The organism is Exiguobacterium sp. S22-S28 (assembly GCF_043359615.1).
Classification (GTDB): Bacteria; Bacillota; Bacilli; order Exiguobacteriales; family Exiguobacteriaceae; genus Exiguobacterium_A.
Genome location: NZ_JBHFFC010000032.1, coordinates 1 through 41,650 on the forward strand (window position 1 = coordinate 1; position 41,650 = coordinate 41,650).

Here is a 41,650-nt window from a genome sequence, read left to right on the forward strand (position 1 = left end):
TGTCGTTTTCAGCGACTTTAATATCTTACCAAGTTACTGACACGATTGTCAACAACTTTTTTTGATATTTTTTTCGGTGTGTCACAACCATTCGCGGCACAAGAAGTAATATACCATGGAGTTTTTGTTTACACAAGTGTTTTATTAGAAAAACATTTAAAATGTTTTTATTCCCGGTTTTACTCAAGATTATTCCGACAAACTCCTCATTGATTAAGGGGTTTTTATGGATGGAATATAAATAAAAATCCCCCCGCTTCCTTCTATATGAAGAAAGACGAGGGAATAACCGTTCCAAATTAGTTTTGTTGATGACGCATCGTTGGGAACAACAGTACATCGCGAATCGACGGAGAATTCGTCAATAACATGACGAGACGGTCAATTCCGATTCCAAGTCCACCAGTCGGTGGCATACCATATTCAAGTGCTTCAATAAAGTCATTGTCCATTTCATGCGCTTCATCATTCCCTGCTTCTTTTTCAACCAGCTGGGCTTCGAAACGTTCACGTTGATCGATCGGATCATTTAACTCTGTAAAGGCATTGGCATGCTCACGGCGGACAATGAACAATTCAAATCGATCCGTAAAACGAGGATCTTCCGGATTTTTCTTCGCGAGTGGCGAAATCTCAACCGGATGTCCGTAAACGAATGTCGGCTGAACGAGTGACTCTTCGATTTTCTGTTCAAAGAATTCATTGAGGATATGTCCCGTCGTCATATGCGCTTGGACTTCGACACCGTGTTCGTGTGCGAGTTCATGGGCACGTTCTTTCGAAATCTCTTCAAAGAAATCAACACCTGTCGCTTCTTTGACCAGATCCGCCATATGCGCACGTTTCCAACCGACAGACAAGTCGATGACATCTTCGCCGTACGTGACTTGTGTCGTACCGAGCACTTCTTGTGCTACATGAGCAATCAGGTTTTCCGTCAAATTCATGATATCGTTGTAATCCGCGTACGCCTCATACAGTTCAATCATCGTAAATTCTGGATTGTGGCGTGTCGAGATTCCTTCATTGCGGAAGACACGACCGATTTCATAGACTTTCTCAAGTCCACCGACGATTAACCGTTTGAGGTGCAATTCGATGGCAATCCGCATGTAAAGTGTCATATCGAGTGCATTGTGATGTGTAATGAACGGACGTGCCGATGCACCACCCGCGATTGTATGCAGCATCGGTGTTTCAACTTCCAAGTATCCGAGGCTGTCGAGGTACTGACGAATACCGCGAATGACTTTACTGCGTGCAATAAACGTCTCACGTGATTCGTTGTTCGTAATCAAATCAAGGTAGCGTTGACGGTACCGTTGTTCGACATCCTTTAATCCGTGGTATTTATCCGGAAGCGGGCGTAATGCTTTTGTCAGCAAAGTAAACGACGTGACGTGAATCGACAGTTCACCAACATTCGTTTTGAACACATAACCGCTGATTCCGACGATATCGCCTAGGTCACACGTCTTATAAATTTCATATGCTTCTTCGCCGACATCGTCCTTGCGTACATACAATTGGATTTGACCATTCACGTCCTGGACGTTTGTAAAACCGACTTTCCCTTTACGACGTGTCGTCATGACGCGACCCGCGATGGAAACGTCAGGCTTCAGTTCTGCCAATTCTTCTTTTTCATGTTCGCCGTAAGCAGCGCGAATACTCGTCGTATCTGTCGTACGTTCGAAACGGGCGCCAAACGGATCGAGTCCTTGTTCACGCATGGCGTTCATCTTACCGAGACGCACCTGCATTTGATCGTTCATTTCCATGTCCTGACTCACTGTCTTCACTCCTTTTATAATGGTTCACGATGGTTTTTACTTATTCGATGAAAAAGCTGCCGGTATGACCGACAGCTCTAGTAAAACCGATTCGCTCATCTTCAATGGCATTAGCGTACCATAAAACGGGTAATCCCGACCATACTTTACGTGTCACGCATGTACGGCAGTTGTTTCCAATGTTTCGACATACTGACGCAACAACTCTTGCAGACCGGCATGCGTATGAATGTCAAACAAAGCTTTCCGTACTTGACCGTTCCCGCTCAAACCTTTCAAATACCAAGCGACATGCGTCCGCATCTCACGCACCGCAAGATCTTCTCCTTTGAGCGCGACAAGACGTGCTGCATGCAACAGACAAATGTCGATTTTCTCTCGTGGTGTCGGTTCAGTCGGTAACGTACCGGATTCAAGATACTGGATTGTCTGGTACAACATCCACGGATTTCCGAGTGCAGCCCGACCGATCATGACACCGTCCACCCCGATTTCATCAATCATCCGTTGCGCGTCCTGCGGAGTTTGAATGTCACCATTTCCGATAATCGGAATGTTGACCGCCCGCTTTGCTTCACCAATGATGTTCCAATCGGCGACCCCTTCATACTTTTGCGAACGGGTCCGTCCATGAATCGCGACAGCCTTCGCCCCTCCTGCTTCTGCGGCCCGGACATTGTCGACACAATAAATATGATGACTGTCCCAACCGGTCCGCATTTTGACCGTAACAGGTTTATCGACCGCTTGCGAGACCGCCTGGACCATCTCATAGACTTTGTCCGGATCAAGCAACCACTTCGCTCCGGCATCACACTTCGTCACTTTTGGTACAGGACAGCCCATATTGATATCAATGATATCGGCATTCGTATTGGCATCGACATACTGGGCAGCTTTTACAAGCGTTTCCTTGGATCCCCCGTAAATCTGTAGACTGAGTGGTTTTTCCCGGTCGTCGACGTATAACATCTGCATCGTTCGTTCATTTTCATAAAGAATGCCCTTATCACTAACCATTTCCGCACAAACGAGACCTGTCCCGAATTCTTTTGCAATCAAACGAAACGCAGGATTACAGACACCCGCCATCGGTGCTAAAATGACACGGTTGTTCAATTCGACTTCTCCAATTTTAAATCCTGTCATTCTTTTTTTCCCTTCTTCCTTCAACCAATCCCGACCCAATCCGTCTGACATCTGTTCGTTCTGCTTCCGGTAAATCCTGATAGAGTTCAGCAACCGTCTGATTTAAGCCGGGAACAATATAAGAGGATACGAGTTCGGCCAGCGGAGCCAGTACGAATGCCCGATCCTGCATACGTGGATGCGGTACTGTCAGTCCATCCATTTGAATCATCTCACTGTTATATAAAAGGATATCGAGATCCAGTGTCCGCGGCCCATTTTTAAACAGCCGTTTCCTTCCTTCCTGCTGTTCAATCTGTTGGAGAACGTCCAACAGTTGTTCCGCCGGTAAATCTGTCTCCAGTTCAATCACCATATTATAAAACAAATCTTGATCAGTATAGCCGACAGGAGCCGTCTCATAAACGGATGAAGGACGGATTGCCTGTGTCGTCGGAAGATGACGCAGAGCGTCAATCGCAGCTGCCAAATGTCCCGCTTTATCACCGATATTTGATCCCAGTGCGATGTAGGCACGATTCATGCATAATCGCCCCGTTTCCGGTGGATTTCAACGGCAACATGTTCATAATGTCCCGCAATCGGCGGATCCGGTTTAATGACCTTGATCGTCGTCTCAAGAATTCGAGAATCGAGCAACAGCACCTGCTCCGCAATCCGGTCTGCGAGCGCTTCGACGAGTTGCAACGGCTTCCCTTCGACGACCCGCTTCGTGACTTCATATAACTCCGCATAATTGACACTTTCGCGTAAATCATCCGTCTTACCGGCACTTGATAAATCAAGACCAATCGTCAGATCGACGTTAAAGCGTTGACCCAACTTTGTTTCTTCTGCAAACACACCATGGTATCCGTAAAAACGCATACCGGTCACCTGTATCCGATCCATCTTCATTCTCCTCCCGGTAATTCCGCAGCCAACATCGTATCCATCATGAGGGCTGCCCGTTTGACCGCCTGTACATCATGCACCCGCATCCATTCACATCCTTGTTGAATGCCGTAACAGACTGTCGCAATCGTCCCTTCGACACGCTGATCAGCCGGCAAGCCAAGCGTCAGCCCAATCATCGACTTACGGGATGTCCCGAGCAGGACGGGATAACCAAAGTCCGTCGTAATCGACAGATGCCGCATTAAAAATAAGTTTTCTTGATGCGTCTTCATGAACCCGATGCCGGGATCCAACCAGATGTGGTTTTCTGACACTCCGGCCTGTTTCGCCAATCGAATCGAATCTTCCAAATCCGCCCGTACTTCAGCCAGCATATCCGGTCCATGAGGTTCTGAGCGGTTGTGCATTAAAATAATCGGGACGTCATGCCGGGCTGCCACGTCGACCATCGAGCCGTCCCCCCATTTCGATCCCCAGACGTCGTTGATGATGTCTGCTCCGGCACGAACAGCGGCTTCGGCGACTTCCGGTTTATACGTATCAATCGACACCAATATATCCAGTTCACGTTTCAAACGCCGGATGACCGGGACAACACGGTCGATTTCGTCTTCAGCCGAGACAAATGAAGCGCCCGGTCTCGTCGATTCACCGCCGACATCAATCGCGTCCGCTCCGTCCGCGACAAGTTGTTTTGCATGCCGGACTGCCTGCTCGATATCCACATAGTTTCCACCATCGGAAAAGGAGTCCGGTGTCACGTTAAGAATCCCCATGATTTTCGTCATCCTTTTTCCCTCCTCGACCACTTCGACTGGATCGCGCCATCAAACAATCTCCGGACTGCTTGATACCCGTGTCCTTTGACACCCGGGAACGTTCGCCCGTCCAAGGAAGAGACCGCGACCGCTTCTTGAACCGAGTTTGTATAAAGAATTTCATCTGCTTCCGTCAATTGCGGCAATAACGCCAGCCGTTCCTCGACAGGCAACTCTTCCATCAGGAATTGACGGGTGATACCATTGAGGGCGCCTGTCTCAAGTGGTGGCGTGTACCATCTTTCTCCATAGCGCCAAAAGATATTCGACGTGATACCTTCACAGATAAAACCGTCTTTTGTCAAAAAGAGACCTTCTGCCTCTTGATTAAACAACTGACGTTTGGCGACCAGATTGTTCATGTAGTGATGTGACTTCAATCGATAACTCGTTTCCGGTGTACTCCGGGGCAAACGAACGGTTTCAAGCGCCCGTTCCGCCATCTGTCTGGAACCGATCGATTTCGCATACAACAAAACGGTCGGTTGCTCATACGGTTCAATCGAAAGACCGATTTCACGGGCACCGGCGGAGACGTTTAAACGGAAGTAGAGATCTCCCGTTCCGTGCACACGACACAATTCTTCAACCGCCGCCAATAAATCATCACGTCCGTAAGGCAATTTGATGCCGATTGCCGCGCAACTCATCTGCAGACGCTCGATGTGATCATCAAAGAGAAACGGATGACCCGCGTATGTCCGAAATGTCTCAAAGACCCCCATCCCGTATAGATAACCGTGATCGAGCGGCGAGATGCGTACATCTTCTTCTTGTTTTATCTGTCCATCATGCCAAAGATACATAGTGTGTCAACTCCAAAAAGTTTTTTAACATCTGTTTCCCGTCACGTGTCAAAATCGCTTCCGGATGGAACTGGACGCCAACGATCGGCAACTCTTTATGACGAAGAGCCATGATTTCCCCTTCTGCTTCTGCCGTCATCGTCAAGGCGTCCGGGAAACTTTCTCGTTCGACGACAAGCGAATGATAGCGCGTCACCGGCGTCTCCTGTTCAATTCCGGTAAACATGCCGGAACCGTCATGGGTAAGCAAGGACACTTTTCCGTGCATCAACGTCTTTGCCCGGACCACCTTTCCACCAAACACTTGACCGATTGCCTGATGCCCAAGACAGACACCAAGGATCGGCAGACGACCGGCAAAATAGCGGATGGCTTCTAAACTGATTCCGGCTTCGTTCGGAGTACATGGTCCCGGGGAAATGACCAAATGATCCGGAGCCAGTGCTTCAATTTCCTCAATCGTAATCGCATCGTTTCGGAAAACACGGATTTCTTGTCCAAGTTCTCCAAAATACTGTACCAAATTATACGTAAATGAATCATAGTTATCGATCAGTACAATCATGTCGTTCCCTCCGCTAATTCTTTGGCGACCCAAAGCGCCTTCGCCTTACTGAGTGATTCTTCATATTCACTTTCTGAATTGGAATCCGTCACGATTCCGGCTCCCGCCTGAATATACGCCATCCCGTCTTTTGCGACAAGCGTCCGAATCAAGATGTTGAAAATCGCATCATCTGCCCAGCTGATAAAACCGAGTGAGCCGGTATAAATTCCCCGGCGGACCGGTTCAAGCTCTTCGATGATTTCCATCGTCCGGATTTTAGGCGCACCGGTAATCGTACCTCCCGGGAACATGGCGGCAAGGACACTGCTTCCGGTCTCACCTTCCGCAATCTCACCCCGGACGTTCGAGACGATGTGTTGAACGTGTGAATATTTCTCAATCACCATCAACTCATCGACATGAACCGAACCGTAGCGGCTGACCCGTCCTAAATCATTTCGTTCGAGATCGACGAGCATCACGTGTTCCGCTCGTTCTTTTTCGTTATCGAGCAACGTTTTCGCTAAGGCAAAATCTTCTTCTTCATCTTTGCCGCGCGGACGGGTTCCTGCAATCGGACGGGTCGCGAGGGCTGAATCGATTTTTTCAACGAGCAACTCAGGTGACGCCGACACGAGAACCAGTTCCTCATCCGCAAAATAGCCCATGTAGGGAGAGGGATTGACGGTCCGCAACACATCATAAATATGTGCTGGTGTCGTGTGGAGCGGCTCCTGTTGCCGGACGGCGAGATTCACTTGGAAAACATCGCCCGCCTCGATATACTGCTTGATCTGATCAGCGGCTTGAATGAAATCACGCCGCTTAAAGGAACGGTCCCGCTGAGGACGCTTGACACCTGGAACTTGAAACACCGGTACCGGACTCACTTGCCGCCACAAAGCGACTTCTTCGACTAATGCCAGACGGGCTTCCACTTCCGTGTCACGGGTGACGGCAACAAATAATTGATTTTTCTCGTGATCAAAGACGGCCACCTCATCGTACCAATAGAGCGAAAGATCAGCCGTCTCCAGATCGTCCGCCGCCCGCTGCGGCAGGCGTTCTAAATAACGGACAGCATCATAACTGACGTATCCCGCCAGTCCTCCAAAAAACGGCGGCATTCCCGTCGGTCGAGCCGAGGCGTATCGTGAACGGATGTCCTCCAAGATCGTAAACGGGGCATCTGTCGTCTCTGTTTCTTCCCCGGACACCGTCACCGTCGTGAGACCATTTTTTGTCCGAATGTGTCCCACCGGTCGGACCCCCGCCATCGTATAAGCCCCGATTCGTCCACTTTCGAGCCAGACGTGTCCGGTCCGGTTTGCCGTCAATTCGACGTACCGGTTATAAAATTGTTCCTTCGTCCATGTAAATGCTTCGTATACTGTCTGTCGCACGCTTGTTCCTCCACTTCCGAGCTATTCTGTTTTCATTATACGCAAAAAATCAGTCAGACGGACGACTCAAACGCAAGTCCTATTTTTTCCGACGAGGAAAAAGAGGTCCATTCCGAACAACCGGAATGAACCTCTGAGTCTGTTAAGATTATAGTTTTGAGCTGTCTGCTTCTTCTTCCACCTGATACAACGGTGTACTGAGGTAGCGTTCTCCGTTTGACGGAATGATCGCCAGAACATTTTTACCTTTTCCTAAGCGTGTTGCCGTCTTCAAGGCGGCAGCAATCGCTGCACCGGAAGAAATACCACCGAGCACTCCGTTCGACTTGGCCGCGCGACGTGCATGATCAAACGCTTCTTCCGTCGTCACTTGCTCGACACCATCATAAATCTGTGTGTCAAGAATCGACGGAACGAATCCGGCACCGATGCCTTGCAACTTGTGTGGACCGGGTTTTCCACCCGAAAGAACAGGTGAATCCGTTGGTTCAACTGCGATGATCTCGATTCCCGGGAACGCCTCACGCAAGACTTTTCCAGCACCGGTGATCGTACCGCCCGTTCCGATTCCTGCGATGAAAGCATCGAGCGTTAATCCTTCGAACGCCTCGACGATTTCCGGTCCCGTCGTTTTTTCGTGAACGACCGGGTTCGCTTCATTGTTGAACTGTTGCGGCATGAAATAACCATGTTCGTCCGCTTCTGCCGTCGCTCGAGCAATTGCACCCTTCATCCCTTCCGGACCGGGTGTTAAAATCAACTCCGCACCGTACGCACGAAGAAGAGTTCGACGTTCCATGCTCATTGTTTCCGGCATGACGAGAATCGAACGGTATCCTTTGGCAGCAGCGACCATCGCAAGCCCAATCCCGGTGTTTCCGCTGGTCGGTTCGATAATGGTGTCACCCGCCTTCAGATGTCCGGCATCCTCTGCCGATTCGATCATCGCTAAAGCGATTCGGTCTTTGACGCTTGATCCCGGATTCATATATTCCAACTTCAAATATACGTCTGCATCTTCCGGTCCTGTCAAATGATTTAATTTTACGATCGGCGTGCGGCCGACTAAATCCAATACTGAATTCGCAATGCGCATGACCATTCCTCCTCATAATGAAAAGCTTTAATTCCAAGTAATCCGATAGATCAATTATCCACGGATTGGATGAAAATTGTCAATCAAAGCGTTTTACAGTCGGCTTTGATCCTTTTTCCGACTGTTTTTCGACTGCTTCCGCAATCAGACGATCGAGTGTTTCTTTTTCGTGTTCCTTACGCATCACTTGATACACATCCGCCCGCGTAATGTCCTCGTCACCGACTGTTGCAACGACTTCTTCCAGTGGCCCACCGATGCTGTCTTGAACAATTTTCGGTGAATCCACTTTCGGCAATTCTCCCATAAACGCATAGGCACCTGTCAAAAAGTTCGTCAGTAACAAAATGAAAATCAACATCCACAAGTACTTAGAGTTTACAGTTCCCATTTTCAGACCCTCTTATGCTCTTTCGAGTGATTTTTCGCGAAGGGATTGTAATTCTTCAACGCCATACTGATAATGTTCTGAACAGAAATGGCACACAGCTTCTGCACCACCATCTTCGTCAATCATCTCTTGAATCACATCCGGTCCGAGTGAAACAATCGCCGTTGCTAATTTTTCACGCTCACACGTACAGTTAAAGGCCACTGGAATCGTATCGAGCACTTCGAACGACTCACCTAAAACGAGACCTAACATCTCTTCCGGTGTTTTTTCTTCACCGACCAGAATCGAGATTGGTTTTAACGCAGCAACTCGTTGTTCGAGTGCCGCAATCGTTTCTTCCGATGCACCCGGCATCAATTGAACGATCAAGCCGCCTGCTGCTATGACCGACTCATCTTCCGGATAGACGAGGACGCCTGCTCCGACGACAGATGGACTTTGCTCAGAAACCGCGAAGTAATACGTAAAGTCTTCACTGATCTCACCTGTTTGAATCGGTGACTGTCCACCGACGAAGTCACGCAGACCTAAATCCTTGATGACGGAAATGTTTCCGCGGCCGACTGCGTCTCCGACTTTTAATTTCGTCAAACCGTCACTGTTGACGTACGTATCCATCTCGACACGCGGATGACTGACATATCCTCGGACTTGCCCTTTCGCATCCGCATCGACGATGATTTTTCCGATTGGACCATCCCCTTCGACTTTCAGCGTCACACGGGTATCCCCTTTTTGCATCGTTCCCATCATTGCACCAATCGTCAGCGTCCGACCGAGTGCTGCCGTGACGACCGGTGTCGTCTGATGACGGAGTTGTGCTTCGTAAACAGTTTTCGTCGAACGAATCGCAAAAGCGCGGACTTCGCCGTTAAACCCTAATGCTCTGACCAAATAATCATCTTTTAATTGTGCTAATAATTCTTCACGTTTCATTATTTTTCCCTCACTTATTTCGTTCGTAGATAATCCGCAACCCGTCCAGCGTTAAAAATGGATCAACGATTTTAATCGTCGCGGATTCCTCACTGATTAATCGGGCGAGTCCACCTGTCGCAATGACAGTCGCTTCTCCCATTTCTGCTTTCATCCGATGGACCAGTCCATCGACTTGCGCGACGTATCCGAAATACGTACCGGACTGCATCGCATGTACCGTATTGCGGCCAATCGTCGACTGCGGTTTCGCAATCTCGATTCGTGGCAATTTCGCTGCTTTGTTATACAAGGCTTCTGTCGACACCATGACACCCGGTGAAATGATTCCACCGTAGTAACGTTTTTGTGAATCGATATAACAATAGGTCGTTGCTGTTCCAAAATCAACGATGATTAAAGGACCATCATATTTGACCGTCGCTGCGACGGCATTGACGATCCGGTCTGCCCCGACTTCTCTTGGATTATCGACTTTTAGGTCAAGTCCCGTCTTGATTCCCGGTCCGATCACAAATGGACGTCGGTTAAAATAACGGACGCACATGTTCTCGAGCGGAAACACGACAGGGGGTACGACAGATGATAACACGATTCCCTCAATGTCTTCCACGTTTAAGTCTGCATCCCGAAACAGGGCTTTGACCAACATGCCGTACTCGTCCGTTGTCCGTGTACGATCCGTGGCAATCCGCCAATGTTGGACAAGTGTCTGCTCATCATAAACGCCAAGTACGATATTCGTATTTCCCACATCAATTACTAAAATCATCTGATTCCCCACTTTTCTCTGACGATAACTACTATATACGATGTGATTATACCATGCAGTTTAGGCATCACCTATCGAAGTGCGTGCTGCCGACTAGTACCTCTACAAAAAAAGAGACCAGCCTCCCATTTGGGAATACTGATCTCTTGGTCAAACGAAATCCATTCATCTTTCATCTCATCCACCGGTTCGTTTGAACGGTGTTGGATGAGTGATTAGATTTGATCATCCCGACGTGGTTGATCTGGTTTTTCCGTATCGACATTTTGTCCTTCGTCGATGACAGAGCCGCGTTGTGTCGGAGATTCTGTCGGTTGATCGATGACAGGTGTCGTCGATTCCGGCTTTTTCTCATCCACTTTTGGTTCTGCAATCACTTCAGGTTGATTTTTCTTGTATTCGCCCGTCTCTAAGAGATGGTGAATTTGTTTCTGATCAAGCGTTTCCACGTCAAGTAACGTCGTCGCAATCAAATCAAGCTGATCGCGTTTTTCCGTTAAGATCGTTTTCGCTTTTTGGTAACACTTGTTGATGATCGCTTGAATTTCCTTATCGATTTCATGGGCAATCGCATCCGAATAGTTCTGTTCGTTTTGGAAGTCACGTCCTAAGAAGACATTTCCACCTTGACCTGAACCAAACTGAAGCGGTCCGAGTTTTTCACTCATCCCGAACTCCATGACCATCTTACGGGCAAGACCTGTCGCACGTTGGAAGTCATTACTTGCTCCGGTTGAAACTTCACCGAAGACGATATCTTCCGCGACACGACCACCAAGTAATCCAGTGATCTTATCTTCAAGTTCTGGTTTCGTCATGAAGTAGCGATCTTCTTTCGGAAGCATGATGACGTAACCGCCGGCATTTCCGCGAGGAACGATCGTTACTTTATGCACTTCATCCGCATCATCGAGTGTGACACCGATGATCGTATGACCAGCTTCGTGCCATGCGACAATCTTTTTCTCTTTTGGTGAAATGATCCGACTCTTCTTCGCTGGTCCAGCGATGACACGGTCGATTGCTTCTTCGAGATCGACGATTGAGATCTTGTCACGGTCGGTACGGGCGGCAATAAGTGCTGCTTCGTTCAACAGGTTTTCAAGATCCGCACCAGAGAAACCTGGTGTCCGTTGTGCGATGGCTTTTAAATCAACCGTTGTATCGAGTGGTTTATTGCGTGCGTGCACTTTCAATACCGCTTCACGTCCGACGACATCTGGACGCTCAACCGTGATTTGACGGTCAAAACGACCTGGACGGAGTAAAGCCGGGTCCAAGATATCCGCACGGTTCGTTGCTGCGATCATGATGATACCTTCGTTTTCACTGAATCCATCCATCTCAACGAGAAGTTGGTTCAATGTTTGTTCGCGCTCATCATGTCCGCCGCCGAGACCGGCGCCACGTTGGCGACCAACCGCATCGATTTCATCGATGAAGATGATACATGGTGCGTTTTTCTTCGCATTTTCAAACAAGTCACGTACACGTGATGCACCGACACCGACAAACATCTCAACGAAGTCAGAACCTGAAATCGAGAAGAACGGGACGCCGGCTTCACCAGCTGCTGCACGGGCAAGCAATGTTTTACCTGTACCTGGAGGACCTACAAGGAGGACACCTTTTGGAATACGGGCACCGAGACGGGCAAACTTGCGTGGATCTTTCAAGAATTCAACAACCTCAACGAGTTCTTGTTTTTCCTCATCCGCTCCCGCAACGTCATCAAACGTAATCTTTTTCTTTTCTGTATCATACAGGCGCGCCTTCGATTTTCCGAAGTTCATGACACGACCGCCGCCGCCGCCACCTTGTGCTTGATTAATCAAGAAGAAGAATAGGATGAAGATGATGATGAATGGCACGATTGTCGTCAAGAGTGCAATCCAACCACCGTTTGTTTCTGCTGCTTTGAAGTCCATCTTGACGTTTTGGCTACGCAATTGCGTGTACAAATCCGTCAGTTCGGTATCAACAGCCGGTACGACCGTTTCATATGTCGTATCTTTTTCACGTAATTCCCCTGTGACATTATACGTCTGTCCCTCATACTGGAACGTCGCCGTCTTCACATCACCTTTTTCAACAGACTCGACAAACTGTGTGTAATTGATTTCTTTGCTTTTGTTCACTGGACTCTGCAAGTATTGCAGAAACAAGATCAAAGCTAGAAAAATGACCCCAAACACAAGGGTATTCTTCACTGCTCGGTTCATCGTAGGCCTCCTCTCCGCATCAACTGATTGATTTTCTTCAATCGATACGAATCCTAACGCGGCAAAGCGCGCTTTGTAATTGGTTTTATCTTATCATGTGACAGTCAAGATTAAAAATAATTAGCCGCCGTAGACTGCTGGTTTCAAGACTCCAACATAAGGAAGGTTACGATATTTTTCTTCGTAGTCAAGACCATAACCTACAACGAACTCATGTGGAATGACAAAACCGCTGTAATCCGCATGTAAATCGTTTTTACGACCGCTTGGTTTATCCAGCAACGTCACGATTTTCACCGACTTTGCTTTCCGGTATTTAAAGAGGTCCACGAGGTAGCCTAACGTTAATCCGCTGTCGATGATATCTTCGACAATCAGGATGTCACGTCCTTCTACTGATGTGTTTAAATCCTTCTCGATTTTGACTTCTCCTGTCGATGTTGTACCGCCGTGATACGTCGAGACATCCATGAAGTCCATTTCAAGATGCATGTCCATCTTTTTGACGAGATCTGACATGAACGGCATTGCGCCTTTAAGGACACATACGAGGAGCGGGAAACGATCTCCGTAATCCGCTGTCAGTTCACCTGCGAGTTCACCGACTTTATGTTGGATCTCTTCTTCCGAAATCAGTACTTTTTCCATATCATTCATTAAGGTCATGCTAGGTATTCCTCCTCCATTTTAAACACTACATTACCATTCTATCATTAAACACGATTCTGCGAGGAGTTCAAATGACCCGAATATTGCAATTCGATGTCCGATGACCGCCAGAACTTGACCTGTCGCATCGACAACAACCGGAATTTCCGCCCGTAATGTCCGCGGAACCTTGGCATCAATCAAAATGCGGCTCACTTTTTTTACTCCGACCGCCAACTGAATCCGGTCACCCGGAAACGGTTGGCGAACCGTCAGCGGAAAATGAATCGCCGAAAACGGAATTCCCTTTGTCGAACGTGAAAACCGAATCGTTTGTTCACCATAATGATAGATGCCCAAATCACTTCCGATTTCGACTGGTTTCAGGATCAATTTCTTATCAGGACAATGTACGCATGTTAAATAGCCATAAGTACGTTGTATCCTCCAGTTTCCATAATACACTTCACTGGACGGCATATCTACTCGTAACCATGTCAAAAATCGATTGTACTCTTCAGAAGTAAATTCCCGATCCGGCACTAACAGACGCAGGACAAATCGCTTGAAGTCTGACGGCAGCTTTTGAACCACGCTAAGCGGGAGTCCACGGTCCGTCATGTGTTCCCTCACATACCCTTCAACGAATGCAAGATGTTCCTGTTGTTGTTCATGACGACGGATCGCCGCTTCGACGGCCGCCGTTTCATAACCGGGACGCATGTCTGCGAGTAACGGCAACACTTGATGCCGCATCTGATTCCGTAGATACTTCATGCCTGCATTCGTTTCGTCTTCGTACCATGCCACTTGATGGTTCCTTGCGTAGTCATACAGTTGTTGTTTGGAATACGTCAACAATGGACGATGAATCTGTCCGGTCGCAAAGGAACGGATTCTTGGAATGCCGTCGATGCCTGCCTCGCCCCGGATGAATTGAATCAACAGGGTTTCTAACTGATCGTCCCGGTGATGCGCCAATACAAGGTGCCGTCGCCCTGTCTCAGCCATGACTTGTTGAAAAAAGGCATAGCGTCTCGTCCGGCAAGCGGCTTGACTCGGTGTCTGACCACTCCACTCGAGACGCGTCGTCCGAATTGCCACTTGTCTGGCATCCGCCCACGCACGGACTGCTTCTGCTTCTTTGTCCGATTCTTCGCGCAGACCATGATGCACATGAACAATCATTAGATCATAATTCGCTTCATGCAAAAGATGTGCCAGTACCATTGAATCACAGCCGCCGGAAACAGCAACCAACAGCGGTTCTTTCGGAAGATTAATCTCGAATCCCATGTCTGGTCCCCCCTGATGAATAAATGAGTTAAACGAAAAAAGCTACCTCTATGAAATAGAGATAGCTTTTTTACAAAATGACCCGTACGGGAATCGAACCCGTGTTACCGCCGTGAAAGGGCGGTGTCTTAACCGCTTGACCAACGGGCCAAAAAATATGGTAGCGGCGGAGGGAGTCGAACCCACGACCTCACGGGTATGAACCGTACGCTCTAGCCAGCTGAGCTACACCGCCATATTTTGAACGCGTGCGTCTTAAGCACATTTTCTATAATACGGTGGAGTCAAATAATTGTCAACGCTTTTTATAAAAATAATTTCAAAAAAATAAAAGATGGAATGAACAGCGTCATTCCATCTCTATTCTTATAAAGAACAGGTCAGCAAGTTATTGACGTTTAGCACCGCGTCCGCCACGTTTTGAATCAGTTTGACGCTTCAATGTCGCAAGACGATCTTCACTATCTTTTAGGAAACTAGTCATCAACGTATCGAACGTTTGCTCTTTACGTGGAGCTGGTGCACCACGGCCACCTTTGTTAAAGCCGCCACGATTTCCACCGCCGCCGCTTCCGCCGCGTGGTCCCTTGTTATCAAACGAACGTGGTCCACGATCTTGACCCGCTGGACGTGGTCCACGGTCAAATTGACGAGCTGGAGGCCGCGGGCGTTCGCCCTCAGGACGATCGACAGCTTTTTTGATGGAAAGACCAATCTTCCCGTCGTTTTCTACACTCAATACTTTAACCGTGATTTCTTGTCCGACCGTCAACACATCATTGATGTCTTTGACATAAGAATCGGCTACCTCACTGATGTGAACAAGACCGGTCTTACCCGTCGGTAATTCTACGAACGCGCCGAAATTGGTGATGCCTGTAACTTTCCCTTGTACTTTGCTGCCTACTTCAATCGACATAAATTGTATTGCTCCTTTTTAGTTGATTCTTTCTTATTATACGAGTGATTCTATATTTTTTCAATCAATCGACAAGCATCGTTTAATCTTCCGGTGAAAAATAGAAAATCGTTTCGCCTTTTTTCGAGTACAACAGTTCACTTCTCGCTAAGTTCGCAACGTATTTCTTATCATTCAATCGTTCGATCTCTTCTTTCAAACGAGCTGTCTCTTTTTCCGCTTTCGCCTGTTCTTGGCTCGCTACCTGGAACGACTGCTTCTGTTCAGCGATCAGTTGTTTCTTTTCGATATACGACCACCCCATCAGGGACAGGACAATAAGAAAGATCGACATACAGACTAAGAAGCGCCTTTTGAGACGTAAACGGTTTTCAATTGCATTTTGACTCAACTGTTTTTTTCGGTCATTCAGCGGTTTAATCTTAGGCGGTGTAGTACGCCCCGATTCCAACGGTGCTGGCATATCATCCCTCCTTCTCCGAGTGGTCATCTCTGACACTCTCTAGTATACTTCCTTTTTCAACCAAATTACATCGATTCTTCGGAATTCACTTTTTCTTCACGAATGATTTGGTACATGTCTGAAGCTTCTTCTTTTTTCGCGTGTTCTTTAATGCTATCGATTTGAACCGTAACAATCTTGTTTCCGAACCGGATCATCATTTCATCTCCGACTGCTACCGTGCTGCTTGCTTTTGCGACAAGCCCATTAATCTTGATCCGCCCTTGATCCGCCACTTCTTTTGCCAGTGTACGGCGCTTAATCAAACGGGATACCTTTAAAAACTTATCAAGTCTCATGACTGTTCCTCCTGCTTTGACTGATTCCATAATGCATCTTGTTCTGAAAGCGACAATTCTGTCAACGGTCGGTCAGACAGTTGCTCCATCCGCGTGAAACGCCGGATGAATTTATCATTGGTCTGCTGTAACGCATCTTCTGCCGACAACTCCATATATTTTCCGACGAGCGCCAGCGAAAACAGGATATCTCCAAATTCACCTAACTGCTCTTCAGCCGGCGCCTCTTGTAATTCTTGAATCTCTTCCCGGACCTTATCAAGTGCCCCGGCGACGGTTTCCCATTCAAAGCCGACCTTCGCGACTTTCTTTTGAATCTGTTCCGCCCGCATCAAGGCAGGAGCTCCCTTCGTGACACCATCCAAGAGAGAGGTCCGTTCCGGTTTTTCCTGTGCCTTGATGTCCTGCCAGTTATTGACGACGTCGGTTGCCGAGTCGACTTTTACATCTCCAAAGACGTGAGGATGCCGGCGGATCATCTTCTCGCTGACACTGCCAATGACATCCCGTACATCAAAATAGCCTTCATCCAAACCGATTTGGGCATGAAGCATGACTTGCAGCAAGACATCGCCTAATTCTTCAATCATTAAGTTATCGTCCTGAAGGTCGATTGCTTCCAGTAATTCGTACGATTCTTCAATTAAATGTTTTTTCAACGACTCGTGTGTCTGTTCTTGATCCCACGGACACCCGCCTTCGCCACGCAACCTGGCGATGATTTGTTTGAGCGTCGTGAAATCTCGATTTAAAATCGTTTGATCCGTGACGGGCGGTACATAGACCGTCGTCAAGTTGCTGAGCGTCGTCACGTGATCCAATTCATACAACGGGACGGTCACGACGTGTTCCCGGCTGGTTCCCGCTGCCGTGACGAGTGTCACGTCATGTTCATCGGGATAACGTTCCATCAGCATGACTTTTAAATCACCCGCGACCAACTGATCGTAGACCTGTCCGATCAACAGATGTTGCCGGATTTGGGCTTCATCGATGTCGAACGCCGTCGCATCCAGCAATTGAAAACCTTCAATCGGATCGACGCCCACCGCGGCAAACATTGGATCCAGAAAACTTTGTCCTCCGACGATCTTAATGTTGTCCGATTGGCTCAACAGTTGCTGAACCGTGCTTTCCGCAACCAGCGGATGACCCGGGACGGCGTAAATGATAGGTTCCGTCCGGGCCTGTTCAAGCAGGGTGGCGACGATTTCACTGTAGACTGACTCAAATCGGTCATGTTTCTCGTAAATAAAATCAAACGATGTAAATTTCATTCCCTCTGCCATCAATTCCGAAACGACAGGATGATCTGCTGTTCGCAAATAAACGGGTAATGTCGTTTCCTTGAGTAACTTATAGATGCCAAACGGTAATTGTTCCAGTTCGCCGACACCTAAGCCGACGACCGTGATTTGATGTGTCATATAATCCCCCTACGTTGATGAATACGATATAATTTCTCTCCAAAAGGCAACAGCGCCCACTCGCGTTCGGTCAAGACACCGATCCGTAACGCGAAGATACAAAAGACGACGGCTCCACCCATGACCAGCAAGCCAACTTCAATTGTCGCTCCGATCCGACTCTCCCAGCCGGACAACTGAAACAGTTGTTCGATCACATATAAGAAAATGGCCATCGGCAGGACAGCTTTCATCAACTTGATGTAAAACGCACGACCGGCCGTCACGCGACCAAACTTCCGGTTCAATAAAATCAATTGCGCTGCCGCCATAATGCCGAATCCACCGAAAGTTGCTATTCCGGCCCCTGTCATGCCGTACAGTGGAATCAACCCGATGTTTAATCCGAGCTTCACCAATAGGCCGGCGACAACACCAACAAAAGCATATTTTTCTGCATCAACGGATTGAAGGCAAGACACGATGATCATCGACAAGGACGCCGTGAATCCGGTTGCCGCAAGCCAACTGAGTGCCATCGTCCCATTGTCATCCTGATAGAGTGCGATATTTAACGGTCGCATGACACCGACAAGACCGACCGTCGCTGCCGCCGCAATCAGTAGACCGGAACGCAACAACGTCTCCAAATGATGTTTCGTCGCCGTGTCATTGCGCTTCCGATATTCTAACAGTAATGTCGGCACACTCGCGAGACTGATTGACGTCGCAAACAAAATCGCAAATTGCAGCAACGGATAACCTCGGTCGAATATCCCTTTTTCAATTTTTGTTTCGATGGAATCGCCTAACAGATTCACAAAGGTCAAGCCATCAATCAACTGCATCAATAACAGCGCGAGCGAGGCAATACTGACCGCCATCCCGCTCGTCAACAGGACCCGTCCGACACGACGGATATGCTGTTTCGACACGACCGGGCGACCAATACGCCCTTTCGCGAAGCGTAACAATAAGATGAGCGACGCAACGCTGCCGCCGAGTGCCGTCATATGGGCTGATGCTCCGATCTGATACGGATTCGCCCCGACTTGGACACCGTAGTAGGTCACAAGTAACAGCAGGCAGACACGAACGGCATTTTCCGTGATTTGTGAAAACGCCGTCGGCCGCATTTCAAGATCCGCCTGAAACATCCCCCGTAAAACGGCGATGACCGGCAACAGGTAAAACGTAAACGTAACTGCCCGGAGCGGTTCTACCAGTTGTGCGTCCCCGAATAACAAAGCCACTTCAGGAGCAATCCACCAACCGAGCGTCCCGAGGATCAACGACATGCCGGACAAGACCCAAAAGATCGCCCATAACACTTCCCGTTTTTCTTCCGGATGATGTAACGTCAACTTCGCGACAACCACCGGCAACGCATAAATACCAAGTGCTGCTGCAATCGCAAATAACGGATAGACGGTCTGATAAACATACAGACCGACGTCTCCCGCCATATTTTGATACGGGATGCGATAGAAAAAGCTCAACAGTTTGGAGACGTAACTCGAAATCGCCAGGAGTGCTGCGCCCTGAGCAATGGTCATTCGTTTACTCATTGCATAATCCGGCGATCAATCTCAGCGAGCAACCGTTCCGCTTGCTCCGTCGTCTGTTGCAACGTTTGTTTGCCGCGATTCAGTGTCAGTACCAACTTTCCATCTTCTTGTCCCATTCCGAGACCACGCCCGATCGGCACCGTCCATTTGACAAAGTCAGCGACATCAAGCGACTGGGTCGTTTGTGCCGAAAGGACGATTTCAATTTTCGGATCCGTCTGTTTGACGCGTTCAATCCGCGCACGCTCCGCGAAAATCCGCATCCGCGTCAACTGAATCAACCGTGCGACTTCGACCGGGAATTCCCCGAACCGTTCCAGCATCTCGGATTCAAGCGACTCAAGACTTTCCGGTGTATCCACATATTTCAATCGTTTATAAAATTCAATTTTCAATTCAGAGTCCGCCATATAATGACTTGGGATGTAGGCGTCGAGGCTGAACGTAAAGTCCGGTACGAATTTTTGGATTCTCCGTTTTCCTTTCATCCGCTCTTTCCGTTCTTCGACCGCTTCCGACAGCATTTGCGAGTACAGATCAAATCCAACGGAATCGATGAAGCCCGATTGTTGTGACCCGAGTAAGTTCCCTGCCCCACGAATCGATAAGTCACGCATCGCGATTTTAAAACCGCTGCCCAGTTCCGTAAACTCCTTGATCGCCTGCAGACGACTTTCCGCGACCTCGGTCAACCGTTTTTGTGGACGATACGTGAAGTAGGAATAGGCGACCCGGCTCGAACGACCGACACGTCCCCGCAGTTGATACAACTGCGAGAGCCCCATTTGATCGGCATCATTGACAATCAATGTATTGACGTTCGGAATATCGATACCGGTCTCGATGATCGTCGTACTGACCAAGACATCCGCATCTCCTTCAAAGAAAGCAATCAGCTGACTCTCCAGTTCACTTTCCGTCATCCGCCCGTGAGCCGTGACAACACGTGCTTCCGGAACGAGTGCCCGGATTTCCTCTGCCTTCCGTTCAATCCCTTCGACCCGGTTGTAGAGGAAAAAGGCTTGTCCACCCCGTCCGAGTTCCCGCTCCAACGCTTCCCGCATGACGATTCCGTCATATTCCATGACATACGTTTGGACCGGATAGCGGTTTTCCGGTGGTGTCTCAAGGACCGACAAATCTCGAATTCCGATCATCGACATATGCAGCGTCCGGGGAATCGGTGTTGCCGTCAACGTCAGAACATCGACATTCGTTTTTAACTGTTTCAATCGTTCTTTATGTTTCACGCCAAAGCGTTGTTCTTCATCAATGATCAGCAAGCCGACATCTGCGAACTGGACGTCTTTGGACAAGACACGATGGGTACCGACGACGACATCAATCGTCCCTTCTTTTAATCCCTTTTTCGTCGCTTTCAATTCTGCTGCCGAGCGGAAACGGCTCATAACAGAAACGTTGATCGGCCAATCACTGAACCGCTCAAGCATCGTTTCATAATGTTGTTGGGCCAATACCGTCGTTGGAACGAGCAACGCCACTTGTTTTCCTGCCATGATGGCTTTAAAGGCTGCACGGATGGCGACTTCTGTTTTTCCATACCCGACGTCGCCGCATAACAGGCGGTCCATCGGGCGTGGACGTTCCATGTCTTTTTTGATCTCTTCGATTGATCGGAGCTGATCGACGGTTTCCTCATACGGGAAGGATGCTTCGAATGCCTGCGTACTGTCGTCGTCCTCCGGAAAAGCAAATCCAACGGCCGCTTCACGTGCTGCATACAGTTTAATCAGTTCATCCGCAATATCTTCGACCGATTTCTGGACCTTCGCTTTGACCTTCTTCCATTCCATTCCGCCGAGCTTATAAATTTTTGGTTCTTTTCCTTCTGCCCCGACGTACTTTTGAATCAAGTCGATTTGGTCGACCGGGACGTACAACGAGTCTTCTCCAGCGTAAATCAGATGCAGGTAATCTTGATGGTTGCCCGCGACATCAATCGTTTTAATCCCATGATAACGACCGATTCCGTGATGGATGTGGACGACATAATCGCCGGTCTTCAGCTCTTGATAACTTTTAATCCGTTCGGCGTTCGTCAGTTTGGTCGTTTGCTTCCGGCGCCGTGCCGGTTGCTTAAAGACTTCTTCCTCGGTAATAACGACGAGACGAGCGTTCGTCATCTCGAATCCGCCGTGAATGCCGCCGATCAAGATCGATGGATGTCCGCGGCGGATCTCATCTTCAGTCGTATGCAACGAGGCTTCGACACCGTAATCGGATAATGTCTGCCGCATCCGCTCCGCACGTTCCCGGTTGCTGGCCAAGAAAACGATCCACATATCTGCCCGACCGTATCGACTGACTTCCTGTTTCAGTCGTTCCATCTGTCCATGGAAAGGAGCAATCGGTTTGATGCTGAAATGAATCGCAGCACTCTCTGGAACGCCGCTGCGCCGTGTCGGCAGAAGCGATAAATACAACAGTTGTCGTTGCTTAAAGACGTTCAGCATCGGGACGGCTAACGTGTAATCACTGACACTCTGTCCCCGTTCGATCAAGGAAGCCATCCATTCCGCCTCTTCTGTATCCTGCACTTCCGCTGCTTCTTCGATCCTGGCAATTTCATCGACAATCAAGACGGCATCCTTGATGTCGTCGAGTAACGTCGTTTGATAGAGCATTGGTGCGTATTTTGCAAGCTGTTTTGGTCGTTCGCCGCTTTCAAGCACTTCGACATCGTAGGCGATGCCCTCTTCGAGCGCAGCCAAGACTTCCGTACTTTGCACCCGTTCCTTTGTCACGTCATACAACCGGCGCAACTGTTCCCCGGCGGTCCGCAACCCTTCATCGGTCGCAAAATGTTCCGTCGCAGGCGGAATCAGGGCTTCCGCAATCACTCCAAGTGAACGTTGCGTCTCGGCGTCAAATGTATAAATTGAATCGACTTCTTCATCAAATAAGTCAAGACGATACGGGCGTTCCACCGTCAACGGATACAAATCGATGATACTTCCGCGAACCGCAAATTCGCCCGGCGTCGTGACTGTAGCGGTCCGTTCATATCCGGCATCAACCAATTCTTGAATGAAATCCGGAATCGATAAGATGTCGCCGGGTTTGATCCGTTTCGTATGTCCTAAAAAATCGGACGCCGTCGGGACGTACCGTCTCAGACCGACGAGCGGAATGATCAGTATTCCGTCATCCGTCGTCAGGAGACGGTGCCTCGTCTCGATGCGTGTCGCCCGGAGTTCCGGGCTCGCGCCGTAAGACAATTCCGCTGCAAGCGTTTCGTCGACCGGATACAACATCACGTCTTGTTCCGGAACCAATTCAATCAGATCATCGTACAATTTTTGTGCTTGGAACATGTTGTGCGTCACGATGACGAACCGTTTTTTTGTTTCCTGATAAATACCCGCGACGAACAGGGCTTTCCCGCTGTTCATCAGTCCTGTGATCAGTTGGGCATTGACACCGTCACGGAACCGTTCCCGGACCGTTTTGATTTCCGGAATGCCAAGTAACAGATTTTGTAGTTGTTTCATACTTTCCCTCCTAGGACGACAGCAAAAACGCTTTGGATGTCCAAAGCGTTTTGTTCAGTTATAACGATTCATCAAGGCCAAAAACGGCGTATCGATAAAATCAGTTGCGATAGCAACAGAATCAGACAATACATGTTGTAAAGTCGTCTGTTCTGCTTTAGCGAACGGCATCAAGACCCAATCGATGACTTGAATCGGTGCGGGAGGACGACCCACCCCTAATTTCAAACGTTTGATATCTTGTGTGCCTAAATGTTGAATCAATGATTTAACGCCGTTGTGACCACCGGCACTTCCTTTTGAGCGTAAACGCATCTTCTCGAGAGGAAGATCCAAATCATCATAAATGACAAGTACATCTTCAACCGCAATTTTATAAAAATCGAGTAATGGACGAACCGCTTCACCCGATAAATTCATATACGTCAAAGGTTTGACGAGAACGACCCGCTCCCCTTTAATCATTCCCGTTCCGAAGACGGCTTTAAACTTCGACTCCGTTAATTTTATGCCGTGCTCTTGAGCTAAAGCATCAACTGCTAAAAATCCAATGTTGTGCCGTGTGTTCGTATACTTGGCACCTGGATTCCCTAAACCGACGATACACTTCATACCGCCACCTCCTCTAATTTTTTCCACACTGCCTGTTTCCTAAAAAACGCCAACACACCGAGGTCCGATTTTTAAAAATCGGACCTCGGTGTATCTATCAGTTTGATATCAGCTGAAGAGCGGGCTGATTGATTTTTGTTCGTGGACACGGATGATGGCTTCTGCCAATAAACGTGCTACTGAAATTTGTTTGATTTTACTTGCACATTCACGTTGCGTCAAATCGATCGTGTTCAGAACGACAAGTTCTTCGATTGCCGAGTTCTCGATCCGCTCCATGGCAGGGCCTGAGAGAACCGGGTGCGTACAACATGCATATACTTGTTTCGCTCCGTTTTCAATCAACGCATTGGCAGCAAGTGTAATCGTCCCTGCTGTATCAATGATGTCATCGATGATGATTGCGATTTTTCCGTCGACTTGACCAACGATGTTCATGACTTCCGCCACATTTGGTTTCGGACGACGCTTATCGATAATCGCGATTGGTGCTTTTAATTGTTCTGCTAATTTACGTGCCCGTGTGACACCACCATGGTCTGGAGAAACGATGACGAGTTCGTTCGGGTCGATGTTCTTCTTCTCAAAGTAAGAAGCAAGCAGCGGAACACCCATTAATTGATCTACTGGAATATCGAAGAAACCTTGGATTTGAGCAGCATGAAGATCCATTGTCACGACACGTGTCGCTCCTGCGACTTCAAGCAGGTTTGCAACCAACTTCGCTGTGATCGGCTCACGCGAACGCGCTTTTCGGTCTTGACGGGCATATCCGTAATACGGAATGACAACGTTGATCGTCCGAGCAGATGCCCGTTTCAACGCATCGATCATAATGAGAAGTTCCATCAAGTTTTCGTTGACCGGTTGGCTTGTCGATTGAATGATGTAGATATCATCCCCACGGACGCTTTCTTCGATGTTCATTGAAATTTCGCCGTCACTGAAGTGTTTGACTGAACTTTCGCTGACTGGGATTCCGATGACTTTAGCGATTTCCTCTGCCAGTGGTTTGTTCGAGTTAAGTGCGAAAATACGAATTTCATGTTCTAAGACAGTAGACATGGTTAGGTGGCCTCCATTTGTTTGGGTTTAGACGAGTAGAACGACAGGTAATGAACGATTAAAAGTTAACGGTAATCCGGTTTGGTCGTTTGACGTTCCCGCGCGATGGCGAGACCGTTTTCCGGAACATCGTCTGTAACGGTCGATCCTGCTGCGACAAGCGCATTTTTACCGACTGTGACAGGCGCAATCAAATTGACATTACAACCGATGAACGCATCATCTTCAATGACCGTTTGGAATTTATTTGTTCCATCGTAGTTCACGGTGATCGAACCGCATCCTAAGTTGACGTTTTTACCGATTGTGGCATCACCGACATAACTCAAGTGGGCAGACTTGCTGCCTTCGCCAAAGGTCGATTTTTTCACTTCAACAAAGTTACCGATCCGCGTGTTGGCTCCGAGAACCGCTTGCTGACGTAAGTGGGCAAACGGTCCAACTTGGGCTGCAGCACCGACTTGGCTGTCTGTCACAACGGATTGACGAACGACTGCATGATCTGCAATCTCACTGTCGCGAATATCTGAATTCGGACCGATGATACACTCCGATCCAATCGTTGTTTTGCCAAGCAACTGTGTGCCGGGATATAAGATCGTATCCGAACCGATGACGACATCCGGTCCAATGTACGTCGATGCCGGGTCGATGAACGCGACACCTTGACGCATCCAATGTTCATTCGTCCGTTTCCGCATCGATGTTTCAGCTTGCGCAAGCGCTACCCGGTCATTGACACCAATCGTTTCTTCAAATGTCGATGCCGCATATGCTGCAATCGTTTCACCGTCTGCTTTTGCGATTTCGATGACATCCGGCAGATAGTACTCCCCTTGGACATTGTCATTTTTGACTTGTTTCAGTGCCGCGAACAGCATCTCATTGTCAAAGACGTATGTGCCTGTGTTGATTTCTTTAATTTGAAGTTCTTCGGCGTTCGCATCTTTGTGCTCGACAATCTTCGAGACGTTTCCATCCTCACCGCGGACGATTCTTCCGTAACCCGTTGCGTCATCAGCGTGCGCAGTCAAAACAGTTACTTTCGCGCCGGTTTCTGCATGATGTTGCAACAACGATTTCAACGTTTCACTTGTCAGAAGCGGCGTATCTCCGCATACGACGAGCGTTGAACCCGTTTCCTGTCCAAGCACAGGTTCTGCCATTTGAACAGCATGACCCGTGCCAAGCTGCTCACTTTGAAGTGCATATTCCACCGATGTGCCGAGCACTTCTTTCACAGACTCTGCACCATGACCAACGATGACGACTTGACGCGTGACACCAAGTGTCGTCAACTGATCAACGACATGCTGTACCATAGGCTTCCCAGCTACTGGGTGAAGTACTTTATAAAGCTTTGATTTCATCCGAGTGCCTTTACCCGCTGCTAGAATTACCGCGAAATGATTCATCCTTGTCGCTCCTCCATGTAAATTAGTGTTGATTTCGTTCTGAAATAGTCCACTCGTTCCAACTATAACGAAAATGACGCAACGAATCAATCACAGGACCGACCGGAAATCGTGAAAATACGCAAAAAAAAGACAGGTTCTCCCAATGAAAGAGACCTGCCTGTTACGTTATGAAGGATCGGTTACTTCGAGTGCCGCCAGCTCATACTCTGGTGCCTCACCGTTTTCTTCACGTATCGCATATGCTTCTAATACTGAATCTTCGACTTTTTTTCGCATTAATGCATTGATTGGATGGGCGACATCACGAAAGATGCCTTCCTGTGTCCGCTTGCTCGGCATCGCGACGAAAAGACCGCTGTTCCCTTCGATCACGCGTAAATCATGTACCACAAATTCGTGGTCGAGCGTAATCGAGGCAAGTGCTTTCATTCGACCCTCTGCTACGACGCGACGAATCTTGACGTCGGTGACATTCATTTTGTCCGCACCCCTTTTTAACCGTTGTCACAACTCTTCGTTGTCTACTTCTACTTACGGCTTAAAACATTCAAAGGTTTAGCTTTTGCCAATCATTTCACGCATAATTTCCAAAAGTTTGATATTTACAGTATAGTTACAAAAAAATCGAGTGTCAAATTTAGGTAGTCTGCCCGTCTGTGAAATATTGGTCAACATTTCCGCGTTTCACCTGAATCTGACCAAGGTCGACATCGACATCCGCCAGTTTCATCAGACTGACATATTCGCTGACCATTTTCTTCTCGGCGCCTTCTGCTTCGATTAATACACCGACACCGGCCACGTTCGCTTCAAACTCACTGAGCAGACTCATCATCCCCCGGATCGTTCCGCCTGCTTTCATGAAATCATCAATCAGCAGAACATTGGCGCCGCGCGGCAGACTCCGTCGGGCAAGAGCCATCGTCCGAATCGCTTTAGATGAGCCGGAGACGTAGTTGATGCTGACGGTTGACCCTTCCGTCACCCGGCTATCCGAGCGGACAATCACGAACGGTACACCCAATTGTTCCGCCACTGCATAGGCAAGCGGGATCCCTTTTGTCGCAATTGTCATGACGACATCGACTTTCTTCTGGCTGAAGACAGAAGCAAAGACCTGCCCCATCTGTTTCACCATCCGCGGATCGCCGAGTAAATCCGTCAAGTACAAGTATCCGCCCGGCAACAGACGGTCTGGCCGTGCGACCCGTTCGCACAACTCGTCAATAAACGGTAATGCCTTCGCACTGCTCCATGTCGGAATGAACATGACGCCTCCCGCAGCACCCGGAACCGTGACGAGCCGTCCTGTTCCCTCATGTTCTAACATCTCACTGACAATATCCAAATCTTCACTGATCGAAGATTTCGCCGAGCTGTACCGCTCCGCAAAGATCGTCAATGAGATCAGATGATGCGGATGGTCCAACAGGTAACGTGTCATGTCTACCAAGCGACCACTTCTCCGAATTTTCATCTAAATCGTTCCACCTCTCCGTAATTCCGAATATTCAATAGTGAATATATCATTTTCATACGGAAACTATCAATGGTTTTCGCCTAAAAGACGAACGACGTAGACTTCGTTGCAAAATCCTCGCAAGCCATTATAAAGACGTTGCGCACGATTTTCATGTTCCGTCAACGCAAAGACAGTCGGCCCGCTTCCGCTCATTAAAACACCTTCCGCCCCGCAACTCGTCATAAATGCTTTGATCTGTTCCACTTCCGGATGCATCGGCAAAGTAACAGATTCAAGGACATTGCCCAGTGCATCACAAATCGCAGGGAAGTCCTGTTGTTTAACGGCTTCAATCATTGCCTCGACATTCGGACGTTCCGCCGTCTCTAAATCGAGTGCCCCGTACACATCTGCCGTCGAGACACCAATCGTCGGTTTGGCGAGGACGACCCAGCACGGTGGTGGGGAAATCAGTTTTTCCAGTTTCTCTCCGCGTCCCGTCGCAATGGCCGTTCCACCCATGACACAGAAGGGAACATCCGAACCGACCTCTGCCCCGATTTCCGCCAACTGTTCAAGCGTCAAATCGAGCTTCCACAACTCATTTAATCCACGTAACGTTGCTGCCGCATCACTTGATCCACCCGCAAGACCGGCTGCAACTGGAATTTGTTTTTCAAGATAAATCTCGACTCCGCTCTTGATGTTGAAACGTTCTTTTAAGACCGCTGCTGCCTTGTATGCTAAATTCCGTTCGTCGTTCGGAACATACGCATGTTGGGCATTCATCCGGATCTCGCCGGACGAAAGTTCCGTTAATTCAAGACGGTCTGCCAAATCCACTGTCGTCATCACCATATGTACATCATGATAACCGTCCGGGCGTTTCGCCGTCGCATCCAATACCAAATTGATTTTTGCCGGTGCTTTTACAATAATCGTCATCGTGCCGTTCCTCCTCTAGTACGTATCCTGTACGAATTGTATCAACCTTTGCACAAAAAAAGAAGCGAACATTTCTGTCCACTTCGGAAGGTAAGTTTACGAATTCGCAAATTCGATTTGTACGGAGTCGGTTAACACGTCGGCATAGCTATAAGAAACTCGCTCGACGTTGTGGCGCTCTGCGTCTAGCTTGACTACAAACACCGATGGATACGTCTCAACGAGCGTTCCGATTCGGGTTACGACCTTTTTACGACCGCCGCTTGCTTTTAGCGTCAGTCTTTCACCTACATGTGTTTCAAATACATGTCTGATTTCGTTCAACGTCTTTGGCATACGCTTCACCTCACTAACATTTATTATAGCATATGAACTAAATATTAGAAAGGGGAAATATTATATCCGTTCTTTTGTCTACCGTCAACGTTTTTTAATCGGCAAAAGTGCGTCAGCCAACTGTGCGAATTCCTGCAGGCTGAGTGTCTCCCCGCGGCGGCGTGGATCAATTCCCGCTTCGTGTAAAGCTGCCTCAACCGCTTCTTTTTCAGATTTCCCAAAATGACTGGACAAGTTATTCAAAATCGTTTTCCGACGTTGTGCAAAACTGGCACGGGTCACTTCGAAAAATAGCTTTTCATCCAGTGTCTTCACGGCAGGTTCCTTTCGGATGTTTAAACGGATGACCGCCGAATCAACGTTCGGTGCCGGAATGAAGACGTGTTTCGGTACCGTGAAGCACACTTCTGCTTCTGCATAGTATTGAATCGCAATCGACAATGAACCGTACGCTTTTGTTCCCGGTTTTGCACCAATCCGTTCCGCCACTTCTTTTTGAATCATCATGATGAGTGTCCGGAACGGTGTCCGGGCTTCTAAAATGCGCATGATGATCGGTGTCGTCACGTAGTATGGAAGGTTCGCAACAACAGCGAGATCCGTAATCCCTTGCTGCGTGAACTCTTGATCGACGATTGTTTCGAGATCAAGTTCGAGTGCATCCCCATGAATAACTTTGACATGGGGATACGGAGCGAGGGAATCTTCAAGAATCGGCAAGAGACGCTGATCAATCTCGAGTGCCACGACTTTTTTCGCCTGTTTCGCCGATTGTTCCGTCAACGAGCCGATTCCGGGGCCAATCTCAAGCACTCCGCTGTCAGGTGTCAAATTAGCAGCGCCGACAATGTTACCCAGTACATTTAAATCTATTAAAAAGTTTTGCCCAAGAGACTTCTTAAAGGAAAATCCGTGCTTCGCCAAAATTTCCTTTGTCCGGTGTAATGTTGCGATATCTTTCAATCTTGTTCCTCCTCCATCTGTTTCAACGCATCTTCCCACTCTTGTTTTGTAATTCGGATCGATGCCACCCGCTTGACGAGTTGTTTGGCGTTCGGTTCACCGATTGCAAGGACCTGTCCCAACCGCTTCCGTCGTTTAGAGGCTGCGGGTCCGCCAATCAAGTCCGCCGCGAGAATCATCTCCCGTGTCACTTCTGCTTCCTGTTTTTCTTCCGTTTCGTACACAGCACCGAGCGCCCGTTCAATAGCTTCCGGCGATGCATGTTCGACGCCGATTTTACCGCGTTTATCTTTTGCGTCCGCCCGTGGCAGATATGCCTGTTTACATCCCGGTACCCGCTCGTTGATTCGTGCCCGGATCCGGTCTCCCGGAAAATCAGGGTCCGTAAAAACAATCACTCCACGGCGTTCCAGTGCCTTGGCAATCCGTCGTAATGTCTGTTCATTAACAGCCGAGCCGTTTGTTTCGATTGTATCGACATCAAATACTTCTTGTAAGCGTGTCGTATCATCGCGTCCTTCAACGACGATGACTTCTTTTAAGCGTTTCCGCATCATCTCTCCACCTTTTTCAAACACTTCCGTAATTGTACCTGTTTCCACAAAAAAAACAAGGAAGCGTCAACTGACCGCTTCCGTCTTCTTGTCATCCGGGATGACCCATACTTGAATCGTCTTCCGACCAAACTGTTTGGCTGTTGTTTCCCCGTCAACGAGTACATCAATTTTATTTCCTTTGATGGCCCCTCCTGTATCAAGGGCAATCGCGAGCCCGATCCCTTCGACATATACCTTTGTTCCAAGCGGGATGACTTTCGGATCAACGGCAATGATGGCCAATCCTTGATACGTAATCGTATCCGTCACATCATAACCGGTCGCCGTCAAAGCGCGGCCATCATACAGACGACTTCCGTTTGAAGCAGGATCGTTCGTATATGCCGTAGCTTCGACCATTAAGGTTTTTGCCTGTTTAAAGTCAAGATCCGTTGCCGCCTTTGGTACTTCTGTAAGCGGAACTGTCGCCTTGTCGGTATTAAATACCGGAGCTGCAGCTGCTTCAGCAGCCTCGATCGGTTTCGTTCCGACCTTCACGATTTGTTTCACCGGTTGACTTGTCACGTCATCCGCAATCAATTTTTTGTCCTTGCTCAGACCATCGGCGAGTGTCAGCTGATACTTTTGTATCCTGATGCCCGGACGACCCGTTTTCGTCACAAGTTGTTCGCCAACCGGAAGTGTATTGTCTTCAACCGTCTCGACTTCAAATGGCAGGAGCTGTTCTTCCGTCAATACCGCACGACGCGTCGTATTCACTGTCACGAGCATATCCTTCGTGACCGTCGCTTCGAGTTTCGGAGCAACTTTGTCTTCCGGCTGCAGTTTGACACCTTGCATGGAAAGCAGTTCCCGAACCGTCGTCTCGTACGTATACACTTCCCGTGCTTTCCCTTCGACAATTAGCTCAACCGGAAATGCTTCCCGGAACCGGACGGTCATACCGGTCGTTAAGACCGTATCTTTTGAGGGATAAATGTCATCCGTCTCCATTTGACTAATGCCCTGTTCTTTCAGTAAATCATCTACACGACGTGCCTGCGTTCTGACAGTTTTTGCTTTTCCGTATCCAACGATCAGTGTGATCTCCTTAGCCGGTTGAATGACAATCAAGTCATTGTCCGGAAGGTCCGCACTGAGGGCAGGTTCGATTTCATCTTGTGTCCGAACCGAAATTCCTGCTTCTTTTAACACGCCATAGACCGACGTTTCGAGTGTTTCGACCTTCGTTTCGCGACCATCAATCATGATGGTGATGTCGCGTGGATTATCCATCGATACATAAAGTAAACTGGCGATCAGCAACAATGTCGCACCAATCGTCATATAAGCGGCCGATCGAATCATGGAAGGCGGAAAACGCGCTTCGCGTTTTCAGTCGTTGCTTGTTCGATGTCGGCATACATCATTCCGCGTAACTGGGCAATCTCTTCCGCAACAAAGCGGACATACGCCGGCTCATTCCGCTTCCCGCGGTACGGTGTAGGTGTGAGATAAGGACAGTCTGTCTCGACCAATAACCGGTCAAGCGGTACTTCTTGTGCTACCCGTTTTGGTGTTTTTGCATTTTTAAATGTCACCGGTCCACCTAAAGAGATGTAAAAATTCATTGCCAGACAACGCGGTAATAATTCGGCACTCATACTGTAACTATGAAGAATACCGCCGACGTCTTTGGCCTCTTCTTCTTCTAAAATCCGCAGTGTATCTTCCGTCGCTTCCCGGTTGTGAATGACAATCGGCTTATTTTTTTGCTTAGCCAAGCGAATTTGTTTACGAAATGCTTCTTCCTGAATATCTTTCGGTGACGTATCCCAGTGATAATCGAGACCGATTTCTCCGAGGGCAACGACTTTCGGATGGTCCATCAAGCGTTCGACTTTCTGATAGGCTGCTTCATCAAAATCAATCGAATCGACCGGATGCCAGCCGATGACAGCGTACAAGTCATCATACTGTTCTACAAGTTCCATCGCCCGATCAATTGTCTTATGGTCGAATCCGACGACAATCATCGGGGAGACACCGTTCGCACGGGCACGCTCGATCGTTTCATCGACATCGCCGTCAAATTGATCCGAGTTTAAGTGTGTATGTGTATCAATCAACATAATCTGCTATTCCCTCTTTCAAAAAAATGCCTGTGACATCGAGTCCACAGGCATCCGAATTATTTTACACTTGCTCCGTTCGCCATCGTTGACGGAACAGTAGCTAACTCCAGTTTACCTGATTTTTCGGCAGCAAGCACCATCCCTTGTGACAATTCTCCCCGTAATGTGACCGGTTTTAAATTGGCAACCACGATGACTTTCCGACCAATCAAGTCTTCCGGCTCGTACCATTCAGCGATTCCTGAGACAATTTGGCGTGTCTCTTTCCCCATATCGACGGTTAACTTCAGTAGTTTTTTCGCTTTTTTAATTTTTTCTGCCGTGACGACTTCGCCGACACGCAGCTCGATTTGATCAAAGACGTCAATCGTCGTTTCCGGACGAACATCCGTATCGATTTCCTCGACTTCTGTCTCTTCTTCGACACGCGCCGCTGACGCTTGTTTCATCATCTCGACAATGGCTTCGACTTCTTCTTTCATATCACGGCGCGGGAAGATCGGTTCAGCCAAACCGACTTTTGTTCCTTCTGTAACGGCCGCAAAGTGTTGCAGTGCCGTCCAGTCCATCGGTTGTCCTTCAAGACCAAGTTGACGGAACATTTCTTTCGGCGAACGGGTCATGAATGGTTGCAACATGATCGCGACGTGGCGTAACGCACCGACCAAATGAATCATCGAAGAAGCCAGTTCGGTTGTTTTCGCTTCGTCTTTTGCAAGCACCCACGGTTGCGTCTCATCGATGTATTTGTTGGCACGACTGATCAATTGCCAAATGTGCGACAAGGCGACCGAGAACTCCATGTGCTCCATTGATGCTTCGACTTTCTCGACAGTCTCTTGTGCAAGCGTCGACAATGTCTCATCAAACGGCGTGACATTTCCGGCATACGTTGGGATGACGCCGTCGAAATATTTCGTAATCATCGCAATCGTCCGGTTGAGTAAGTTCCCGAGATCATTCGCGAGATCAAAGTTCATCCGCTCGACGAATGCTTCCGGTGTGAACATCCCGTCTGATCCAAATGGCACTTCACGAAGCAGGTAGTAACGTAACGCATCGAGTCCGTACCGATCGATCATTGGAACCGGATCGACGACGTTGCCCTTTGACTTCGACATCTTTCCATCCTTCATCAGTAACCAGCCGTGTGCAAAGACTTGCTTCGGAAGCGGCAGGTCAAGCGCCATCAGCAATGCCGGCCAAACGATTGTATGGAAACGAACGATTTCTTTTCCGACCAGATGAACATCCGCCGGCCAGTATTTATCGAAGTTTCCTTGATCATCTGTTCCATAGCCGAGTGACGAGATGTAGTTCGTCAACGCATCGACCCAGACATAGACAACGTGTTTCGGGTTCGACGGTACTTTGACGCCCCAATCGAATGTTGTCCGTGAGACCGCAAGATCCTGCAGACCTGGTTTAATGAAGTTGTTGATCATCTCATGTTTCCGCGATTCCGGTAGGATGAATGACGGGTTCGCTTCATAGTACTCGACTAAACGATCCGCGTATTGACTGATTCGGAAGAAGTAACACTCTTCCCGAACGAGTTCGACCGGATGACCGCTGTCCGGGCTTTTGCCGTCAACGAGTTGTGACTCGGTGTAATACGTTTCGTCCGGAACAGAATACCATCCTTCATATTCGCCGAGATAGATGTCCCCTTTTTCGAGTAACGTCTCAAACACACGTTCCACGACTTCCTTGTGACGCGGTTCTGTCGTTCGGATATAGTCGTCATACGAGATATCCAGGCGGTCCCACAAGACTTTGATCTGTTCAACGACGCCGTCGACAAACTCTTGTTCCGACACGCCCGCTTCTTTTGCTTTTTCCTGAATTTTTTGTCCGTGCTCATCTGTTCCTGTTAAGTAACGAACATCAAATCCTTGCAGGCGTTTATAACGCGCCATCGCGTCTCCCGCGACCGTCGTGTATGCATGACCGATATGTAGCTTTGCGCTAGGGTAATAAATCGGTGTCGTGATATAAAATGTTTTTGCCATGATATTCCTCCGTTCTGTATTTCATTTCATTATTATACGCTGTTCTGCCGCCTGTGTCGAAACTCGTTTTTTGTCGAATCGAAACATTTTTTGACATCAGACATCAAATTACAGAAAAACACACTCAATAGTTTGATTTCCTTTAAAAAGGGAAAAACTATTAATAAATCGTTTCAGATATGGTTTTTTTGAGAAATAAATGACATTTTGATTTCAAGCTATTCAGATTGGTTGACTACTTTTGGAAAGTTTAGTATTCTACATTCTATAGAAGTGATGTCGAATTTTGACGATTTTCCAAAAAAAAAGAGAACCTAGACATCAGAGGAGGAACAACAAAATGAAATCAACAGGTATTGTACGTAAAGTAGACGAGCTCGGCCGGGTCGTTATTCCAATCGAACTCCGTCGGACACTTCAAATCGCAGAGAAGGATGCGCTTGAGATTTATGTCGACAACGAGCAGATCATCCTTAAAAAATACAAACCAAACATGACTTGCCAAGTAACAGGCGAAGTATCAGAAGATAACTTCAAATTGGCAGATGGTAAATTAATTCTCTCTCCAGACGGCGCACAACGTGTCCTCGTTGAGTTAAAAGATTTCCTCGACCGTCATTACGCAGGAAACGAATAAGCAAAAGAAGCGATTCCACATGGAGTCGCTTCTTTTTTTACGATTCATGATAACGCAGGTACAATTCCTGACGATCGAGTCCCCGCTCTTTGGCAACTCGTTTCAGGGCAGCATTCGGTTTTTCACCTTCTGCAATATACCGCTCGATTTGTTGCAGCGGATCGGCTTCTTGCGCGACTTCAGTCGGTCGCTCCTCGGTTGATCCTTCAACGATGACAACAAATTCACCGCGGACCTCTTCCGCAGCCCACTCCAGAGCTTCCGTCACCGATCCACGGATGTATTCCTCATACCGTTTCGTCAGTTCCCGGGCTAACGTCAGCTGACGGTCACCAAGTATATCACGCAACGCGCCAAGCATCTCTTTCAGGCGGTGAGGTGCTTCATAAAAAATCAATGTCCCACTTTCATACCGAACCGTCTCCAGTGCCTCCCGGCGCTCTTTTTTCTTACGCGGTAAAAATCCGTAATAGAGGAACCGTTCCGTCGCAAGACCGGATGCGACAAGTGCCGTCAAGGCTGCATTGGCACCGGGTAAGACGATGACTGGTACATCGGCGTCAATCGCCGATCGAATCAAATCACTGCCCGGATCGGAAATCCCTGGCATGCCGGCATCTGAGACGAGTGCGACTTGTTTTCCGTCCTGTAAGTCCGCGAGCAAACGTGCTCCGCTGACCTGTTTATTGTGTTCATGGTAACTGACGAGTTTCGTCTCAATCTCAAAATGATTAAAGAGTTTCATCGTTTGTCGTGTATCTTCCGCCGCGACGAGATCCGACTCTTGTAAAATCCGGACAGCCCGGTATGTCATGTCTTCTAAGTTTCCGATCGGCGTCGGAACGATGTACAGTCCCGCCGTTTGTCCTTTAAAACTGCTGGTTGCTTTCATACGATGCCATCCCTTCTTGAATGAGTTGTTCCTTTTTGGTCCGTGTCAGTTGTTTGATTGCATACTCTCGCTTCAAGGCATCTGACTTCGTCGTGAAGGTTTCGGTATATTCGAGCACGACCGGCAGTCTGGCCCGGGTGTATTTTGCCCCTTGTCCGGCATTATGTGTCGCCAACCGTTTTTCGACATCGACAGCATACCCGGTATAGAGACTGCCGTCCCGACAACGGACGATATAGACGGCGTAGTGCTCAGACATCGAACTGGTTCCGCATCTGCTGCGTATACGTATCATCCTGTTCATAAACGATGAATGGAGGTAATACTTTCAAACCCGGTTTGGCGTCTTTGATTCCTTCAATCAACAGCATGTTCGCTTCTTTGCCCTCTTTCGGATAAATCAATTGCATCCGCTTCGGTTCAATCCGGTACTGACGCATCAAGGTCACGATGTCGAGCAGACGCTCCGGACGATGAACAAATGCCGTTTTTCCGCCCTGTTTCAAAAGATCGGCGGCCGACCGGATACAATCTTCGAGTGTACATAAGACTTCGTGACGGGCAATCGTATAATGTTCACTCTGGTTCCGGTTCGAAGATTCGTTGGCCAAGAAATACGGAGGGTTACACGTGACGGCATCATACAGACCATATCCCAACTGTTTTCCCGCTTCCTTGACATCTCCTTCAACCATCTTCAACTGGTCCTGTTTCTCGTTAAACGCGATGCTGCGCCGCGCCATGTCGACGAGACGCGGTTGAATTTCAAGACCTGTGATCGTTCCTTTGGTCCGATACGATAAAAATAATGGAATGGCCCCGTTGCCGGCGCAAAGATCCACTAAGTTCCCTTGTTGGATCGGTACCCAGGCAAATTGTGCGAGTAACGCGGCATCAAGCGAATACGAAAAGACGCTGGGACTTTGAATGATGTGTCCTTCTTTTCCAAGCAGATGATCGAGTCGCTCATCTGATAATAATTCAGCCATACAGTTCTTCCTTTCTTAAAAAAAGACTGACTCCTAGGAAGTCAGCCTCTCAATGTTTCGTTAACATGGACAAGCAGAACAGACAGTCTCCGTCTTTCCGGACTTGACCATAATGCAGGTTACAAATATGGAACCCTTCTTGATAGAGCCGTCCTAAATTGTCATAACCGGCTCCAATCCCAGCTTCGGCTTCCGCTTCTTCCGTGATCGGTTGTTGTTCATCACGCTCCACTTTCTCACGGAGGTGATGATTCTCAAGATAAAGGTGTTGATTCTCCTCCATCATATAAGCAAGCTGATCTTTTAACACGCTCAGATGCTCCGTCAGCAAGTGAATCTGTTGCTCGATCGCATCAACACGCGTAATGATTTCTTTTTTATCGACTCTCTCCACGCGTATGCACCCCGTCATTCTTTTGGTCGTTTTTGTTTTACGGCACCGACGGACAGTAATTCCTCCATCGAGTATGTGAGGACCCGGGAACGGTCTTTTAATTCGATTTGGACGATTTGATCGAGGATATTCAGACCAACGACCCGTCCTTCCCCTTCAGGAACGGTCAGACGTTTTCCGTAATCCGGCAAATCGCGTCGCATTTCTTCGTACGTGTCATTTTCGTATTTGAGACAACACATCAAACGACCGCACACACCAGAAATCTTGGTTGGATTTAAGGATAGATTTTGATCTTTTGCCATCTTGATCGAGACGGGTTCAAATTCTCCTAAGAAAGAAGAACAACAGAGGACGCGGCCGCATGGACCGATTCCACCAAGCAATTTCGCTTCATCCCGTACGCCGATTTGACGTAATTCAATCCGGGTCCGGAAGACCGCGGCTAAATCTTTGACGAGTTCACGGAAGTCGACACGACCTTCCGCTGTGAAATAGAAAATGACTTTATTTCGATCAAATGTATATTCGACGTCGACTAATTTCATATCGAGCTTGTGCTCACGAATTTTTTCGACACAGACAGCGTGCGCATCAAACGCCGCCATTTTATTTTCACGGACAATCATCGCGTCTTTATCATCCGCGACGCGAAGAATCGATTTCAGCGGCAAGACCACATCATCTTCGTCCATTTGTTTATCGGCAATTACCACTTCACCATATTCAATGCCCCGCACTGTCTCAACGATGACGGATTGTCCTCGTGATAATGACTCTTGTCCAGGTGCAAAATAATAAATTTTGCCCGCTTCTTTAAAGCGAACGCCTACTACTTCTAGCATATCGCTCTACCCTTTCTGTAAGTCAAACATGAGACGCTCAACTGTTAATTGAGGATTAACATTTGCTTCGATCCGTTTAACGGCTGCGAGTACTGCCTGCAACCAACGTGTGATCGTCGTCTGACTTTTTCCACCCATCTGTTCAAGTAATGGTCGGCTGTTTGCATAGGTGATCATTTCCCATGACGGATTCAGTTTGAGATGCAGGACATCTTCAAAGAAACACGTCACCAGTTCCAGACCAATCCGGGCATCTTGCCGGTTTTTAAATTGAGTGATCCATTTCTCTTGGACGAACAGGGGCAAATCAGCCGGACGATTCGCTAATTCCTCCATCAATTGTAACACTGACACTCGCGCATTTACAAACCAGTCTTCGACCAATGCCTGCTCCGCATCCTCGATTTTCGGATAGACCCGTGCAGCGAGTTGGGTTAATTCGCTATCCCGTCCCGTTTTTTCGGATAAGACCTGTCCAATCAACAGACGATCCGCCGGTCGAAAACTTAACAATTGACCGCGTGAACGAATCGTCGGCAACAACAGTTGTGGCTGATTCGTGATTAAAATTGCTATTTTCCCCGCACCTGGTTCTTCAAAGAACTTCAATAAACTGTTCGCGGCTTGCGGCGTCATCTTATGCGACTGTGTCACGACATAGATTTGGCGATCCCCTTCGAGACCACGCAACGACAGATCATGTATCAACTGCTGGATCTGTTCCTTTTTGATGGTCGCCCCATCCGGTTCGATTTGATAGTAGTCGACCAAGTTTCCACTGTCCATCCGGCGGCAACTCCGGCATGTTTGACACGGCTCGATTTGATCTTTTTTCTCACAAAACAGACTCTTGGCGAACAACTGAGCCGCCTCCAAAAGAAGCGGCTCATAGTCCCCCGTAAAGATATAAGCATGATTGATCCGATTGGTCCGTAACGAGTTTTGTAAAATGGTCGCGATGACCGATTGTGTTTGTTCTAGTTCATGGAATGTTTGCATCAGAATTGATGAAACCCTTCGATTGGCAAGACGAACACCGTCGCTCCACCCACCTGTACTTCAACAGGATAAGGGATATATGAATCAGCATGACCGCCCATTGGGGAGATTGGCGAAACCATCTGTTCCCGGCTCGAACAATTCTTTTTAATCAGACGCATCAAGTCATCCAGACGTTCACTCTGAACACCAATCATGAACGTCGTGTTTCCCTCTTTCAAGAATCCACCCGTCGTTGCAAGTTTTGTCGCTCGGAAATCATGTTCGACCAATGCTTCTGCTAAACGTAAGCTGTCTTTATCTTGAACAATCGTAATAACCATTTTCATGATAATCGCTCCCTTTTCTCTAAATAGGTCAGGACATCCTGACGCAAGATTTGTTGTAAGTCATCGATTGAGTGGTTGGCGTCCACCAGTTGAATCCGCTCCGGCTCCTGTTCGGCTAATGTCAAAAATCCTTCGTAAACCCGTTGTCGGAAATCGTCATCTCGTTGTTCAATCCGGTCCAGCGCCCCCCGCTCCACCATCCGTCGTTTCGAATCCGCGACCGTCAAGTCAAACAGATACGTCCGATCGGGTGTTAAATCATTTGTGGCTTGTCGGTTGATTTCCTGAACCTGTTCAATGGAATAACCTAGTCCATATCCTTGATAAGCAATCGATGCATCGATAAACCGGTCACATAACACGATTTTACCGGCTTCAAGGGCCGGGCGGATCAATTCATTGACATGTTGCGCGCGTGACGCCGCGTACAGTAGAATTTCGGTCATCTCATCCATTTCTTTAAAATCCGGATTCAAAATCAGAGATCGAATTTCATTACCGATTCGTGTGCCACCCGGTTCCCGCGTCATCACGATTTCATATCCTTCGGCTTTCAAATAATCTGCAAGTAGTTGTAATTGAGTCGTTTTCCCGGCGCCATCTGGCCCCTCTACGGTAATAAAAGTCCCTATCATTCTGTAATTCCTTCCTGTATCACACGCAATTTCCCTTCATATAGAAGCTCCCCACCTTGGAGATGGACGGATGTGGTCATATACTGCTTCATCATTTCGATGTGTGCTTGCGTCACCCGTTCACCCCGTAGTAAGAGTGGTACTCCAGGGGGATAGGGAATGATTGTCTCAAGTGAAACAGAATCAACTGCCTCTTCAAAAGACCGTTCGACTGCCACGGTACGTTCCAGTTGATCGAGTGGACAAGCAAGTGATGATACCTTTATTTTACCCATAATAGGTTGTTCCATATACCTTTTATCGGGAATTCCTTCTGTTTTCATCATATCGAGTGCTTGTTTGATTTGTTCGATCCATGCATGACGTTCTGATTCCGGTATGATCCGCAAAGGTAAAATACAAACGACATGTTCTCCGAGAGCAAACTCTGCATCTATACCCTGCTTAGCCAATGCTGCTAATACTTGATTCCCGGAATACCCGCGGCAGGACACAATCATCCGCGACCAATCATCAAACGTAAATACGTCCAACTCAGTGTGTTGATTGAGTTGTTGGTGAAAGCGCTCATGGCTGTTCCGTACTTTCAACATCTGTTCAACCGTAAATTGTTGACGGTAATCGCGGGCAAAATCAAGTGAAGCCATCAACAAGTAGGACGGACTGGACGTTTGAAAGGCTTGAAGCGCACGTGTTAGCCGTCTTCGTTCGTCATCCGTGAAACGTTCATGGATCCAAGCCCCCATCGTCAATGCAGGTAAGGTCTTATGGGCGGATTGAACAACAGCGGTTGCACCTATCTCGAAGGCAGAGCGAATTCCAAAAGCTTCTCCAAAATGGGCACCGTGTGCTTCGTCGACGAGTAAAGGTAACCCGTGCGACTTTGTCAATTGAACCCATTCATCAATGTCAGCCGTCTCTCCATAATAAGTCGGTGACGTCAAAAAGACTGCTACTCCGCCAGGATACAGCTTCAAGGCCTCTTCTAATGTTTCACGTGAAACATTCCCACTGATTCCTGTTGCATGGTAGTCCGGCTCCATTAAAACGGGGGATAACCCCAACCATTCCAATGCATTAAAAACAGACTTATGCGAATTCCGCTGCACATAGATCCGGTCTCCACGACTCGCAACCGCCGCTAACATTGCCCAATTTCCGACAGTCGATCCATTCACCAAAAAATGACTGTCCGAGGCATCATAGATTTGACGCAACAAAAGTTTTGCTTCGTAGATGGCTTCTTCTGGATGATGAAAATCATCTAAACCATTCAACTCTGTTTTATCCCATTCCAAAAAAGAAGGTAAGCCCTTTAGTAATGTTCCGTTTTTATGACCGGGAACGTGCCAAGAAACAGCTTTCCTTTCTACATGAGCATACAGTGCTTCAACAATCGGCATCCGACCTTTCATATTCGTACAGTCCTTTCCAATTTAAAGTACAAAAAAACCGACCTGCAT

Annotated in this window: 43 protein-coding genes and 2 tRNA genes; 1 reads left to right on the forward strand and 44 read right to left on the reverse strand. The window is 48.1% G+C overall.

The features are described from left to right. Positions 1 to 299: 299 nt before the first annotated feature. The 35 genes from lysS to metG form a co-directional block, all read right to left on the reverse strand. Positions 300 to 1,781, reverse strand: a complete 1,482-nt coding sequence (gene lysS / locus ACHA8N_RS15490) for a lysine--tRNA ligase (protein ID WP_393966265.1) — start codon at positions 1,779 to 1,781, stop codon at positions 300 to 302. A 165-nt stretch (positions 1,782 to 1,946) separates the two neighbouring features. After that, the gene (gene dusB, locus ACHA8N_RS15495; RefSeq protein WP_147512624.1) at positions 1,947 to 2,942 is read right to left on the reverse strand and encodes a tRNA dihydrouridine synthase DusB; all 996 of its coding nucleotides are present in this window, start codon (positions 2,940 to 2,942) and stop codon (positions 1,947 to 1,949) included. Beyond that, positions 2,929 to 3,465 (reverse strand): 2-amino-4-hydroxy-6-hydroxymethyldihydropteridine diphosphokinase, encoded by a 537-nt coding sequence (gene folK / locus ACHA8N_RS15500; protein ID WP_147512625.1) that lies wholly within the window; start codon positions 3,463 to 3,465, stop codon positions 2,929 to 2,931. Before folK ends, dusB begins: the two co-directional genes overlap by 14 nt. Next, a complete protein-coding gene (gene folB, locus ACHA8N_RS15505; RefSeq protein WP_147512626.1) occupies positions 3,462 to 3,833 on the reverse strand; it encodes a dihydroneopterin aldolase in 372 nt (123 codons plus the stop codon). Before folB ends, folK begins: the two co-directional genes overlap by 4 nt. Before the next feature lie 2 nt (positions 3,834 to 3,835). Then, entirely contained in the window at positions 3,836 to 4,627 is a 792-nt protein-coding gene (gene folP / locus ACHA8N_RS15510; protein WP_147512627.1) for a dihydropteroate synthase, read from the reverse strand. Further along, positions 4,624 to 5,463 (reverse strand): aminotransferase class IV, encoded by an 840-nt coding sequence (locus tag ACHA8N_RS15515; protein WP_393966250.1) that lies wholly within the window; start codon positions 5,461 to 5,463, stop codon positions 4,624 to 4,626. Before ACHA8N_RS15515 ends, folP begins: the two co-directional genes overlap by 4 nt. Beyond that, positions 5,447 to 6,028 (reverse strand): anthranilate synthase component II, encoded by a 582-nt coding sequence (locus tag ACHA8N_RS15520; RefSeq protein ID WP_147512629.1) that lies wholly within the window; start codon positions 6,026 to 6,028, stop codon positions 5,447 to 5,449. The genes ACHA8N_RS15515 and ACHA8N_RS15520 overlap by 17 nt, the downstream gene beginning before the upstream one ends. Beyond that, entirely contained in the window at positions 6,025 to 7,413 is a 1,389-nt protein-coding gene (locus ACHA8N_RS15525) for an anthranilate synthase component I family protein (RefSeq protein ID WP_147512630.1), read from the reverse strand. Before ACHA8N_RS15525 ends, ACHA8N_RS15520 begins: the two co-directional genes overlap by 4 nt. Before the next feature lie 148 nt (positions 7,414 to 7,561). Beyond that, positions 7,562 to 8,509, reverse strand: a complete 948-nt coding sequence (gene cysK, locus ACHA8N_RS15530) for a cysteine synthase A (protein WP_393966251.1) — start codon at positions 8,507 to 8,509, stop codon at positions 7,562 to 7,564. 79 nt (positions 8,510 to 8,588) lie between these two features. Beyond that, positions 8,589 to 8,900: a SurA N-terminal domain-containing protein gene (locus ACHA8N_RS15535; protein ID WP_147512632.1), complete on the reverse strand. Its 312-nt coding sequence runs from the start codon at positions 8,898 to 8,900 to the stop codon at positions 8,589 to 8,591. A 12-nt stretch (positions 8,901 to 8,912) separates the two neighbouring features. Next, the gene (gene hslO / locus ACHA8N_RS15540; protein ID WP_393966252.1) at positions 8,913 to 9,839 is read right to left on the reverse strand and encodes an Hsp33 family molecular chaperone HslO; all 927 of its coding nucleotides are present in this window, start codon (positions 9,837 to 9,839) and stop codon (positions 8,913 to 8,915) included. 10 nt (positions 9,840 to 9,849) lie between these two features. Beyond that, positions 9,850 to 10,611, reverse strand: coding sequence for a type III pantothenate kinase (locus ACHA8N_RS15545; RefSeq protein ID WP_147512634.1), 762 nt, complete (start codon positions 10,609 to 10,611; stop codon positions 9,850 to 9,852). 215 nt (positions 10,612 to 10,826) lie between these two features. Continuing rightward, entirely contained in the window at positions 10,827 to 12,833 is a 2,007-nt protein-coding gene (ftsH, locus tag ACHA8N_RS15550) for an ATP-dependent zinc metalloprotease FtsH (RefSeq protein ID WP_147512635.1), read from the reverse strand. Positions 12,834 to 12,953: 120 nt separating this feature from the next. Further along, positions 12,954 to 13,499, reverse strand: coding sequence for a hypoxanthine phosphoribosyltransferase (gene hpt / locus ACHA8N_RS15555; protein ID WP_012368964.1), 546 nt, complete (start codon positions 13,497 to 13,499; stop codon positions 12,954 to 12,956). 33 nt (positions 13,500 to 13,532) lie between these two features. Beyond that, the gene (gene tilS, locus ACHA8N_RS15560) at positions 13,533 to 14,777 is read right to left on the reverse strand and encodes a tRNA lysidine(34) synthetase TilS (protein ID WP_393966253.1); all 1,245 of its coding nucleotides are present in this window, start codon (positions 14,775 to 14,777) and stop codon (positions 13,533 to 13,535) included. Between the two features lie 78 nt (positions 14,778 to 14,855). Next, positions 14,856 to 14,927: transfer RNA gene (locus tag ACHA8N_RS15565), tRNA-Glu, on the reverse strand. 8 nt (positions 14,928 to 14,935) lie between these two features. Beyond that, positions 14,936 to 15,012, reverse strand: a tRNA-Met gene (locus ACHA8N_RS15570). 153 nt (positions 15,013 to 15,165) lie between these two features. After that, entirely contained in the window at positions 15,166 to 15,696 is a 531-nt protein-coding gene (locus tag ACHA8N_RS15575) for a S1 domain-containing RNA-binding protein (RefSeq protein WP_012368962.1), read from the reverse strand. A gap of 82 nt (positions 15,697 to 15,778) precedes the next feature. Beyond that, entirely contained in the window at positions 15,779 to 16,159 is a 381-nt protein-coding gene (locus ACHA8N_RS15580; protein WP_147512637.1) for an FtsB family cell division protein, read from the reverse strand. A gap of 65 nt (positions 16,160 to 16,224) precedes the next feature. Beyond that, positions 16,225 to 16,497 carry an RNA-binding S4 domain-containing protein gene (locus ACHA8N_RS15585; RefSeq protein ID WP_147512638.1) on the reverse strand — a complete coding sequence of 91 codons (273 nt, stop codon included), beginning with the start codon at positions 16,495 to 16,497 and terminating at the stop codon, positions 16,225 to 16,227. Beyond that, positions 16,494 to 17,924, reverse strand: a complete 1,431-nt coding sequence (gene yabN, locus ACHA8N_RS15590; RefSeq protein ID WP_393966254.1) for a bifunctional methyltransferase/pyrophosphohydrolase YabN — start codon at positions 17,922 to 17,924, stop codon at positions 16,494 to 16,496. Before yabN ends, ACHA8N_RS15585 begins: the two co-directional genes overlap by 4 nt. Then, positions 17,921 to 19,471, reverse strand: coding sequence for a polysaccharide biosynthesis protein (locus tag ACHA8N_RS15595; protein WP_147512640.1), 1,551 nt, complete (start codon positions 19,469 to 19,471; stop codon positions 17,921 to 17,923). Before ACHA8N_RS15595 ends, yabN begins: the two co-directional genes overlap by 4 nt. Continuing rightward, positions 19,468 to 22,983, reverse strand: a complete 3,516-nt coding sequence (mfd, locus tag ACHA8N_RS15600; RefSeq protein ID WP_393966255.1) for a transcription-repair coupling factor — start codon at positions 22,981 to 22,983, stop codon at positions 19,468 to 19,470. Before mfd ends, ACHA8N_RS15595 begins: the two co-directional genes overlap by 4 nt. Positions 22,984 to 23,037: 54 nt before the next feature. Beyond that, positions 23,038 to 23,595, reverse strand: coding sequence for an aminoacyl-tRNA hydrolase (gene pth / locus ACHA8N_RS15605; RefSeq protein WP_147512642.1), 558 nt, complete (start codon positions 23,593 to 23,595; stop codon positions 23,038 to 23,040). Between the two features lie 108 nt (positions 23,596 to 23,703). Further along, positions 23,704 to 24,660, reverse strand: a complete 957-nt coding sequence (locus ACHA8N_RS15610) for a ribose-phosphate diphosphokinase (protein ID WP_012368955.1) — start codon at positions 24,658 to 24,660, stop codon at positions 23,704 to 23,706. A gap of 65 nt (positions 24,661 to 24,725) precedes the next feature. Continuing rightward, positions 24,726 to 26,075, reverse strand: a complete 1,350-nt coding sequence (gene glmU, locus ACHA8N_RS15615) for a bifunctional UDP-N-acetylglucosamine diphosphorylase/glucosamine-1-phosphate N-acetyltransferase GlmU (protein WP_393966256.1) — start codon at positions 26,073 to 26,075, stop codon at positions 24,726 to 24,728. 168 nt (positions 26,076 to 26,243) lie between these two features. Further along, a complete protein-coding gene (gene spoVG / locus ACHA8N_RS15620; RefSeq protein WP_147512644.1) occupies positions 26,244 to 26,555 on the reverse strand; it encodes a septation regulator SpoVG in 312 nt (103 codons plus the stop codon). Positions 26,556 to 26,715: 160 nt separating this feature from the next. Next, complete coding sequence (purR, locus tag ACHA8N_RS15625) at positions 26,716 to 27,555, reverse strand: pur operon repressor (RefSeq protein ID WP_147512645.1); 840 nt, start codon at positions 27,553 to 27,555, stop codon at positions 26,716 to 26,718. Positions 27,556 to 27,624: 69 nt separating this feature from the next. After that, the gene (gene ispE / locus ACHA8N_RS15630) at positions 27,625 to 28,485 is read right to left on the reverse strand and encodes a 4-(cytidine 5'-diphospho)-2-C-methyl-D-erythritol kinase (RefSeq protein ID WP_393966257.1); all 861 of its coding nucleotides are present in this window, start codon (positions 28,483 to 28,485) and stop codon (positions 27,625 to 27,627) included. 96 nt (positions 28,486 to 28,581) lie between these two features. Further along, a complete protein-coding gene (locus tag ACHA8N_RS15635; protein ID WP_012368950.1) occupies positions 28,582 to 28,821 on the reverse strand; it encodes a Veg family protein in 240 nt (79 codons plus the stop codon). A gap of 84 nt (positions 28,822 to 28,905) precedes the next feature. Further along, positions 28,906 to 29,784, reverse strand: coding sequence for a 16S rRNA (adenine(1518)-N(6)/adenine(1519)-N(6))-dimethyltransferase RsmA (gene rsmA, locus ACHA8N_RS15640; RefSeq protein WP_147512647.1), 879 nt, complete (start codon positions 29,782 to 29,784; stop codon positions 28,906 to 28,908). Next, positions 29,781 to 30,341 (reverse strand): ribonuclease M5, encoded by a 561-nt coding sequence (rnmV, locus tag ACHA8N_RS15645; RefSeq protein ID WP_147512648.1) that lies wholly within the window; start codon positions 30,339 to 30,341, stop codon positions 29,781 to 29,783. Before rnmV ends, rsmA begins: the two co-directional genes overlap by 4 nt. A 63-nt stretch (positions 30,342 to 30,404) precedes the next feature. Then, positions 30,405 to 31,688 (reverse strand): ubiquitin-like domain-containing protein, encoded by a 1,284-nt coding sequence (locus ACHA8N_RS15650; protein WP_393966258.1) that lies wholly within the window; start codon positions 31,686 to 31,688, stop codon positions 30,405 to 30,407. Continuing rightward, positions 31,685 to 32,452 (reverse strand): TatD family hydrolase, encoded by a 768-nt coding sequence (locus ACHA8N_RS15655; RefSeq protein ID WP_147512650.1) that lies wholly within the window; start codon positions 32,450 to 32,452, stop codon positions 31,685 to 31,687. Before ACHA8N_RS15655 ends, ACHA8N_RS15650 begins: the two co-directional genes overlap by 4 nt. Positions 32,453 to 32,511: 59 nt before the next feature. Continuing rightward, a complete protein-coding gene (metG, locus tag ACHA8N_RS15660) occupies positions 32,512 to 34,467 on the reverse strand; it encodes a methionine--tRNA ligase (protein ID WP_393966259.1) in 1,956 nt (651 codons plus the stop codon). Positions 34,468 to 34,807: 340 nt separating this feature from the next. On the opposite strand from metG, the gene ACHA8N_RS15665 reads away from it, so the two are divergent. Next, positions 34,808 to 35,104, forward strand: a complete 297-nt coding sequence (locus ACHA8N_RS15665; protein ID WP_012368944.1) for a transition state genes transcriptional regulator AbrB — start codon at positions 34,808 to 34,810, stop codon at positions 35,102 to 35,104. Positions 35,105 to 35,141: 37 nt separating this feature from the next. On the opposite strand, the gene rsmI is transcribed toward ACHA8N_RS15665, so the two are convergent. Genes rsmI through ACHA8N_RS15710 form a run of 9 tightly spaced genes read right to left on the reverse strand, consistent with a single transcriptional unit; the run spans position 35,142 to position 41,602 of the window. Further along, positions 35,142 to 35,996, reverse strand: coding sequence for a 16S rRNA (cytidine(1402)-2'-O)-methyltransferase (gene rsmI / locus ACHA8N_RS15670; RefSeq protein ID WP_147512652.1), 855 nt, complete (start codon positions 35,994 to 35,996; stop codon positions 35,142 to 35,144). Further along, positions 35,974 to 36,255, reverse strand: coding sequence for a GIY-YIG nuclease family protein (locus ACHA8N_RS15675; RefSeq protein WP_393966260.1), 282 nt, complete (start codon positions 36,253 to 36,255; stop codon positions 35,974 to 35,976). The genes rsmI and ACHA8N_RS15675 overlap by 23 nt, the downstream gene beginning before the upstream one ends. Continuing rightward, positions 36,248 to 36,985, reverse strand: a complete 738-nt coding sequence (locus ACHA8N_RS15680) for a tRNA1(Val) (adenine(37)-N6)-methyltransferase (protein ID WP_393966261.1) — start codon at positions 36,983 to 36,985, stop codon at positions 36,248 to 36,250. Before ACHA8N_RS15680 ends, ACHA8N_RS15675 begins: the two co-directional genes overlap by 8 nt. Positions 36,986 to 37,034: 49 nt before the next feature. Further along, positions 37,035 to 37,397, reverse strand: coding sequence for a DNA replication initiation control protein YabA (gene yabA / locus ACHA8N_RS15685; RefSeq protein ID WP_147512655.1), 363 nt, complete (start codon positions 37,395 to 37,397; stop codon positions 37,035 to 37,037). Then, on the reverse strand, positions 37,394 to 38,224 hold the full coding sequence (locus ACHA8N_RS15690) for a PSP1 domain-containing protein (protein ID WP_026827009.1): 831 nt from the start codon (positions 38,222 to 38,224) through the stop codon (positions 37,394 to 37,396). Before ACHA8N_RS15690 ends, yabA begins: the two co-directional genes overlap by 4 nt. A 6-nt stretch (positions 38,225 to 38,230) precedes the next feature. Beyond that, positions 38,231 to 39,223 (reverse strand): DNA polymerase III subunit delta', encoded by a 993-nt coding sequence (locus tag ACHA8N_RS15695; RefSeq protein WP_393966262.1) that lies wholly within the window; start codon positions 39,221 to 39,223, stop codon positions 38,231 to 38,233. Further along, positions 39,223 to 39,552: a cyclic-di-AMP receptor gene (locus tag ACHA8N_RS15700; RefSeq protein ID WP_012368937.1), complete on the reverse strand. Its 330-nt coding sequence runs from the start codon at positions 39,550 to 39,552 to the stop codon at positions 39,223 to 39,225. The genes ACHA8N_RS15695 and ACHA8N_RS15700 overlap by 1 nt, the downstream gene beginning before the upstream one ends. Continuing rightward, on the reverse strand, positions 39,549 to 40,187 hold the full coding sequence (gene tmk / locus ACHA8N_RS15705) for a dTMP kinase (protein WP_393966263.1): 639 nt from the start codon (positions 40,185 to 40,187) through the stop codon (positions 39,549 to 39,551). The genes ACHA8N_RS15700 and tmk overlap by 4 nt, the downstream gene beginning before the upstream one ends. Next, complete coding sequence (locus ACHA8N_RS15710) at positions 40,184 to 41,602, reverse strand: aminotransferase class I/II-fold pyridoxal phosphate-dependent enzyme (protein ID WP_393966264.1); 1,419 nt, start codon at positions 41,600 to 41,602, stop codon at positions 40,184 to 40,186. The genes tmk and ACHA8N_RS15710 overlap by 4 nt, the downstream gene beginning before the upstream one ends. Between the last annotated feature and the right edge of the window lie 48 nt (positions 41,603 to 41,650).

Coding starts and splice junctions, on each gene's coding strand:
- ACHA8N_RS15650 (WP_393966258.1), bottom strand. CDS start 31,688: ATGATTCGATCGGCCGCTTATATGACGATTGGTGCGACATTGTTGCTG.
- hpt (WP_012368964.1), bottom strand. CDS start 13,499: ATGACCTTAATGAATGATATGGAAAAAGTACTGATTTCGGAAGAAGAG.
- ACHA8N_RS15580 (WP_147512637.1), bottom strand. CDS start 16,159: ATGCCAGCACCGTTGGAATCGGGGCGTACTACACCGCCTAAGATTAAA.
- ACHA8N_RS15665 (WP_012368944.1), top strand. CDS start 34,808: ATGAAATCAACAGGTATTGTACGTAAAGTAGACGAGCTCGGCCGGGTC.
- mfd (WP_393966255.1), bottom strand. CDS start 22,983: ATGAAACAACTACAAAATCTGTTACTTGGCATTCCGGAAATCAAAACG.
- ACHA8N_RS15655 (WP_147512650.1), bottom strand. CDS start 32,452: ATGTTGATTGATACACATACACACTTAAACTCGGATCAATTTGACGGC.
- lysS (WP_393966265.1), bottom strand. CDS start 1,781: ATGGAAATGAACGATCAAATGCAGGTGCGTCTCGGTAAGATGAACGCC.
- folB (WP_147512626.1), bottom strand. CDS start 3,833: ATGGATCGGATACAGGTGACCGGTATGCGTTTTTACGGATACCATGGT.
- hslO (WP_393966252.1), bottom strand. CDS start 9,839: ATGAAACGTGAAGAATTATTAGCACAATTAAAAGATGATTATTTGGTC.
- ftsH (WP_147512635.1), bottom strand. CDS start 12,833: ATGAACCGAGCAGTGAAGAATACCCTTGTGTTTGGGGTCATTTTTCTA.
- purR (WP_147512645.1), bottom strand. CDS start 27,555: ATGAAAATTCGGAGAAGTGGTCGCTTGGTAGACATGACACGTTACCTG.
- ispE (WP_393966257.1), bottom strand. CDS start 28,485: ATGACGATTATTGTAAAAGCACCGGCAAAAATCAATTTGGTATTGGAT.
- ACHA8N_RS15690 (WP_026827009.1), bottom strand. CDS start 38,224: ATGCTAGAAGTAGTAGGCGTTCGCTTTAAAGAAGCGGGCAAAATTTAT.
- ACHA8N_RS15595 (WP_147512640.1), bottom strand. CDS start 19,471: ATGAGTAAACGAATGACCATTGCTCAGGGCGCAGCACTCCTGGCGATT.
- metG (WP_393966259.1), bottom strand. CDS start 34,467: ATGGCAAAAACATTTTATATCACGACACCGATTTATTACCCTAGCGCA.
- tilS (WP_393966253.1), bottom strand. CDS start 14,777: ATGGGATTCGAGATTAATCTTCCGAAAGAACCGCTGTTGGTTGCTGTT.
- glmU (WP_393966256.1), bottom strand. CDS start 26,075: ATGAATCATTTCGCGGTAATTCTAGCAGCGGGTAAAGGCACTCGGATG.
- yabA (WP_147512655.1), bottom strand. CDS start 37,397: ATGACGGGGTGCATACGCGTGGAGAGAGTCGATAAAAAAGAAATCATT.
- ACHA8N_RS15515 (WP_393966250.1), bottom strand. CDS start 5,463: ATGTATCTTTGGCATGATGGACAGATAAAACAAGAAGAAGATGTACGC.
- ACHA8N_RS15695 (WP_393966262.1), bottom strand. CDS start 39,223: ATGCAAACATTCCATGAACTAGAACAAACACAATCGGTCATCGCGACC.
- tmk (WP_393966263.1), bottom strand. CDS start 40,187: ATGATAGGGACTTTTATTACCGTAGAGGGGCCAGATGGCGCCGGGAAA.
- ACHA8N_RS15535 (WP_147512632.1), bottom strand. CDS start 8,900: ATGGGAACTGTAAACTCTAAGTACTTGTGGATGTTGATTTTCATTTTG.
- spoVG (WP_147512644.1), bottom strand. CDS start 26,555: ATGAATGTCACCGACGTCAAGATTCGTCGCGTCGTAGCAGAGGGTCGA.
- ACHA8N_RS15700 (WP_012368937.1), bottom strand. CDS start 39,552: ATGAAAATGGTTATTACGATTGTTCAAGATAAAGACAGCTTACGTTTA.
- rnmV (WP_147512648.1), bottom strand. CDS start 30,341: ATGATGCGGAAACGCTTAAAAGAAGTCATCGTCGTTGAAGGACGCGAT.
- yabN (WP_393966254.1), bottom strand. CDS start 17,924: ATGACACATCAAATCACGGTCGTCGGCTTAGGTGTCGGCGAACTGGAA.
- ACHA8N_RS15585 (WP_147512638.1), bottom strand. CDS start 16,497: ATGAGACTTGATAAGTTTTTAAAGGTATCCCGTTTGATTAAGCGCCGT.
- ACHA8N_RS15680 (WP_393966261.1), bottom strand. CDS start 36,985: ATGGCTGAATTATTATCAGATGAGCGACTCGATCATCTGCTTGGAAAA.
- rsmI (WP_147512652.1), bottom strand. CDS start 35,996: ATGAAAGCAACCAGCAGTTTTAAAGGACAAACGGCGGGACTGTACATC.
- ACHA8N_RS15575 (WP_012368962.1), bottom strand. CDS start 15,696: ATGTCGATTGAAGTAGGCAGCAAAGTACAAGGGAAAGTTACAGGCATC.
- ACHA8N_RS15710 (WP_393966264.1), bottom strand. CDS start 41,602: ATGAAAGGTCGGATGCCGATTGTTGAAGCACTGTATGCTCATGTAGAA.
- ACHA8N_RS15520 (WP_147512629.1), bottom strand. CDS start 6,028: ATGATTGTACTGATCGATAACTATGATTCATTTACGTATAATTTGGTA.
- folK (WP_147512625.1), bottom strand. CDS start 3,465: ATGAATCGTGCCTACATCGCACTGGGATCAAATATCGGTGATAAAGCG.
- ACHA8N_RS15545 (WP_147512634.1), bottom strand. CDS start 10,611: ATGATTTTAGTAATTGATGTGGGAAATACGAATATCGTACTTGGCGTT.
- ACHA8N_RS15675 (WP_393966260.1), bottom strand. CDS start 36,255: ATGTCTGAGCACTACGCCGTCTATATCGTCCGTTGTCGGGACGGCAGT.
- ACHA8N_RS15635 (WP_012368950.1), bottom strand. CDS start 28,821: ATGCCAAAGACGTTGAACGAAATCAGACATGTATTTGAAACACATGTA.
- cysK (WP_393966251.1), bottom strand. CDS start 8,509: ATGCGCATTGCGAATTCAGTATTGGATTTAGTCGGCCGCACGCCGATC.
- dusB (WP_147512624.1), bottom strand. CDS start 2,942: ATGACAGGATTTAAAATTGGAGAAGTCGAATTGAACAACCGTGTCATT.
- folP (WP_147512627.1), bottom strand. CDS start 4,627: ATGACGAAAATCATGGGGATTCTTAACGTGACACCGGACTCCTTTTCC.
- pth (WP_147512642.1), bottom strand. CDS start 23,595: ATGAAGTGTATCGTCGGTTTAGGGAATCCAGGTGCCAAGTATACGAAC.
- ACHA8N_RS15610 (WP_012368955.1), bottom strand. CDS start 24,660: ATGTCTACTGTCTTAGAACATGAAATTCGTATTTTCGCACTTAACTCG.